At 73.8% G+C, this 56,709-nt stretch carries 56 protein-coding genes (1 of these 56 running past the window's edge); 23 read left to right on the top strand and 33 right to left on the bottom strand.

Translation table 11 applies throughout. The features are described 5' to 3' along the window. The 4 genes from AB0L25_RS14235 to AB0L25_RS14220 form a co-directional block, all read right to left on the bottom strand. On the bottom strand, positions 1–196 hold the 5' portion of the coding sequence (locus AB0L25_RS14235) for a hypothetical protein (protein ID WP_500171922.1). Its footprint begins 146 nt before the window's first position; the window shows 196 of its 342 coding nt (coding positions 1–196); the start codon lies at positions 194–196; its stop codon lies beyond the left edge, outside the window. Beyond that, a complete protein-coding gene (locus AB0L25_RS14230) occupies positions 193–504 on the bottom strand; it encodes a hypothetical protein (RefSeq protein WP_500171920.1) in 312 nt (103 codons plus the stop codon). The genes AB0L25_RS14235 and AB0L25_RS14230 overlap by 4 nt, the downstream gene beginning before the upstream one ends. Before the next feature lie 164 nt (positions 505–668). Further along, complete coding sequence (locus AB0L25_RS14225; RefSeq protein ID WP_500171919.1) at positions 669–1,859, bottom strand: helix-turn-helix domain-containing protein; 1,191 nt, start codon at positions 1,857–1,859, stop codon at positions 669–671. A 50-nt stretch (positions 1,860–1,909) separates the two neighbouring features. Then, positions 1,910–2,536: an HAD family hydrolase gene (locus AB0L25_RS14220; RefSeq protein WP_500172009.1), complete on the bottom strand. Its 627-nt coding sequence runs from the start codon at positions 2,534–2,536 to the stop codon at positions 1,910–1,912. 173 nt (positions 2,537–2,709) lie between these two features. On the opposite strand from AB0L25_RS14220, the gene AB0L25_RS14215 reads away from it, so the two are divergent. Then, the gene (locus tag AB0L25_RS14215) at positions 2,710–5,967 is read left to right on the top strand and encodes a S8 family serine peptidase (protein WP_500171917.1); all 3,258 of its coding nucleotides are present in this window, start codon (positions 2,710–2,712) and stop codon (positions 5,965–5,967) included. A 49-nt stretch (positions 5,968–6,016) separates the two neighbouring features. On the opposite strand, the gene AB0L25_RS14210 is transcribed toward AB0L25_RS14215, so the two are convergent. The 7 genes from AB0L25_RS14210 to AB0L25_RS14180 are packed head-to-tail and all read right to left on the bottom strand — an operon-like array spanning position 6,017 to position 12,172. Next, positions 6,017–6,919 carry a hypothetical protein gene (locus AB0L25_RS14210; RefSeq protein ID WP_500171915.1) on the bottom strand — a complete coding sequence of 301 codons (903 nt, stop codon included), beginning with the start codon at positions 6,917–6,919 and terminating at the stop codon, positions 6,017–6,019. Further along, complete coding sequence (locus AB0L25_RS14205; protein WP_500171913.1) at positions 6,919–7,482, bottom strand: PadR family transcriptional regulator; 564 nt, start codon at positions 7,480–7,482, stop codon at positions 6,919–6,921. The genes AB0L25_RS14210 and AB0L25_RS14205 overlap by 1 nt, the downstream gene beginning before the upstream one ends. Before the next feature lie 26 nt (positions 7,483–7,508). After that, entirely contained in the window at positions 7,509–8,246 is a 738-nt protein-coding gene (locus AB0L25_RS14200) for an HpcH/HpaI aldolase family protein (protein WP_500171911.1), read from the bottom strand. Further along, positions 8,243–8,992, bottom strand: coding sequence for an SDR family NAD(P)-dependent oxidoreductase (locus tag AB0L25_RS14195; protein ID WP_500172007.1), 750 nt, complete (start codon positions 8,990–8,992; stop codon positions 8,243–8,245). The genes AB0L25_RS14200 and AB0L25_RS14195 overlap by 4 nt, the downstream gene beginning before the upstream one ends. A 23-nt stretch (positions 8,993–9,015) precedes the next feature. After that, entirely contained in the window at positions 9,016–10,347 is a 1,332-nt protein-coding gene (gene hisD, locus AB0L25_RS14190) for a histidinol dehydrogenase (protein ID WP_500171910.1), read from the bottom strand. Beyond that, positions 10,332–11,027, bottom strand: a complete 696-nt coding sequence (locus tag AB0L25_RS14185) for an alpha/beta fold hydrolase (RefSeq protein WP_500171908.1) — start codon at positions 11,025–11,027, stop codon at positions 10,332–10,334. Before AB0L25_RS14185 ends, hisD (AB0L25_RS14190) begins: the two co-directional genes overlap by 16 nt. Beyond that, positions 11,024–12,172 carry a cupin domain-containing protein gene (locus tag AB0L25_RS14180; RefSeq protein WP_500171906.1) on the bottom strand — a complete coding sequence of 383 codons (1,149 nt, stop codon included), beginning with the start codon at positions 12,170–12,172 and terminating at the stop codon, positions 11,024–11,026. Before AB0L25_RS14180 ends, AB0L25_RS14185 begins: the two co-directional genes overlap by 4 nt. Positions 12,173–12,255: 83 nt before the next feature. Here AB0L25_RS14180 and AB0L25_RS14175 point away from each other — a divergent pair, with 83 nt between their 5' ends. From AB0L25_RS14175 to AB0L25_RS14140, 8 genes are all read left to right on the top strand, one after another. Further along, positions 12,256–13,314, top strand: a complete 1,059-nt coding sequence (locus tag AB0L25_RS14175) for a LacI family DNA-binding transcriptional regulator (protein ID WP_500171904.1) — start codon at positions 12,256–12,258, stop codon at positions 13,312–13,314. A 331-nt stretch (positions 13,315–13,645) separates the two neighbouring features. Next, positions 13,646–14,611 carry a carbohydrate ABC transporter permease gene (locus AB0L25_RS14170; RefSeq protein ID WP_500171903.1) on the top strand — a complete coding sequence of 322 codons (966 nt, stop codon included), beginning with the start codon at positions 13,646–13,648 and terminating at the stop codon, positions 14,609–14,611. After that, on the top strand, positions 14,608–15,444 hold the full coding sequence (locus AB0L25_RS14165; protein WP_500171901.1) for a carbohydrate ABC transporter permease: 837 nt from the start codon (positions 14,608–14,610) through the stop codon (positions 15,442–15,444). Before AB0L25_RS14170 ends, AB0L25_RS14165 begins: the two co-directional genes overlap by 4 nt. Beyond that, positions 15,441–16,826, top strand: coding sequence for an ABC transporter substrate-binding protein (locus tag AB0L25_RS14160; protein WP_500171899.1), 1,386 nt, complete (start codon positions 15,441–15,443; stop codon positions 16,824–16,826). Before AB0L25_RS14165 ends, AB0L25_RS14160 begins: the two co-directional genes overlap by 4 nt. Then, positions 16,819–17,841 (top strand): ester cyclase, encoded by a 1,023-nt coding sequence (locus tag AB0L25_RS14155; protein WP_500171897.1) that lies wholly within the window; start codon positions 16,819–16,821, stop codon positions 17,839–17,841. The genes AB0L25_RS14160 and AB0L25_RS14155 overlap by 8 nt, the downstream gene beginning before the upstream one ends. Positions 17,842–17,886: 45 nt before the next feature. Continuing rightward, on the top strand, positions 17,887–19,203 hold the full coding sequence (hisD, locus tag AB0L25_RS14150; protein ID WP_500171895.1) for a histidinol dehydrogenase: 1,317 nt from the start codon (positions 17,887–17,889) through the stop codon (positions 19,201–19,203). Positions 19,204–19,237: 34 nt separating this feature from the next. Continuing rightward, on the top strand, positions 19,238–20,467 hold the full coding sequence (locus tag AB0L25_RS14145; RefSeq protein WP_500171893.1) for an ester cyclase: 1,230 nt from the start codon (positions 19,238–19,240) through the stop codon (positions 20,465–20,467). Positions 20,468–20,472: 5 nt separating this feature from the next. Continuing rightward, positions 20,473–21,267 carry a nitrilase-related carbon-nitrogen hydrolase gene (locus AB0L25_RS14140; RefSeq protein WP_500171891.1) on the top strand — a complete coding sequence of 265 codons (795 nt, stop codon included), beginning with the start codon at positions 20,473–20,475 and terminating at the stop codon, positions 21,265–21,267. Here the strand turns inward: AB0L25_RS14140 and AB0L25_RS14135 are convergent. Further along, positions 21,261–21,953 carry a class I SAM-dependent methyltransferase gene (locus tag AB0L25_RS14135; RefSeq protein WP_500171889.1) on the bottom strand — a complete coding sequence of 231 codons (693 nt, stop codon included), beginning with the start codon at positions 21,951–21,953 and terminating at the stop codon, positions 21,261–21,263. The two genes, AB0L25_RS14140 and AB0L25_RS14135, sit on opposite strands and share 7 nt — an antisense overlap. Positions 21,954–21,976: 23 nt before the next feature. Beyond that, entirely contained in the window at positions 21,977–22,156 is a 180-nt protein-coding gene (locus tag AB0L25_RS14130; RefSeq protein WP_500171888.1) for a hypothetical protein, read from the bottom strand. A 260-nt stretch (positions 22,157–22,416) separates the two neighbouring features. Here AB0L25_RS14130 and AB0L25_RS14125 point away from each other — a divergent pair, with 260 nt between their 5' ends. Then, complete coding sequence (locus AB0L25_RS14125; protein WP_500171886.1) at positions 22,417–23,271, top strand: hypothetical protein; 855 nt, start codon at positions 22,417–22,419, stop codon at positions 23,269–23,271. Between the two features lie 69 nt (positions 23,272–23,340). Here the strand turns inward: AB0L25_RS14125 and AB0L25_RS14120 are convergent, their stop codons facing one another. Beyond that, positions 23,341–23,535, bottom strand: coding sequence for a DUF6243 family protein (locus tag AB0L25_RS14120; protein WP_500171884.1), 195 nt, complete (start codon positions 23,533–23,535; stop codon positions 23,341–23,343). 228 nt (positions 23,536–23,763) lie between these two features. Here AB0L25_RS14120 and AB0L25_RS14115 point away from each other — a divergent pair, with 228 nt between their 5' ends. After that, positions 23,764–24,834 (top strand): quinone-dependent dihydroorotate dehydrogenase, encoded by a 1,071-nt coding sequence (locus tag AB0L25_RS14115; protein ID WP_500171883.1) that lies wholly within the window; start codon positions 23,764–23,766, stop codon positions 24,832–24,834. A 33-nt stretch (positions 24,835–24,867) separates the two neighbouring features. On the opposite strand, the gene AB0L25_RS14110 is transcribed toward AB0L25_RS14115, so the two are convergent. The 5 genes from AB0L25_RS14110 to AB0L25_RS14090 all read right to left on the bottom strand — a co-directional run bounded on the left by AB0L25_RS14110 (position 24,868) and on the right by AB0L25_RS14090 (position 31,430). Then, on the bottom strand, positions 24,868–27,249 hold the full coding sequence (locus AB0L25_RS14110) for a hypothetical protein (protein WP_500171881.1): 2,382 nt from the start codon (positions 27,247–27,249) through the stop codon (positions 24,868–24,870). Between the two features lie 105 nt (positions 27,250–27,354). Beyond that, positions 27,355–28,803, bottom strand: coding sequence for a DUF7059 domain-containing protein (locus AB0L25_RS14105; RefSeq protein ID WP_500171880.1), 1,449 nt, complete (start codon positions 28,801–28,803; stop codon positions 27,355–27,357). Positions 28,804–28,940: 137 nt separating this feature from the next. After that, on the bottom strand, positions 28,941–29,768 hold the full coding sequence (locus AB0L25_RS14100) for an N-acetylmuramoyl-L-alanine amidase (protein WP_500171878.1): 828 nt from the start codon (positions 29,766–29,768) through the stop codon (positions 28,941–28,943). 97 nt (positions 29,769–29,865) lie between these two features. Continuing rightward, a complete protein-coding gene (locus tag AB0L25_RS14095) occupies positions 29,866–30,102 on the bottom strand; it encodes a hypothetical protein (RefSeq protein WP_500171877.1) in 237 nt (78 codons plus the stop codon). A 230-nt stretch (positions 30,103–30,332) separates the two neighbouring features. Continuing rightward, complete coding sequence (locus tag AB0L25_RS14090; RefSeq protein ID WP_500171875.1) at positions 30,333–31,430, bottom strand: LacI family DNA-binding transcriptional regulator; 1,098 nt, start codon at positions 31,428–31,430, stop codon at positions 30,333–30,335. A gap of 272 nt (positions 31,431–31,702) precedes the next feature. On the opposite strand from AB0L25_RS14090, the gene AB0L25_RS14085 reads away from it, so the two are divergent. Next, entirely contained in the window at positions 31,703–32,431 is a 729-nt protein-coding gene (locus tag AB0L25_RS14085) for a TetR/AcrR family transcriptional regulator (protein WP_500171874.1), read from the top strand. Between the two features lie 314 nt (positions 32,432–32,745). Here AB0L25_RS14085 and bldC read toward each other — a convergent pair whose 3' ends face one another. The 3 genes from bldC to AB0L25_RS14070 form a co-directional block, all read right to left on the bottom strand. Next, positions 32,746–32,949, bottom strand: a complete 204-nt coding sequence (gene bldC, locus AB0L25_RS14080; protein WP_012850682.1) for a developmental transcriptional regulator BldC — start codon at positions 32,947–32,949, stop codon at positions 32,746–32,748. Between the two features lie 99 nt (positions 32,950–33,048). After that, positions 33,049–33,234, bottom strand: a complete 186-nt coding sequence (locus AB0L25_RS14075) for a hypothetical protein (RefSeq protein ID WP_500171872.1) — start codon at positions 33,232–33,234, stop codon at positions 33,049–33,051. Positions 33,235–33,256: 22 nt separating this feature from the next. After that, positions 33,257–34,162, bottom strand: a complete 906-nt coding sequence (locus AB0L25_RS14070; RefSeq protein ID WP_500171870.1) for a DUF8083 family protein — start codon at positions 34,160–34,162, stop codon at positions 33,257–33,259. 126 nt (positions 34,163–34,288) lie between these two features. Here AB0L25_RS14070 and AB0L25_RS14065 point away from each other — a divergent pair, with 126 nt between their 5' ends. Then, entirely contained in the window at positions 34,289–35,371 is a 1,083-nt protein-coding gene (locus tag AB0L25_RS14065; RefSeq protein WP_500171869.1) for a Leu/Phe/Val dehydrogenase, read from the top strand. Between the two features lie 327 nt (positions 35,372–35,698). After that, positions 35,699–35,905, top strand: a complete 207-nt coding sequence (locus tag AB0L25_RS14060; RefSeq protein WP_500172005.1) for a DUF3073 domain-containing protein — start codon at positions 35,699–35,701, stop codon at positions 35,903–35,905. Here AB0L25_RS14060 and AB0L25_RS14055 read toward each other — a convergent pair. After that, positions 35,866–36,162 carry a hypothetical protein gene (locus AB0L25_RS14055; protein WP_500171867.1) on the bottom strand — a complete coding sequence of 99 codons (297 nt, stop codon included), beginning with the start codon at positions 36,160–36,162 and terminating at the stop codon, positions 35,866–35,868. The two genes, AB0L25_RS14060 and AB0L25_RS14055, sit on opposite strands and share 40 nt — an antisense overlap. A gap of 182 nt (positions 36,163–36,344) precedes the next feature. Here AB0L25_RS14055 and AB0L25_RS14050 point away from each other — a divergent pair, with 182 nt between their 5' ends. Further along, complete coding sequence (locus tag AB0L25_RS14050; RefSeq protein WP_500171866.1) at positions 36,345–36,662, top strand: hypothetical protein; 318 nt, start codon at positions 36,345–36,347, stop codon at positions 36,660–36,662. Positions 36,663–36,720: 58 nt separating this feature from the next. On the opposite strand, the gene purM is transcribed toward AB0L25_RS14050, so the two are convergent. Together purM and purF are read right to left on the bottom strand one after the other, a co-directional pair. After that, entirely contained in the window at positions 36,721–37,746 is a 1,026-nt protein-coding gene (purM, locus tag AB0L25_RS14045) for a phosphoribosylformylglycinamidine cyclo-ligase (RefSeq protein WP_500171864.1), read from the bottom strand. Then, a complete protein-coding gene (gene purF / locus AB0L25_RS14040) occupies positions 37,743–39,197 on the bottom strand; it encodes an amidophosphoribosyltransferase (RefSeq protein WP_500171863.1) in 1,455 nt (484 codons plus the stop codon). Before purF ends, purM begins: the two co-directional genes overlap by 4 nt. 127 nt (positions 39,198–39,324) lie before the next feature. Between purF and AB0L25_RS14035 the strand changes: the two genes are divergently transcribed. Next, positions 39,325–39,696, top strand: a complete 372-nt coding sequence (locus AB0L25_RS14035; protein WP_500171861.1) for a hypothetical protein — start codon at positions 39,325–39,327, stop codon at positions 39,694–39,696. 8 nt (positions 39,697–39,704) lie between these two features. Here AB0L25_RS14035 and AB0L25_RS14030 read toward each other — a convergent pair whose 3' ends face one another. Together AB0L25_RS14030 and AB0L25_RS14025 are read right to left on the bottom strand one after the other, a co-directional pair. Next, positions 39,705–40,343, bottom strand: coding sequence for a LamG domain-containing protein (locus tag AB0L25_RS14030; protein ID WP_500171859.1), 639 nt, complete (start codon positions 40,341–40,343; stop codon positions 39,705–39,707). An 83-nt stretch (positions 40,344–40,426) separates the two neighbouring features. Continuing rightward, positions 40,427–40,861 (bottom strand): sterol carrier family protein, encoded by a 435-nt coding sequence (locus AB0L25_RS14025; RefSeq protein WP_500171858.1) that lies wholly within the window; start codon positions 40,859–40,861, stop codon positions 40,427–40,429. A 227-nt stretch (positions 40,862–41,088) separates the two neighbouring features. On the opposite strand from AB0L25_RS14025, the gene AB0L25_RS14020 reads away from it, so the two are divergent. The 3 genes from AB0L25_RS14020 (at position 41,089) to AB0L25_RS14010 (ending at position 44,738) form a co-directional block, all read left to right on the top strand. Further along, entirely contained in the window at positions 41,089–43,008 is a 1,920-nt protein-coding gene (locus AB0L25_RS14020) for a serine/threonine protein kinase (protein ID WP_500171857.1), read from the top strand. A 154-nt stretch (positions 43,009–43,162) separates the two neighbouring features. After that, entirely contained in the window at positions 43,163–44,125 is a 963-nt protein-coding gene (locus tag AB0L25_RS14015) for a coiled-coil domain-containing protein (RefSeq protein WP_500171855.1), read from the top strand. Between the two features lie 16 nt (positions 44,126–44,141). Beyond that, entirely contained in the window at positions 44,142–44,738 is a 597-nt protein-coding gene (locus AB0L25_RS14010; RefSeq protein ID WP_500171854.1) for an HD domain-containing protein, read from the top strand. A 17-nt stretch (positions 44,739–44,755) separates the two neighbouring features. On the opposite strand, the gene AB0L25_RS14005 is transcribed toward AB0L25_RS14010, so the two are convergent. The 6 genes from AB0L25_RS14005 to purS all read right to left on the bottom strand — a co-directional run bounded on the left by AB0L25_RS14005 (position 44,756) and on the right by purS (position 51,258). Continuing rightward, positions 44,756–45,571: a MerR family DNA-binding transcriptional regulator gene (locus AB0L25_RS14005; protein WP_500171852.1), complete on the bottom strand. Its 816-nt coding sequence runs from the start codon at positions 45,569–45,571 to the stop codon at positions 44,756–44,758. A 53-nt stretch (positions 45,572–45,624) separates the two neighbouring features. Then, positions 45,625–45,765, bottom strand: a complete 141-nt coding sequence (locus tag AB0L25_RS14000) for a DUF6461 domain-containing protein (protein ID WP_500172003.1) — start codon at positions 45,763–45,765, stop codon at positions 45,625–45,627. Between the two features lie 43 nt (positions 45,766–45,808). Then, complete coding sequence (purL, locus tag AB0L25_RS13995) at positions 45,809–48,073, bottom strand: phosphoribosylformylglycinamidine synthase subunit PurL (protein WP_500172001.1); 2,265 nt, start codon at positions 48,071–48,073, stop codon at positions 45,809–45,811. 1,496 nt (positions 48,074–49,569) lie between these two features. Beyond that, positions 49,570–50,250, bottom strand: coding sequence for a phosphoribosylformylglycinamidine synthase subunit PurQ (gene purQ / locus AB0L25_RS13990; RefSeq protein ID WP_500171851.1), 681 nt, complete (start codon positions 50,248–50,250; stop codon positions 49,570–49,572). A gap of 98 nt (positions 50,251–50,348) precedes the next feature. Further along, entirely contained in the window at positions 50,349–50,795 is a 447-nt protein-coding gene (locus tag AB0L25_RS13985; protein WP_500171849.1) for an ATP-binding protein, read from the bottom strand. A 220-nt stretch (positions 50,796–51,015) separates the two neighbouring features. After that, positions 51,016–51,258, bottom strand: a complete 243-nt coding sequence (gene purS, locus AB0L25_RS13980) for a phosphoribosylformylglycinamidine synthase subunit PurS (RefSeq protein WP_026402748.1) — start codon at positions 51,256–51,258, stop codon at positions 51,016–51,018. A gap of 102 nt (positions 51,259–51,360) precedes the next feature. Here purS and AB0L25_RS13975 point away from each other — a divergent pair, with 102 nt between their 5' ends. The 4 genes from AB0L25_RS13975 to AB0L25_RS13960 all read left to right on the top strand — a co-directional run bounded on the left by AB0L25_RS13975 (position 51,361) and on the right by AB0L25_RS13960 (position 56,685). Beyond that, positions 51,361–52,980: a hypothetical protein gene (locus AB0L25_RS13975; protein ID WP_500171848.1), complete on the top strand. Its 1,620-nt coding sequence runs from the start codon at positions 51,361–51,363 to the stop codon at positions 52,978–52,980. A gap of 212 nt (positions 52,981–53,192) precedes the next feature. Next, complete coding sequence (gene pdhA / locus AB0L25_RS13970; protein WP_500171846.1) at positions 53,193–54,326, top strand: pyruvate dehydrogenase (acetyl-transferring) E1 component subunit alpha; 1,134 nt, start codon at positions 53,193–53,195, stop codon at positions 54,324–54,326. Beyond that, on the top strand, positions 54,323–55,306 hold the full coding sequence (locus AB0L25_RS13965) for an alpha-ketoacid dehydrogenase subunit beta (RefSeq protein WP_500171844.1): 984 nt from the start codon (positions 54,323–54,325) through the stop codon (positions 55,304–55,306). The genes pdhA and AB0L25_RS13965 overlap by 4 nt, the downstream gene beginning before the upstream one ends. A gap of 5 nt (positions 55,307–55,311) precedes the next feature. Then, positions 55,312–56,685 (top strand): dihydrolipoamide acetyltransferase family protein, encoded by a 1,374-nt coding sequence (locus tag AB0L25_RS13960; protein WP_500171843.1) that lies wholly within the window; start codon positions 55,312–55,314, stop codon positions 56,683–56,685. The last annotated feature ends 24 nt before the right edge of the window (positions 56,686–56,709 follow it).

Below are 56,709 nucleotides of genomic sequence, written 5' to 3'. Positions count from 1 at the left end.
GGCGGACGTCCAGGGCGTTCAGGCGGCGGGCCAGTTCAGCGGGCGTCGCCGCTTCGACCAGTTGGCAGGTGCCCGCGCGGTCGCGGGCCAGCGCCCACCAACTACCGGTGGCCTCGCCGAGCCAGGCGGACGTCCCAGGGAACCGGCGCGCCACCTCGGCGGCCACCCGTGCCTGCGGGTTTCGGGAGGCGGTCACCGGGCCGTCTCCGCCCCGACCTGGTCGGACGCCAGGCGGCCGAGGGCCCACGTCACCGCGTTCATGATCTGGTCGGCCTCGGCGACCGGCTCGTGGCCGGGGCCGAAGAACCACATCCGGTCGCCGTCGTCGCTGCGCGGACGGCACGTGACGGTGACGGTCGCGGGGCTCGCCTCGGGACCGCAGCCGGGGACGTCGGGGTTCTCGATGCGCAACCCCCTCGCGGTCGACTCGACCTGGAGGCGTCGCGCGGACAGGTGCGCGGCGAGCGCCGCGAGGCATTGCTGCGGGGTCGTACGATCCGTCATCAGGTCGGAACCGCCTTCCGGCCGAGGCCCCGGATCCCCCGCTGTTCGCCCAGCGGGCCGGGGCCGCCTTACGTTCGGACGTGGGGCGTCTCGCGCCCACGCACCGATGCTGAAGGCTCGCGAGGCTCGGGAGTGACACAGCTTGTGTCACCGCTCCGAGCTGCTCAAACGATCCGGGCCCACTCCGCGAACGCCACCAGAGGGTGTGGCGGGGACACGTGCAGACGGAGCAAGGTGTCGAGCGCGTCGTGGACGAACGGGTGCCCACGCACGTGCTGGGGTGCGATCTGGCGCGCGGTCCGCAACGATGCGAACGCCTCGTCGCGCTTCCCCAGCCAGAGCTGCGCTCGCGCGACGTCGATGAAGTAGTGCGAGCGCCGTTCGGCGGGGAGTGCTCCGAGCAGGCTCTCCCGCTGCTCGCGATCGGCGCGGGACGCCAGCGACATCACCCGCGCCGCATCGCCGAGTTCGGCCGCGACCGAGACCTCGTGGACGTGCAGTGACGCGGGGCCGAAGGCCGTCCCGTGGTAGATGCCCTCGGGGACTCGCTTCGCCAGGACGCGGGCCTGTTCGAGGTGTTCGTCGACGACCGAGGCGTTCTCGGTCAGCCGGGCCGCGACGACGGCGGCGCGCATGTGCAGAGCGCCTGCGGCGGCGCGGAGGTCCGGCGTGGCCGGTGCGGGAAGAGCGTCGAGGGCGCTTTCCAGCGCGCGAAGTCCGGCTCCGAGGTTGCGGCCGGCCGCGAAGAAGACCTCCGTGCGCACGTAGGCGGCGGTGGCGACCAACGCCGGATCCTCGGCGAGGTCGGCCGCGCGGCGCATTAGCTCGATCAGGCGCGCCGACAGATCGTAGTAACCGTACTTGTAGGCGACGGCGTCCGCGGCGCGGTAGGCGGCCACCGACAGGGCAGCGGCGGCTCGGCGGTCGGGGCCGCCGTTCAGAACGGCGCGCGACAACTCGGCCAGCAGCGGCGGCAGCTCCTCGGCGAGGCGGGTGTACTGGGACGTCAGCCGCCGCTGTGTGGCGGCCGCCACCGCCGATGCCAGCCGGTCCGGCGGCCGCACGGGGCCGTCGTCGGGGATGTCGTGGACGTCGATGGCGGCGCGCAGTTCCGGCACCGCGGCGTGCACCCGGCCGTCGCTGTGCGCGCGGCGGCCGGTCAGGGCCTCCGGCTCGGTGCCGAGCGCGGCGGCGAGCGCCTCCAGGACGCGATCGGTCACCGGCCGGGCGCCCTGCTCGACCTTGCGGAGCAGGCTCAACGAGATGTGGGCGTCCTCGGCCAGCCGCCGCTGGCTGAGGCGGCGCGCCTTCCGCAGGCCGGCGATCCGCCGGCCGACCTGTGCGTCCGGGGTCACTGCGGGCTCCGTGGGGTGGATCCTGCGAGAACGGTACCCCGCGGGGGAGGTCAGCGCAGGAGTTCCGGGAGGTCGGTCAGGTGGTCGACCAGCCAGTCCGGTGCGCCGCCGCCGGTCGGATCGTCCGCCCACAGGTAGCCCCACGGGCCCCGGCGCACGAGGGCCGTCCGCAGTCCGGCCGCCTTGGCCGGGACGATGTCGTTGGCCGGGTGGTCCCCCACGTACACGATTTCGTGCGGGGCGCCGGGGGCCCATTCGGCCAGCCGGGCGAAGAAGGCGGGGTCCGGTTTGGCCACTCCCCATTCCTGCGAGGTGGCGATCGCATCGGCGGGCAGGTCGAGCGCCCGCAGGCAGTCGCCCGCGCGGGCGGTCTGGTTCCCCGCGATGCCGATCCACAGGCCCCGTCCGCGCAACTCGGCCAGCGCCGGACGGACGTCGCCGTACAGATCGTCCTCGGTGATCCGCTCCCCCCGCCCCGCGTCCTCGCGGGCGCGGCGTTCGGTCGGCAGGTCGAGGCCCGGCCGGATGAGGCGGAGCGCGTCGGCGTTGTCGCGCCCCTGCGCGGTGACGGCGCCGACCAGCGCCGACATGGTGTGGGCGGGGACGCCGAGCCAGTCGGCCCACGCCCGCCACTCGCGCGTGTCGTCCACCAGCGTTTCGCCGACGTCGAAGACCACAGAGATCACCGCCCCAGCGTACGAGCGGCGCGGCTCGCTCGTCCCGTGGCGCGGTCCGGGTCCGGCGGCGCCGTCCGAGGGGCCCGTGGGCGGCCGGGTGCGGTCATTGGGTCTGGGCGGGCTGACGTTGCCAGCATATGGTGGCGACGTTCACCGTGCTGAGGAGTGGTCGCGTGATCCGTGAACGGAATCGACTCCACCGCCGAACGATCAGGGCCGCGATCGCCGCGGCCGCTTCGCTGGCCTGCGCCGCCGCGCTCGCCGTGCCCGCGGCGGCCGCGGGCGCGCCCGTCCGGGCCACCCCGCCGGACGGGCCGTCCCGCGCCGTCACGCTCGTGACCGGCGACCGGGTCGTCGTCACCCCCCGGGACGGACGGCCGCCGCGGGTGACCGTCGAGCCCGGGGCCGGACGGGACGACGTCGGGTTCGCCGCGCACGTGACGGAACACGAGATCACCGTGACGCCGATGGACGCCGTGCCGCTGCTGGCGGACGGACGGCTCGACCGGCGGCTGTTCGAGGTGCACCGGCTGCTCGCGTCCGGGTACGGGGACGATCGGACGGACGAGCTGCCGCTCATCGCGTCGCGTCCGGTCGGGTCCCTCAAGGCCGGACGGACGATCGCCGCCGGCGGGCTCACGGCCGTGCGGGCGGACAAGGACGGGCTGCCGAAGGCGTGGGGCGAGTTCGTCGCGGACCCGTCGGCGCGGCTGTGGCTGGACGGGAAGGTGAAGGCGAGCCTGGACGGCAGCGTCCCGCAGATCGGCGCACCGGCCGCGTGGGAGAAGGGGCTGACGGGCGAGGGCGTCACGGTGGCGGTGCTGGACACGGGCGTCGACGCCGAGCACCCCGATCTCGAGGTCGCGGACGCGCGCAACTTCACGCCGAGCGCGTCGGCCGACGACGCGAACGGGCACGGGACGCACGTCGCGTCGGTGATCGCGGGGTCGGGCGAGGCGTCGGGCGGGACGTACCGGGGCGTCGCGCCCGACGCGCGGGTCGTCAGCGGGAAGGTGCTGGACGACTCCGGGCAGGGGCAGGAGTCGTGGCTGATCGCCGGGATGACGTGGGCGGCGAGGGAGGCGAAGGCCGACGTCGTGAACGTGAGCATGAGCTGCTTCTGCGACTCGCCGGAGGTCGACCCGGTGGAGCGGGCGGTCGACGAGCTGTCGGCGGAGACGGGCACGCTGTTCGTCGCCCCGGCCGGTGATCTGCTGTGGCCGTTCCCCGGGTTCATCGCGCTGCCGGCGGCGGCGGAGTCGGCGCTCGCGGTGAACAGCGTCGACCGGCGGGACCGGCCCGCGTCGGCGGTGCGGGGGCCGCGCCTGTGGGACTACCTGGTCAAGCCCGAGATCATGGCGCCGGGAACGGGGGTCGTCGGCGCGCGGGCGGGCGGCACGTCGGCGGGTTCGCCGGTGGACGGGTCGTACACCCGGCTGTCGGGCACGTCGGTGGCGACGCCGCACGTCGCGGGGGCGGCGGCGGTGCTGGCGCAGCGGCATCCGGACTGGGACGGCCGGCGGTTGAAGGCGACGCTGATGGCGGCGGCGAAGCGGCTGCCCGTCGACCTCGGCGTGCAGGGCGCGGGACGCGTCGACGTGGGCGCGGCGGTCGAGCAGCGGGTGTCCGCGTCGCCGCCGAGCCTGCACGCGGACGTGAAGTGGCCCGACTCCGGGACGTCCGAGCTCACCCGGGAGGTCACGTACGCGAACTCGGCGGACGAACCGGTCGAGCTGGGGCTCGCCGTCGAGCTGACGGGCCCGAACGGGCCGCTTCCGGCGGGCGCCGCGACGCTCGACCGGGACCGGGTCACGGTCCCGGCGAACGGGGAGGCGACGGTCGCGCTCACGTTCCGGGGCCCGGAGGGCATCCGGGCGGGCCTGTTCACCGGCACGCTGACCGCGACGGGCGCGGACGGCCCGGAGGTCGTCACCCCGGTCGCGGCGTTCGTCGAGCCGCCGACGAGCAACGTGACGGTGCGGATGACCGACCTCGACGGGTCGCCGGCGTCGGGGTACGTCACGCTGACGAACATGGAGACGGGCGAGCGGTTCGACGCGTCCGGCAACGGCGACGGCACCGCGACGGCGCGGGTCCCGGTGGGGACGTACGACGTCGCGGGGCAGTTCGAGCGGGGCGGCTGGTCCCACGGCTTCCGGAAGATCTACGCGTTCGAGGCCGGGGCGAACGCCGTCCCGATGGACGCCCGGACGAACACGCCGGTCGCGTTCACGAACGACACGCCCGGCGCGGAGATGACCGACGCGACGGTCGGGCTGGGCCTGATGACGGACCGCCACTGGGCGATGATGTTCCTGGACGGCGGCGCCGGGCAGCGGGTGTCGGTGCAGCCGGGGACGGACGAGCGGATCACCTTCACCGTGCTGAACACGTGGCAGGAGGCGGGCGCCGACCCGAGCCCGTACGTGTTCCACGACTTCCGCTCCGCCAGGGGCGTCCCGGCGGATCCGGCGCTGCACACGCGGCGCGCGGAGATGGCGCGGATACGCACGTCGACGCGGGTCCTGGACGACGCCACGAGCGGGTCGCTGCGCACGTACGCCTCCAGCGCCGCGGAGACCGGGAGCCTCGGGACGAACGTGACGCGGCCCGTGCCGGACGACTTCACCCTGTACCTGCGGGCCGGTGAGACCGTCACCTGGGACCAGGACCTGCGCATGTACGACGACGCGGGCGACGAAATCGCGCGGATCTTCCGGGACGGACGGTCGTACCGGCCCGGACCCCACGCGGACGCGTGGAACGCGGCCGTCGTCGGCCAGTCGCTCGACGACTGGGGCAACGAGCGGGACGGGAACCTGCTGGCGGTCGCGCCGGGCTGTCCGTCCACCGGCGCGCTCGACTACTGCGGCCGCGGCTTCACGGGCACGGGCACGTTCTCGCTGAGCCGGGACGGGACGGTGCTGGCGGAGCGGGCGGTCACCGGCGGGGGCGCGCCCGACATCGAGGTGACGGTTGCGCCGGAGGAGGCGACGTACACGATGCGGTACTCGATCGCGCGGCCGGACCTGCCCGCCGGGTCGGTCTCGACCGCGCAGGAGACCGTCTGGACGTTCCGGTCGGCCTCGACCGGCGAGGTGGAGCAGCTCCCGCTGCTGGCCGCGCGGTTCCTGCCCGCCGGGCTGGACGAGCGCAACCGGGCGCCCGGCGACCGGGCGACGCTCGTCCCGTACTGGGTCGAGCGCAACCCGGGCGCCGCGGCCGTGCCGGTCGCGTCGATCAAGGTGGAGGCGTCGTTCGACGACGGGGCGACCTGGCGGACGCTGCGGCCCGCCGGGGGCGCCGCGCTGGGCGTCGTCCGCGTCGACCCGGTGGCCGGGGCCGAGTTCGTCTCGCTGCGGTCGACGGTGAAGGACCGCGACGGCAACGCGGTGACGCAGACGGTCGTCCGCGCCTACGGCCTGTCGTGAGGGCCGCCGGCCGGTGGCCGCGCGGTCACCGGCCGGCGACGAACGCGCGCTAGACGTCGAACGCGGGCTTCGGGGTGTAGTCGTCGTGGAGCAGCCCGAACCGGTGGAACAGGCCGTCGCGGGACGAGTCGGCGTCGCGGAGCGCGAAGTGCAGGTAGGCGCCGATGCCGTCCGTCCGGACGACCGCGTCCAGGACGGCTTCGAGGACTTCGGCCTGCCGTTCGGGGGTGCGGTCGGGCCCGGTCGGCCACCCGTTCTCGGTGACGTGCAGCGGAACGGAGGACGGGATCCCCGCCGACGCCATCAGGTCGCGGTGCATCGCGAGCAGCCCGGCGGTCGCGGGGCCGGGGTCGGGCGCGGGCATGAACACGTCGGGGAAGAAGTCGAGGCCGACGTAGCCGAGCGCGTCGAGGAAGGGGCGTCCGCCGAGGCCGGTCAGCTCGGCGAGGAACCCGGCGGACGGGCCGAACAGCGGCGTCGTGTTGAACCCGACGCGCAGGTCGCGCAGGCCGAGCCGGTCGGCCTCCGCGCGGGCCGCGACGACCCCCTCGACGAGGGCGCGGCGCACGTCCGGGTAGTGGCCGTCGAGGGTGGGGACGCCGGCGACGTTGGGCTCCTCGGTGATCTGCAGCGTCGCGATCTCCGGGCCGTGGCGGCGCACGACGTCGCGGACGAACTCCAGGTAGCCGGGCACGTCGCCGGATTCCGACTGGTACTGGAGGACGAGGTCGAGGCGCCGCCCGTCCCCCGCGTACTGCTCGACGTCCTGCGGGGTCTCGGTCCAGGGCCGTCCGGGGTCGGTGAAGGCGCAGTAGCCGCGCACGAGGAACGGCCCGTGCGCCTGGAGCGTCCGCAGCGCCGCGAGGATCGCGGCCGGGTCGTCGGCCGGGCCCGTGGCGAGGCCGCCCTCGTCGTCGCCGGTGATCCCACCGGGGTAGATGCCGAACTCCATCAGTCCTCCTCGACGTCGGGCCAGGCGAGCGTGCCGTCGGCGATCTCGGTGAGGACCCGCTCGACCCACGCCAGATCCGCCTGGACGAGCGCGCGCGCGTACTCGGCCTCGATGACGTACAGGCGCGGGACGTCCGCTTCGGCGAGCCCGGTGTCGAGCCGGGCGAGGTCGTCGCGGAGCCGTCCGGCCCGTTCGGTGAGGGCGTCCGCCGCCCCCTCGGGGCCCAGCGCCCCGAGGTAGGCGACGGCCGTGAGGAACACCGGGTACTCCCGCCGCGGCACCCGGATCAGCTCGTCGAGCCGCCGGGTGAACGCGTCGCGCCCGTCGCCGGTCAGCTCGTAGACGGTCCGGGCGGGCCGGGCCCCGTCCTGGACGGTCTCGCGGGCGCGGGCCCAGCCCTGCCGTTCGAGCGCCGCGACGACGTCGTACAGCGAGCCCCGGTTCGTCCGGACGTTCGTGCCGCGCTCGCGCAGCACGACGCCCATCTCGTACGGGTGCATCGGGCGTTCCATCAGCAGGCCCAGCACCGCGAGGGCCAGCGGGTTGTCCACACTTCGTGCCATAGTCGCTCCCTGATATCAGGAAGCGACTATAGCGCGGTGAGGCTCCGGAACGTCCGCAGGAGGACGTGCGCGAGGTTGTAGACGACGAGTCCCGGCGGTGCGGCGGCGGCCTGGGCCGGGTCGTTCACGATCGTCGTCATCGCCACGCCCGCCCCGGCCGCCGCCGTCCGGACGGCCTCGGTGGCGGCCCGCACGTCCGGTTCGGCGGCGCCGCCGGTCAGCCCCATCGCCACCGAGAGGTCGGCGGGCCCGACCATGATCGAGTCCACCCCCTCGACGGCGGCGATCCCGGCCGCGTCCGCGACCCCCCGCGGCGTCTCGATCATCACCACGACGACCGTCCGCTCGGCGGACCGCCGCAGGTGGTCGGGGATCGACGCCGCGCCGAACCGGCCGGCGCGGCTGTAGGTGGCGAAGCCCCGCGCGCCGAGCGGCGGGTAATGCGCGGCGGCGACGGCGGCGCGGGCGTCCGCGGCGGTGTCCACGTGCGGGACGACGATCCCGGTGGCGCCGAGGTCGAGCACCCGCAGGATCAGCCCGGGGTCGCCGGCCCCGACCCGGACCAGGACGTCCAGCCCGTGGGCCTCGGCCGCCGCGATGTGGTGCTGGAGCGCGACGAGGTCGGCGGGCCCGTGCTCGAGGTCGATCAGCACGTGGTCGAGGCCGGCGACCCCGGCGAGCTCGACGAGGAACTCGCCGGGGAGCCGCAGCAGGCCGCCGAGCGTCTTCTCCCCGGCCCGGATCCGCTGCTTCAGCCCGGTCACCGCGCCACCATCCCGGCCGACAGGTCGATGTCGGCCGCGCACAGCCCCGGCATGCCCAGCATCGCCACGAGCGCCGTCGCCACCTCGTCCTCGGTGACCATCCGGCCGAGCGCGGCACGCGAGACGAACGCGCGCTCCGCGTCCGCCGGGTCGGTGCCGGTGCGCTCCGCCTCCAGCCGGAAGTTGCGCTCCATCCGCGGGCCCGCGACCGGCCCCGGCGACAGCGTGTTGACGTTCACGCCGAGCGGCCCGACCTCGGCGGCGAGCGTGGTGGTCAGCCCGAGCACCGCCATCTTCGACGCGCAGTACGGCGTGCGGGCGGCGAGGGGCCGCTTGCCGCTGACGGACGCGACGTTGACGACGTCACCCGCACCGCGCTCGACCATCGCGGGGAGGAACGCCCGGCACATCAGGTAGACGCCGCGCACGTTCACGTCGAACACCGCGTCCCACTCGCCGGGCTCGATCTCGACCAGCGGCTTCACCGGACCCGGGACGCCCGCGTTGTTCACCAGGATCGACACCGTCTCGTCCGCGAGATCCCCCGCGAGCGCCGCGACGCTCACCGGATCCGACACATCGCAGACCGCGGCCCGTCCGGGAACCGGCAGACCGGCGACCACCGCGTCGAGCTTCGCCCGATCGCGCCCGACGACGATCACCCGGGCCCCCGCCCGAGCAAGAGCCCCCGCCATCGCCGCCCCCAACCCGTTACCGCCACCGGTAACGAGCGCCGTCCGCCCCACCACGGCCCCGCCGGGACCGGCGGTCACGACGGGTCTCCGGCGAGCGCCGCGCGGGCGTCGTTCAGCCAGGGGAAGGAGGCGTCGCCGAACTTCGCCGCGCGGACGTCGCCGGAGCGGGCGTGGCCCTCGAACAGTTCGACGCGGGCGGCGCGGCCGCACACCTCGCCGAGGCGGGCGCTCGCCGCCGGGTCCGTGACCTCCTGGTACGTGACGGTCTTCAGGTACTTCCCGACCCACAGGCCGCCGGTGTAGCGGGCGGCGCCGCGCGTGGGCAGGACGTGGTTCGTGCCGATGACCTTGTCGCCGTACGACACGCACGTCCCCTCGCCGAGGAACAGCGCGCCGTAGTTGCGCATCCGGTCGAGGGCGCGGCGCGGGTCGGCGGTCAGCACCTCGACGTGCTCGGACGCGTACCCGTCGGCGACCTCGAACGCCTCGTCGACGGAGTCGACCACGACGATCTCGCCGTGGTCGCGCCAGGCCGGTTCGGCGAAGTCGCGGGTGGGCATGCCGGGCAGCAGCCGGTCGATGTGCGCCGCCACCGCGTGCCCAAGGTCGGCGGAGGTGGTGACGAGGACGGCCGGGGAGTCGGGGCCGTGCTCGGCCTGCGAGAGCAGGTCGACGGCGACGGTGAACGGGTCGGCGGTCTCGTCGGCGATCACCAGGATCTCGGTGGGGCCCGCGAACAGGTCGATGCCGACCTCGCCGAACAGCTGCCGCTTCGCCTCGGCCACGTACGCGTTGCCCGGCCCGGCGAGCAGGTCGACGCGCCCGATCGTCTCGGTGCCGACGGCCATCGCCGCGACCGCCTGCACGCCGCCCAGCAGGTGGATCTCGTCGGCGCCCGCGAGGTGCATCGCCGCGACCGTCGCCGCCGGGATCTCGCCGCGGATCGGCGGCGTGCACGCGACGACGCGCGGCACCCCGGCGACCTTCGCGGTCACGATCGTCATGTGCGCGGACGCCGTCAGCGGGTAGCGGCCGCCCGGCACGTAGGCGCCGGCGGCGGAGACGGGCACGTGCCGCTGGCCGAGCCGGACGCCCGGCAGCGTCTCGGCCTCGAAGTCGGTCATCGAGTCGCGCTGCAGCTTCGCGAACCCGCGGACCTGCTCCTGCACGAACTCGATGTCCTCGATGACCTGCCGGGGGACGCCCGCGACGATCCGCTCGACCTCGGCGTCCGACAGCTTGAACGACGGCGGCGTCCAGTCGTCGAACTGCTTCGAGTAGTCGCGGACGGCGGCGTCGCCGCGCTCGCGGACGTCCGCGATGATCGCCTCGACGCGGGTGCGGACCTCGCCGAGGTCGCGCGCGACGCGCTCCTGCGGCACCGGCTTCTTCAGCACGTGGGGCACGACGCCCTCCTGTTCGTTGTGGGTTGTTCGTCCAGCCATTCGCGAAGCACCCCGGCGAGGACGCGGGGACGCTCGATCGGCAGCAGGTGGCCCGCGCCGGGCAGCACGCGCAGGCGCCCGGACGGTGCGGTCTCGGCGATGTGCCGGTGGAACCCGACCGGGCACAGCGCGTCGGCGCTGCCGCACACCGCGAGCACCGGGCAGGTCGCGGCGGCGAGCGGCGCGGACGCGTCGCGGCGGGTCGCCTGCGCGGCGAGCTGCGCGCGGAACACGTCGGGGCCGGTCCGGTGCGCCATGCCGAGGAACCGCTCGTCGTGCCCCGGCTCGGCGAACATCGTCGGGAGGATCTCGCGGACGACGTCGCCGAACGCGCCGCACTCCGTCCGGCGGGCCATGCCGCGCCAGCCGTCGAGCTGGGCCGGGGTCGGGGCGCCCGCGTTCGTGGAGATCGCGCAGAACGCGGCGACCCGCTCGGGCGCGAGGCGCAGCACCTCGAACCCGACGATCGCGCCGAGGCTCAGCCCGACGAGGACGAACGGGCCGTCCGCGGCGGCGAGCACCTGCCGGGCCATCCCGGTGATCGTCGGCTCGGTGATCGCGACGGGCGTCCCGGGGACGTCCACGCCCGACCACAGGTCGGCGTCGCAGAGCATCCCCGGCACGAGCAGCGTCGGGATCATCGCGGGATCAGGTCGGCGGGCGCGAGGTAGCCGCCCGGGTCGAGGGCGACGCCCGCGTCGGCCGCGGCCTTGACGACGTCGTCGTCCCACTCCAGCCGGACGCGGCCGTCGCCGCCGTTCACCACGACCATGGACGCCTCGCCGTCCCCGGCGTTGCGGAGCGAGCGCCAGGCGTGCGCGGGAACGGACAGCATGTCCCACGGGCCGAGCCGCACGGTCAGCTCCTCGCCCGGCCCGTTCAGCACGACCTCCCACTCGCCGTCCTTGACCATCAGCACCTGCGACTCGCCGTGCCGGTGCCGGTGGACGCCCTCGCCGGGACGCGCCCGCAGCCACGCGACGTTGTGCCCGTGCGGGTTGTGGACGACCGGCTCCTGGAAGCGGTCCTCGGTCATGCCGTAGCCGATGACGGCCGCGAGCCGCGCGCCGCCGCCGGGCAGGCCGGAGTCGAGGAACGGCGCGTCGCTCCAGGCCAGGTCGTCCGGGGTGGCGACGCGGCGGCGCAGCTCGTCGGCCGTGTAGGTGCGCAGCGCCGCGATCCGCTCCGGCGAGATCGGACGGACGGTGCGCGCGCCCTCGGGGACCGTCTCGCCCGCGACCGTGTCGACCAGCTCGCCCGCCTCGGTGAGGAACAGCCCGTGGTCGGCGGCCTCGCGGAGCACCGACGGGCCCCAGATGATGCCGCCCGTGTCGTCCTCGCCGAGGGTGGTGAAGAGCCAGCCGTCGTCGGGTCCGGTGTTGGTGAACCCGCGGAAGATCCACGTCGGGATGGACGCGATGTCGCCCTCGCGGAGCAGCAGCTCGCCGTCCGTCCCGTCCGCGCCCCACCGCAGCAGGAACTCGCCGCGGAAGCACAGGAACACCTCGGCGGTGAAATGCAGGTGCAGGCTGTTCGTCACGCCGTTCGGCATCGCCGCCGCGCCGATGTTGTAGCCGTGCGGCTCGCGCAGGTTGATCACCTGGCCGGGGCTCTGGCTCACCCCGGGGCCGATCATCGCGTAGTTCTCCTTGCGGTCCGATCCGGGCGTGCGGCAGTCGATGAACGCCTGGTCGCAGGAGACGAAGTCGTCCCGCCGGATCGTCCGCCGGGCCAGCTCGGCGGCGGTCACCGGGACCCGCCGCGGGTCCGCGTCCTGAGTATTCATACGTATGCACACTACGCGCAGCGGGTGCGGTGTTGTCAATCGCCGTAGGCCGAAACGGCTTCGGACAGCCGGTGAATAGACGTATGCTTGCCTGCATCGTTCGAGGGGCCGCCGTCCGGGGCGCGCAGGCGTGGAGGCAGCAGGTGGGGATCACGAGCCGCGACGTCGCCCGGCTGGCCGGCGTCTCCCAGCCCACGGTGTCGCGGGCGCTGCGCGGCGACGAGCGGGTGTCCGCCGCGACCCGCGCGAAGGTGCGCGAGGCCGCCCGGGCCCTCGGCTACGTCCCGAGCGAGGCGGGCCGCAGCCTGTCCACCAGCACGTCCCGCCGCATCGGGGTGCTGGTCACCGACCTCACCAACCCCTTCTACCCGCACCTCGTGGGCCCCCTCCACGACGAGCTGGGCCGGCTCGACTACCGCATGATGCTGTTCACCGAGCGCACCGACGAGGCCCTCGCCTACGAGCGGCTGCTCGACCGGTCGATCGACGGCGTCGTCCTCGCCACCACCACCCTCGGCTCCGACCTGCCCGCCGAGCTGCGCCGCCGCGAACTTCCGTTCGTCTACCTCAACCGCGAGGGCGGCACCCCCGGCGACGCCGTCGTCGTCGACAACCGGCGCGGCGCCGGGTTCGCCGCGCGCGAGCTGGTCGGGCTCGGGCACGAGCGGATCGCCGGCATCTTCGGGCCCGAGGACACCAGCACCGGCCGCGACCGCGAGTACGGCCTGCGGCTCGCGCTCGCCGAGGCCGGGATCGGGCTCCCCGAGTCGCGCGTCCGGCGCGGCCCCTTCGAGTTCGACACCGGGTACGCGGGCCTCACCGGCCTGCTCGCCTCCAGCGAGCCCCCGACCGCCGTGTTCTGCGGGAACGACGTCATCGCGATCGGCGCCCTGGACGCCGCGCGCCGCTTCGGCGTCCGCGTCCCGGACGACCTCACGGTCATCGGCTTCGACGACATCCCGATGGCGTCGTGGGCGTCGTTCGAGCTGACGACCGTCCGGTACGACCTCGGGGAGATGGCGGCCACGGCCGTGCGGATGCTGATCGACCGGATCACCGGCAAGGCCGGGGACGAACCGGCCCGCGTGGTGCTCGACCCCGAGTTCGTCCCGCGCCACACGCACGCCGCCCCGCCCGCCTGACGCTCCCGCGCCCTTCCCGCTCCACGCCCCTCTCCGCCGCCCCGCGCGCCCGCGGATCGCCCCCGCGACACCGGACGTCCAACGAGTCATGCATACGGATATGCATAACGGCGGATCCCGAGGTCACCCTGCCGCGACGCCCCGTCCATGATGATGAGCTGCGTGAACACCGAGGGGTCGACACCCGTCCACGTCCGTAAAAAGTCGGCGACGGGGTGTTGAATCGGCGTTGTGAATACGCATACACTGCCCGGACCTGAGACCCCCGTCACCTCACGGCGAAGGAGCCCGCAGTGGAATCGAGGTCCCCAGCCCCCGCCTGGACCGAGCCATGGTGACGGCGACGGCCGAGCGCTCCGCCGCGTCCGGCGCCGCCCCGGCCGGGCGGCCGCCCGGGTCCGGCGCGGGGCGCGGGCGGCGGATGCGCCGGGCGGCCCAGCCGTACCTGCACCTCGCCCCCGCCCTCGCCGCGGTCCTGCTCACCACTGTCTACCCGCTGGTCTCGGCGCTCGTGACCGGCTTCCGGCACTGGCGGCTGAACGAGTCCACGGCGCCCGGCGGGTTCGTCGGCCTGGAGCAGTACCAGCGGGCGTTCCAGGACGACACGTTCTTCAACAGCGTCATGGTCACGCTGTGGTTCACCTTCGTGTCGGTGGTGCTGTCGGTCGGGATCGGGCTCGCGATGGCCCTGATCCTCAACCGGCGCGGCCCGCTCACCGGGCTGACCAAGGCGCTGCTGATCCTGCCGTTCGCGGTGGCGCCCGCGCTCAAGGGCTTCTCGTGGCGGTTCATGATGAACCCCGACCACGGCGTCTACGACAAGATGATCGACGCGGTGTTCCCGTTCGCCGCCGACGTGAACTGGCTCGGGGAGCCGTTCTGGGCGCAGATGGTGCTGGTCCTGACCGAGGTGTGGGGCTGGGCGCCGCTGATCGCGCTGATGCTGCTCGGCGGGCTCGCGTCCGTCCCGCCCGAGGTGAACGAGGCCGCGCGGGTCGACGGCTGCTCGGCGTGGCAGCGGTTCCGGCACGTGACGTTCCCGCTGCTGCGGCCGCTCCTGCTGATCGTGATCTTCCTCAAGGCGGTCTTCTCGCTGAAGCTGTTCGACCAGGTCGTCACCATCACCGGCGGCGGGCCGGGCCGGGCGACCGAGACCCTCAACTTCTACGCCTACACGCAGGGCTTCACGTTCCTCGACATCGGCTACGCCTCGGCCGTCTCGTGGATCCTCGTCGTCGCCCTCGGCGTCGTCGCGACCGGCTACCTGATCGTCATGAACCGGCAGGAGGCGAAATGACCACCCGTGACCTGACCGCGCGGAGGGCGCTGGGCGGCGGGCTGCACCTCGTCGCCGTCCTGGCGATCCTGTTCTTCGTCCTGTTCCCGATCGTGTGGCTCGCGATCACCGCGTTCCGCCCGGCGGCGGAGGCGTTCTCGACGTCCCCGGTGTTCGCGCCGACGCTGGAGAACTTCCGCGCGATCATCGGCGGGGAGAACGACCTCACCGCCGCGGCCGTGAACAGCGTCGTGGTGGGCGTCGCGACCACGCTGATCTCGCTGCCGATGGCGCTGCTCGCCGCGTACGCGTTCTCCCGGCACCGTTTCCCCGGGCACCGGTCGATGCTGCTCGCGATGGTCGCCACCCAGTTCATCCCGGGCGTCGCGATCGCGCTGCCGTTCCTCACCCTGTTCCACGACCTCGGCCTGCTCGACACCCGCACGTCGCTGGTGATCGTGAACCTGTCCCTCGTCGTCCCCTACATCACCTGGCTGCTGAAGGGGTTCGTGGACGGGCTGCCGATCGAGATCGAGGAGGCCGCGCGGCTCGACGGCTGCGGCCAGGTCCGGCTGCTGTGGCGGGTGGTGACGCCGCTGGCCGCGCCCGGCCTGTTCGTCTGCGCGGTGTTCTCGTTCCTGCTGTCGTGGAACGAGTTCCTGTTCCCGACGTTCCTCGCCAAGGAGAACGCGACGACGCTGCCGGTCGGGCTGATGACGCTCGTCCGTCCGGAGGGCGTCGCGTGGGGGCAGATGGCCGCCGCGGGGCTGCTGGTGATGGTGCCGATGCTGGTGATGTCGCTGTTCGTCCGCAAGCACTTCGCGCAGGGCATGACGATGGGAGCGATCAAGTGAAGCGAGGGTTCCTGCGCCGGCGGGCGTCCCGTCCCGCCGCGGCCGCGCTCGCGGCCGTCCTGCTCGCCGCCGGGTGCGGGACGGACGCCGAGCGGCACGAGCTGACGGACGTCGTCCGCGCCGGTCCCGTCGACGACCTCGGGCTGCGCACCGGCAAGCCGTACGACGGGCAGAAGATCCGGCTGCTGATCTGCTGCAACACCGCCGCCCAGTTCCTCGCGATGCAGGACCGGACGGGCGCGGAGTTCACGAAGCGGACCGGGATCGAGGTCGAGTGGGCCAACATCCCGTACGAGTCGTTCCTGCAGAAGATCGTCGCCGAGAGCGCGCTCGGCACCGGCACCTACGACCTGGTCGCCTGGACGGACGCGTTCGGCGCGTCCGTCCGGCTCGGGGTGCAGCCGCTCGACGGGGTGATGGAGCGGGCCGGCATGACCCTCGAGGACTACCCGCCGCCGTTCCGGGAGGCCGCGACCGCCGGGGACCCGGGGACGACGTACGGGCTGCCGATCCGGGGGTACGCGTACTCGCTGTACTACCGGCAGGACGTCTACGAGAAGTTCGGGTTCGAGCCGCCGGAGACGTGGGACGACTACCTCGGGCAGCTCGCGAAGCTGAAGGAGTCGAGCCCGCGGCACCCGATCGCCGGGCAGTACGGGCGGGGCAGCGGCCAGAACCTGTTCACGTGGCTGTCGATGCTGTGGAGCAACGGCGGGGAGCTGTTCGACGAGGCCGGGAACGTGGCGTTCACGAGCCCGCAGGGCGTCGAGGCCACCGAGAAGTACATCGAGATGATCCGCGCGGGGTACAGCCCGCCCGCGTCGGCGAACTGGACCGAGACCGACTCCACGCAGTCGATGGAGCAGGGCCACGCGGACACCGTCCTCACCTGGACCTGGCAGTACGACGACTTCACGAACCCGGCGAAGGTGAAGCCGGAGGTCGCGGAGAACATCCGGGCCGCGCAGCTCCCCGGCTGGGAGGGCGAGAAGCGCGCGTCCTACGGCATGACGTGGCTGATGGGCGTGCTGCGCAGCTCCGAGAAGCAGGGCGCGGCGTGGGAGTACCTCAAGTGGGTGTCCAACCCGAAGACCGAACGGGCCATCGCGCTCGACAAGTCGAAGCCCGACCAGGCCACGAGCATCACCGTCCACACCTCGAACATGCTCGACCCGGAGGTCAACGAGGTGAACGGCGGCATCCCGAAGCTCCAGTACGAGGCGCTGCGCACCGGCCGCGTCATCCCGACCTCGATCAACTGGCCGCAGATCCAGGACACCCTCGAGGTCGCGATCAACGAGATGGCGCACGGCGCGGACGTCCGGTCCGAGCTGCGGAGCGCCGCCGCCCGCATCAAGAAGATCGAGGAGACCGGTGGCTGAGGCGGGAACGTTGCAGGAGGTCGCGTACGCGCCGTACCGCGACCCCGAGGAGTTCATCACCGAGTGGACCGACCGCATCTGGGTGCGGCGCGGCGTCGGGCTGATCCGCGAGAACTACGCGGCGGACTCGATCGTCCACGGCGCCTACGGGACGGTGCGCGGCGTCGAGCCCGTCGTGGCGTCCACGCTGCAGAAGATCAGCGCGTTCCCGGACCGGGTCGGGCAGGCCGACGACGTCGTGTGGGAGGCGCGCGGCGACGACGCGTTCGTCAGCTCGCACCGCGTGTTCAGCGCGGGCACCCACACGGGCGTCTCGCACTACGGGCCGCCGACGCACCGCCCGTTCGTGTCCCGCACGATCGCCACCTGCCTGTACCGGCGCGGTGTGATGGAGGAGGAGTGGGTCGTGCGGGACGAGCTCGCCGTCGTCCGGCAGCTCGGCCTGGACCCGGACGCCGTCGCGCGCGGCCTCGCGTTCCCCGCGGGCGGCGGGCGCATCCTCGGCGACCCGCCCGCCGACCCGCTGACGTGCGGCGACTCGGGCCCGCGTCCGGCGGGCGGGGCGCGGCGCGGCGAGTGCGAGCACGTCCTCGGGCTGATCGAGGACGTGTGGAACGGGCGGCGGCTGGACCGCGTCGCCGACTTCGTCGCCCGCGACGTCACCTGCCACACCACCGGGCACCGCGACGTGATCCGCCCGGACGGCTACCAGCGCGCCCTCCTCGACCTGCTGGCCCCCTTCCCGGACGCCCGGATCGAGGTGCGGGACGTCGCCGCGCACGACTCGGCGGCGCACGGCGGCGTGCGGGTCGGCGTCGTGTGGTTCCTGCGCGGCGCGTACGGCGGGACGCCCGCGTACGGGGCGCCGACGGGCTCGCCGGTCGAGGTGCTCGGCGCGTCCCAGTTCCTCTTCCGGGACGGCCGGATCGTCCGGGAATGGCGGATCTACGACGAGATCTCCGTGCGCGCGCAGATCGCGCACGCCCGCGGCGACGAACCGTCCCCCGCGAACTGAGCCGCACCAACTGACCGTTCTCTCCCCTTCTTGAAAGGTTGATCCATGCGTTTCTCCCCCGCCCGGCTCGCCGAGCTCGAAGGGTCCTACCGGATCCTCAAGGCCCCGGGCTCCACGCGTCCGGCCGCGCAGACCGACCCGGCCGTCGCCGCACGGGTGTCGTCGATGCTCGCCGACATCGAGGCCGGCGGCCTGGACGCCGTCCTGCGGTACGCGCGGGAGCTGGACGGCTGGGACCGGCCGGACGTCGAGGTCTCCGGCGCCGACCTCGCCCGCAGCGGCGACGCGCTCTCCCCCGAGCTGCGGGACGCGCTGGCGCTCGGCGTCGAGCGGACCGCGGCGTTCGCCCGCGAGCAGCGCTCCCGGCTGACCGACTTCGAGACCGAGCTGGCGCCCGGCCTGGTCGCCGGGCAGCGGTACGTGCCGGTGCAGCGCGTCGGCGCGTACCTGCCCGCGGGCCGGTTCCCGCTGCTCGCCGGGGCCTGCATGACGGTCGGCGTCGCGAAGGTCGCGGGCGTCGGGACGGTCGTGGCGTGCACCCCGCCGCGTCCGGACGGCAGCGCCGACCCGGCCGTCCTGTACGCGGCGCACCTGTCGGGCGCCGACCGCGTGTTCGTGCTCGGCGGCGTCCAGGCGCTCGCCGCGATGGCGTTCGGGCTGCTCGGCGAGGCCCCCGTCGACATGCTCGTCGGCCCCGGCAACGCGTACGTGGCGGAGGCGAAGCGGCAGCTGTTCGGGACGGTCGCGATCGACCTGCTCGCCGGGCCGTCCGAGGTCGCGGTGCTCGCCGACGACACCGCCGACGCCGAGCTCGTCGCGGCCGACCTGCTCGGGCAGGCCGAGCACGGCACCGAGTCCCCGGCGGCGCTCGTCACGACGTCCGAACGGCTCGGGCTCGCGGTCGTCGCGGAGGCGGAGCGGCAGCTCGCGGCGCTGAAGACCCGCGACATCGCCGGGCCCGCCTGGCGCGACTTCGGGTCGGTGACCTGGGCCGCGGACGAGGCGACGGCCGTGGCGCTGATGGACGACCTCGCCCCCGAGCACCTCGAGATCCTCACCGCCGACGACGACCGGTACCTGGACGCCCTGCACAACTACGGGTCGGCGTTCCTCGGGCCGTGGAGCACCGTCGCGTACTCCGACAAGGGCATGGCGGGCACCAACCACGTGCTGCCGACGGCGGGCGGCGCGCGGCACAGCGCCGGGCTGTCGGTGTCGCGGTTCCTCAAGCCGCTGACCTACCAGCGCGCCGCGCGCGAGGCGACCCCGCTGCTGGCCGAGGCCGTCGAGGTGATCTCCTCGTACGAGGGGATGGCCGCGCACGGCGCGACCGCGACGCTCCGGCTCGCCCGGTACCGCTGATCCCGTCCACGAACGACACGAAAGGCTGGCGAACATGGCGGACGACGAGCGCCGCGACGAACGGAACGACGAACAGGCCGGAACCGGCGGCGAGGGCGAGCGTGCGGCGGGCGGCGGCCGGATCCCCGACCGGGCGCCGGGGGCGGCGGTCGCGATGTCCGCGCCGGTCCCGCGGACCATGCCGTCCGACTTCCGCATCTCGCTGCGGCCCGGCCACGGCGCGGACGTCCCGGGGACGGTGCACGGCGCGCGGCGGCAGCCGATGCGCGGGTTCGAGGACGCCTACACCGACATCGTCGACTACATCGTGCGGATCACCCACCGCATCTGGGAGGACCAGGACGTCGGCTACATCTACGACACCTACAGCCCCGGCTGCCGCCTCTACGACGACACCGGGTTCAAGTACGGCGTCGAGCAGCTCGTCGGTGGAACGATCCAGAGCATCAACGCCTTCCCCGACTGCCGGCACTACGCCGACGACGTGATCTGGGCGGGCGACGAGGACCACGGGTTCGTCACGTCGCACCGCGCGATCAACATCGGGCACCACACCGGGCCGTGGCGCTGGGGCCCGCCGACCGGGCGCCGCATGGAGACGTGGGTGATCGCGAACTGCGTCGTCCGGGAGAACGAGATCTACGAGGAGTGGGTCCTCTACAACACGGCGGCGAAGCTCGCGCAGCTCGGCGTCGACGTGCGGGAGGCCGCCCGGATCTACGGCAACGAGGGCGGCGTCGTGCCGCTCGGCGAGCGCGGCGTCACCGAGGTCGAGCGGCTCGCCGGGGGCCGCCGGCCGCAGCCGTACCCGGCGGCGGACCCGCGCGCCGGGTTCGACCTGGAGCACACGGTCCGCGCGCTGTTCCACGACACCTACAACCGGCGCGACCTCAGCGCGATCGACCGCGCGTACGCGCCGAACGTCCGCTGGCACGGGACGTCGAACCGGTCCGGGTACGGGCGCGCGGACGTCCGCGGGATGGCGCGGAACCTGCTCGCCACGTTCCCCGACCTGGGCATGCAGGTCGACGAGGTGTACTGGATGGGCAACGACCGCGACGGGTACGCGGCGTCCGTCCGGTGGACGGCGGCGGGCACGCACCGCGGCCACGGCCTGTACGGGCGCCCGACGGGCCGGCGCGTCCACCTGTGGGGCATCTCGCAGCTGTACTTCTCCGGCGGCCGTATCGTCGAGGAGTGGACGCTGTTCAACGAGTTCGACGTCCTCGCGCAGCTCCTGCGCGACGACCCGCCCGCGGCCTGACGTCCGTGACCCGGATCGTCTGCGCGCAGCTCGCGCCGGTCGTCGGCGACCTGCGCGGCAACCGGGCGCGGTCGGCGGCGGCGGTCCGGGACGCGGCCGCGCTCGGCGCGCACGTCATCGTGCTGCCCGAGCTGGTGACGTCCGGGTACGTGTTCGCGTCCGCCGCCGAGGCCGCGTCCGTCGCGATCACCCCGGCCGACCCCGTCTTCGCGGCGTGGGCGGACGCGGCGGGCGGCGCCGTGGTCGTCGGCGGCTTCTGCGAGCGGGGCCCGGACGGGCGCCTGTACAACAGCGCCGCCGTCGTCGACCGCGGCGCGGTCGTCGCCGTCTACCGCAAGACGCACCTGTGGGACACCGAGAAGCGGGTGTTCGCGGCGGGCGGCCGTCCGGTCCCGGTCGTCCGGACGACGGCCGGGCCGATCGGCGTCCCGATCTGCTACGACCTCGAGTTCCCGGAGGTGACGCGGGCGCTCGCGCTCGGCGGGGCGCGGCTGCTCGCGGCGCCGGTGAACTGGCCGCTGGTGGACCGCCCGGCGGGCGAGCGGCCGCCGGAGGCGGTGATCGCGATGGCCGCCGCCCGCGTCAACCGGGTGTTCGTCGCCTGCTGCGACCGGACGGGCGACGAGCGCGGCGTCGCCTGGACGGGCGGCACCGTCATCGTCGGCGCGGACGGCTGGCCGCTCGCCACGGCCGCCGCGTCCGGGTTCGCGGTCGCGGACGTCGACCTGGCGGACGCGGCCGACAAGACCGCGAGCCCGCGCAACGACCTGCTGGGCGACCGGCGCCCCGAGCTCTACTGAACGCGGGGGTCGGGAATGATCCGGAACGCGACGAACGCCGGGAAGGTGCTCAGGGACGCGTGGTCGTCCGGGTGGCTGTCGGCCATCTCCGGGACGGGCCGCGGTTCGAGCAGCTCCTCGATGAGGAACCCGGCCCGCCGGAACACGGCGTTGAGGTCGGTGAGGGGCCGCCGCCACGCGCGGATCGGCCAGTCGTGGTCCCCGCTGAGCGACTCCTCGACCACCTCGACGTCGAAGTAGGAGCCGCCGAGCCGCTGCCACGACTTCGCCGGGTGCTCGGTGGACAGGACGACCGCGCCCGCGGGCGTCAGCACCCGGCGGAACTCGCGGAGCAGCGCGACCGGATCGTCCAGGTAGTGGACGGCGAGGGCGAGGACGACGACGTCCACCGAGCCGTCCGGCACCCAGGTCAGCGGCTCGGCGAGGTCGTGCACCCGCAGATCGGCGCGCCCGTCCGTCCGCTCCCGGGCCAGCTCGACGAGCGTGGGGCTGGCGTCGCAGCCGAGGACCCGCGCGCCCCGCTCCAGCAGCTCCGCCGCGTACAGGCCGGGGCCGCACGCCGCGTCGAACACCGTCGCGCCCGCGACGTCGCCCGCGAGGCCGAGCACGGCCGGACGGTCGTAGAGGGCGTTGTAGGCGCCGGTCTCGGCGTGCGCGGCGTATTCACGGGCGAAGCGTTCGTACATGCCCCCGATCATCCCAGACAAGATCAACCGGACGGTTCGTGCAGGTGACCGCGGTACGCGCGGCCCTTGACCGTCAGGTCGACCCGGTGGAAGTCGGACCCGCGCAGCGCGCAGAGGCCGCTGCCGACGACGTCCCGGTAGATGCGGTCGGACACGATCAGCGCCAGGTCCCGGCCGGGCCGCTCGGCGAGCCGGCGGCGCACCGGCTCCGCGTCCAGCAGCCGCGCGACGAGTTCGCGGTGCGTCCGCTGAAGTTCTCGATGTCGACGCCGAACATCAGCCGCGGCTGAATGGAACGGACGGGCGCGTCGCCGGCGGCGAACCTCGACGGGACGAGGCCCGGCGCCGCCGCGGCAGTACGGTGAACGCCGGAAATCCGGTAGAACCGGATGAAACCGTCCGAGCTCTCGTGGGGTCAGATCTCCTGACGCGCACAGGCGACGGCCGGAGGGAGAAGAGATCCGTGAGCAGTGGCGACGAACCCACCAACCGGACGAACACGCCCGGAACGGGCCCCGACCAGGCTGGGGTACCCGGGCCGTACGCCGACCTGTCGCGCGCGCCCCGTCCCCACCCGAACCGCCCGCACGCGAACCGGGCGGGCGTGCCCGGGCCGTCCGGTCCGTCCGGACCCGAGCCCGCCGCCGAGCCCGCGGGCCCCGCGTGGCTCGTCGTCCCGCTGCGCGCGATCGCGTTCGTGATCGTCCTGCCGTTCCGGCTGCTGTACGACCTGATCCGGCTGATCGGCAAGGGTCTCGGGTGGGTGTTCGGCGGCATCTGGAACGCCCTGTACAAGTGGGTCCTCGCCCCCGTGGGCCGCGCGATCGGCGCGACGCTGTACTACCTGCTCGTCGTCCCGGCGCGGTGGATCTACCGGGTCCTGCTGACGCCGCTGGGGCACGGGATCGTCGCCGTCCTGCGGTGGGTCGGGTGGCTGCTCGACCTGGTGCTGCTGAAGCCGTTCCTGTGGCTGCTGAACGTGCTGATCGTGATCCCGGCCGTCTTCCTGTGGAAGTACGTCCTTTACCCGCCGCTCGTGTGGATCGGGAAAGGGTTCAAGGCCCTGGGGCGCGGCATCGCCTGGATGTGGAACGTCCTGATCGTGACGCCGTGGGGATACGCCGCGCGGTTCCTCAAGTGGCTGTGGCGGGTGTTCGTCGCGACCCCGTGCACGTGGCTGTGGAGGAACGTCCTGAGCCCGGTCGGGCGCGGCGTCGCCGCCGTCTGGAACGTGACCGTGGGCGTGCCCTACCGGGCCGTCCGGCAGGCGCTCCGCGACGTCCGGCTCACGCTCCGCCGCATGTTCCGCGGCGCGTAGGGCGCCTCCGGGCCGCACGGCGGCAAAGGAAAGCGCGCCGGTTCCCGAGGGAACCGGCGCGCGTCGTGTCTACTTCTCGTTCTGGTCGGCCTCCGCGGCGCGCCGCTCGTTGCGTTCCCGCATCTTCGCGAGCAGGTCGCGCTTCGCCGCGGCGGCGTCGTCGCGGTCGCCGGACGTCCGCGCCGCCTCGCCGCGCAGCGCGCGCCGCGAGACGTTGCCGCGCTGGCCGCCGACACCCAGCATGTTGTTGCGCTTCTTGGCCATGGTCACTCCCGTGGTTCGTGCTCTACATGGTGCGCACGTCCGGCCCCGAGAGCGCGGCGGGTCTCAACCGCCGATCACGCTCCGACCGGACATGTCGGCGCGGCGGGGGCGGTACGCCCGGATCGGAAGCGGCCACCATCCGGTGGCCACGGCATTGATCAGCATGCGTCCAGATTATGCGGCAGGGCGCCGAACCGTCGACGATTTTTCCCTGGGATACTGACGGCAATGTATCGACTCCTGTTCGCACTGGTCATCGCCCGGGTCCCGGCGGAGACCGTGCACCACCTGACGATGCGGGCGCTGCGGGCGATCCAGTCCGTGCCGGGACTCGCGCCGCTGCTGCGCCGCCTGCTGGCGCCCCGCGACCCGGCCCTGGCCGTCCGCGCGCTCGGGCTCGACTTCCCGAGCCCGCTCGGCCTCGCCGCCGGGTTCGACAAGGACGCCGTCGCCTACGAGGCGCTCGGCGCCTTCGGGTTCGGGCACGTCGAGATCGGCACGGTGACCGGGCGCCCGCAGCCCGGCAACCCGCGCCCCCGGCTGTTCCGGCTCCCCCTCGACCGGGCCGTCGTCAACCGGATGGGGTTCAACAACGCGGGCTCCGAGGCCGCCGCCGAACGGCTGCGCGGACGCGGCCGCGGCACGATCGTCGGGGTCAACATCGGCAAGACGAAGGTCGTGCCGGAGGCCGAGGCCGTCACCGACTACGTCGCGAGCGCCCAGCGGCTCGCGCCGTTCGCCGACTACCTCGTCGTCAACGTCAGCTCCCCGAACACCCCCGGCCTGCGGAACCTCCAGGCCGTCGAGCACCTGCGCCCGCTGCTCGGCACGGTGCGCGAGGCCGCCGACCTCGCCGCGGGCCGGCACGTCCCGCTGCTGGTCAAGATCGCCCCGGACCTCGCGGACGCCGACGTCGACGCCGTCGCCGACCTCGCCCTCGAACTCGGCCTGGACGGCGTCATCGCCACCAACACCACCATCGGCCGCGACGGCCTGCGCAGCGCGCCCGAACTGGCCGCCGAGACCGGCGGGCTGTCCGGCGCCCCCCTCAAGGACCGCTCGGTCGAGGTGCTGCGCCGCCTCCGCGCGCGCGCCGGCGACCGGCTCGTCCTCGTCTCCGTCGGCGGCGTCGAGACCGCCGACGACGTCTGGGAACGCGTGCGCGCGGGCGCCACGCTCGTCCAGGGGTACACGGGGATGATCTACGGCGGGCCGCTGTGGGCGCGCCGCGTCCAGCGCGACCTGGCCCGCCGCCTGCACGGCAGCGCCTTCGCCACCATCGAGGACGCCCGCGGCTGAACACACCGCCCCCGGCCGCGGCACGACCGTCGATCAGGGGCCGAGGGCCGGGTCGGCCCCCTCGCCGAGGGCCGTGCCCGTCGCGTCGCCGAGGGCGATGTCGGTTTCGTCGCCGAGGGGGACGGCCGTGCCCAGGGCGACGTCGGAGCCGTAGCGTTCCTCCAGGAAGATGCGGTGCAGTGCCAGCAGTTCGGCCACGTCGCCGTCGTACTTCCCGGACGCGATGAGGGCGTCGATACGGTCGAGGTCGGCGGGTGCGAAGTCGGCGAGGGGCCGGTCGAGCATCCGTCCGGCGGGGTCGCGGTAGGTGCCGTACACCTCCACGTCGTCCTCGTGCCCCTTCCGGACGGCCGAAGTCTCCTCGCGGACGATCGCGAAGTGGGCGCCCGCCGGGGCGGCCCAGAGGGCCCGCACGTCCGCAAGGCCGCCGCCGGCCGGCGGGCCCGCCTGCTCCAGGGTCGCCGGGTCGAAGAAGCCGGCGTAGCGGCCCGCCCAGAGGCGGTCGTGCGCGGGCAGCGCGGTGATGCGCTGGCCCGGCTTCCCGGCGAGGGCGGTCGGCTCGGGACGCAGCATGCCGTGCGCGATCGCCCAGCCGGTGCAGGAGCCGTCCCGGTTGCGCGTGATCAGCCGGGACGGTGACGCGAAGGCCACCTGCACGGCGCCGCTGGAGACCGCGTCTCCGCGCGCGATCACGGTCTCGGCCGCGGCGTCCAGCACCGCGGGGGCCGCGCCGCCGACGGCGATCATCCCGGTCGTCCACTCCACGGCGAGGGTGAAGGGCGGCACCGGCGGCAGCCCGAGGTCGGCGAACCGGACGGTGCGGTGCGGACGGTCGTAGGGCGGGGCGAGCAGGTACAGGCCGTCGGGGCTCGCGGCGACGAGCCCGGACGGGGCCGCGGCCAGCGCCCATATCGGCCTGTCGCCGCGGCGGGGGCCGAGGACGCTCGCGGGCTCGCCGCCCCCGCCGTACCGGACGACGTCCCCGTGCACGCGGCCCGACACGCGCTCGGGGCGGCCCGCGATCCCGAACACGGCGTCGCCGGCGTGCACCGGCCCCTCCGCGTGCGCCTTCCGGTGGCGGGCGACGACCTCGCCCTCGGGGAGGGTGTACTCGACGACCACCTCGGCGCCCGCGTCGCGGCTGTAGCCCTCGACGGCGATGCGCGTCCCGTCCGGGGACAGGGCGTGGTCGCCGGGCAGGAGGAGCCCGTGCTCGAGCCGGACGGGCGCGGGCGCGTCGAGGGAGGCGAGCGCGGCCGCGACGCGGTGCGGCGGCATGCGGCGGAGCCGGTCGAACGCGGCGGGCGGCAGGCCGGGCGGGGGCCGGCCGGGGACCGCCCGGAGGGCGCCGATCGCCTCGGCCAGGGGGAGGTCGCGGGCGAGCCGCCACAGCTTCGGCCACGCCTCCTCGGCCGCCAGCCGGTCGGCCAGCAGGCCGCGCTCGCGGACGCTCATGGTCCGCACGGAGGTGGCGTCGATCAGGACGCGGAGCAGGTCGAGTTCCCCCGCGGCGGCGATCGCCGAGCGCACCCGGTCGCGCAGCCCGGCCGGGCCCGCCGCGTAGGCGGCGGCCAGCAGCGAGCCGTCCGGGTCGAGCAGCCGGTACTCCTCGTACCGGCCGGTGACCAGCAGGAACGCCGCCCGCGCGGGCGGCTCGGCCGGCACGAGCCCGCGCTCCGCGCAGGTCCGGACGACGATCTCCCGGACGTGCTCGGGCGGGCCGTCGTCGAGCACGGACCGGCACAGCTCCTCCGGCGGCGCCGTCCCCAGCGCGAGCCGGCTCAGCCGCCGCGTCACGGCGCCGCCGGCGTCGGTCGCGGGCCCGCCGCGTTCCCGCAGGAACGCCCACAGGGCCGGTTCCGGGCTCTCGATCCACGTCGACCACGCCAGGCCCAGCGTGCGGTCGTCCAGGGGGTGGGGGTTGCCGAGCAGCGACTCCAGCAGCGGTTCGCGCTCGGCCCCCAGGGACGCCTTGGCCTGCGCCCACAGGACGCCCAGCAGCGGCTCGCGGGCCTGCGCGCACGCCCGCCGCGCGCCCCCGCGCACGTCGGGGTCGTCGTCGGTGAGCAGCGCGGGCAGCGCCGTTTCGGCGTCCAGGCCCCAGCTTTCCAGGAGGCGGTCGTTCAGGGCGGCGGTCGTCCAGTGCTCGTCGCCCCCGGCGGCCATCAGCCGGTGCTCCCGGACGACGGCGCGGAGCGCGGGGTCCCGGCCGCGCACCCACGTCCGGGCGATGCGGTCCCGGGCCCAGAGGCGCAGCGGGTGCTCGGCGTGCCGGTCCTCCGTGGCGAGTTCGATCACCAGCGCGCGCACCGCGCCGTCCTCGCCGATGCCGCGCTCCAGCGTGTCCAGGTACGGGATGCTCTTCTCGACCGCCTGCCGGACCAGCCACGCGGCCCGCCACCTTCGCACCCTCATCGGCGTCCTCCTTGTCGGTCGCCGGCCCTCGGCCGCAGGCGGGGAATCACTCCATCGACATCCGACGCGGCCGGCGCGGCGCGGGTTCGGCGGCCCGGGCGCGCGTCAGTGGAAGAAGCCGTCGGCGATGAGCTCCGGGAGGACGGCGTCCGCGTGCGCGCGCACACTGCCGGCGTCCGTCCCGGTGAGGCGCGCGATGGCGTCGAGGAGCGGTTCGAGGGGCAGCGAGCCGTCGCAGACCCCGGCGAGCCCGGCCTCGACCGTCCCGACGCCCGCCGCCCGGCGGAGCCGGCCGGTCTGGCGCAGGACGATCCGTTCCGGGTCCTCGGCGCCGGGCGGGCCGATCTGCTCCTGTACCAGACCGGCCGCCGCACGCAGCGTTCGTCCACAGGCTGTGGAAAACTCGGCGCCCGCGCGGAACCCGTCGAGGACGTCCGCCACGTAGGCGCCCACGGGCTCCTCGACCGCGTGCCGCAGCTCCTCCACCCGCACCGGCCCGTCGCCCCGCCGCAGCGTGATCCACCCGAACCCGACGCCCGTCACGCGGTGCCGCTCGAAGTGCTCGAGCCACGCCTCGTAGCGCGCGCGGTACTCGGGCGTCCCCGCCTCGCACGAGTCCCGCAGCCACAGTTCCGCGTACTCCGCCGGGTCCTGGACGTCCCGCTGCACGACCCACGCCTCGCACCCCGACGCCTCGGCCCAGCCGCCGACGCGTTCGTCCCACGGCACCCCGTCCACGTGCAGCCAGTTGGCCAGGAGCTGGCAATATCCCCCGTCGTTCAACATCCCGGCGGACTCCGTGACGAGCCGCCTGCAGAAGTCGTCGCCCGGCATTCCGGACTCGCGGTAGGTGAACGCGCGGTCGCCGGGCGGCGCGATGACGAACGGCGGGTTCGACACGATCAGGTCGAACCGCCGCCCCCGGACGGGCTCGAACAGCGGCCCCCGCAGCGTCTCGGCGTTCCCGATCCCGGACAGCGCGAAGCTCATCTCCGCGAGTTCGAGCGCCCGCGCGTTGACGTCCGTCGCGGTGATGCGGCGCGCCTGCCCGCGCGCGCCCAGATGCACCGCCTGCACGCCGCATCCCGTCCCGAGGTCGAGCACGTTATCCACAGGGCTGTGGACAACCAGCCGCGCGAGGCTCCCGGACGCGCCGCCCGCGCCCACCACGTGATCGGGCGCCGGGATCCCGTCCCCCGGCCGCACCTTCCGGTCCGACACGACGTACCCGGCGTGGCCGTTCCCGCCGACGGCCTCCAGCGGCTCGACGTGGAACAGCCCCCGGACCTCGCCGCCCGACTCCTCCGCGAGCCCCGCGCGGACGAGCTCGCCCGTCGTCCCGTCCGGGGGCACCGGGACCTGCAGCCAGAGCAGCCGGGTCAGCGCCTCCAGCGCCGAACCGCCCCGGGTCGCCCGCAGCGCGGGCACGATCTCGTCCCGCGCCAGCGCCCCGCCCGCCACCGGCCCCAGCAGCGCGCGCACACCGGCGACGGTGTACCCGGCCTCCTGCAGGACGTCACGGACACGGCTGAGCGGCACACGAAGATCGGACATCCCCCCATCCTGCCCGCTGTCCCGCGCCCCGCACGGCCGAACACCCCGCCCCACCGGCGACGTCCCGCACGCCGCGGCCGTCGCGCTCTTCGACGAGGTGCAGCCGTCCTGACCGCCGCCCCCGCGCGCGTCCCCGGTCAGGCGAAGTAGTGCTCGAAGCCCTGCGCGAGGGAGTCGGCGATGCGCTCGCGGAACTGCGGGTCCTTCATCTTCGCCGCCTCGCCCGCGTTGCGCATGTTGCCGCACTCGATGAAGACCTTCGGGACGGTCGACATGTTCAGCCCGCCGAGGTCGTCACGGAAGTCCATCCCCTTCTCGCCCAGGTAGTTCGAGTAGGGGACGCCGGTGCCGTCCTTGAAGGCGTCGCGGAGGGCGAGGCCCAGCTCGCGCGACTCGGGCACCACCGCGGCGTTCCGGCCGATCGACTCGGGCGCGATGATGTGGAAGCCGTGCCCGGACGCGGACGTGCCGTCCGCGTGGACCGACAGGGCCGCGTCGGCCTTCAGCTCGTTCGCGATCCCGGCGCGCTCGGTGATGCACGGGCCGACGCCGTCGTCGCTGTCGCGGGTCAGCGTCACCTCGGCGCCCTCGGCCTCGAGGGCCTTCTCGAGCCGCTTGGAGACGTCCCAGGTGAACGCGTGCTCGGCGTAGCCGTCGTCGGTGCTGGTGCCGGTGGTGTCGCAGGCCTTGCTGCCGTTGCCGATCTTGACCTGCTTGTTGATCTCGTCGGGGTGGTCGGCGTTGCCGCCGTTGTGCCCCGGGTCGATGACGATCACTTTGCCGTCCAGGGGGGACGACGCGTCGGGCGACGCGGAACGCTGCTGTTCGGCGCCCGCGGGGGACGTGGCGCCGGCCGTCGGAGGCTGCGCCGCGTCACCGGACCCGCCGCCCGTGCCGCAGGCGACGAGGGCGCCGAGGCTCAGCGCGAGGCCGGCGACCGCGGGGCCGCCTCGTTTGATGCGCACAGGCCGATTCCTCCGTGATGGGTTCGTTATCGCCGATGCCAGTCTGCACCCGGCATCGAGTTCGTCAAACGAAAGTCACGCGGAACGGCATTCCCGATCAGCGGAGAGGATCTTCCCGGCCGAGCAGCGCGGCGAGCGCCCGCGCCTCCTCCGCGTCCAGGCCCAGCACCACGCGGGGGCGGCCCCACGGATGGTCGATGGAGTGCGCCACGTAACTCGCGACGGACTCCGACACCTGCTCGGCGAGGCCGCGCGCGTGCCTCCACCGCGACCAGGCCCGTTCCAACTCGTTCGCGGCGCGCTGCGCGCACGACACCAGCTCCGGATCACGCACGGCTGAACCCCCCGATCGTCCACGACCCTGTGCCCGCCCCGCGCGCGGGTCCGGGCCGGACGGCCGCGCCGGCGCCCGGCCGGGGGCCGTCCGGCCCGCCTGTCCCCGGCCCGCCGAACGGTGAGTCCATTAACCCCCCGGCGGCCGTCCGGAGTACGGCGAATGCCCCGGCCTTGGCACGCCCGTTACCCGATGCGGACCACTTCGGGAGGCGCCGGGTCCGGGAGACGTCAGGCGGGCACCGGGCCCGTGGTCGAGCGGACGACCAGGTGCGGGACGACGAGGTTCTGCCGGGCGGCGCGGGAGGGGTCGCCGATGCGGGCGGTGAGCATCTCGGCCGCGAGGCGGCCCATGTCGCGGCGCGGCTGGTCGACGCTCGTGAGGGAGATGTGCCGGATCGCGGCGAGATGGGTGTTGTCGTAACCGATGACCGACAGGTCGGCGGGCACCCGCAGGTCGAGCTCCACCGCCGCGGACAGCGCCCCGGTCGCGACGAGGTCGTTCGGCGCGAAGATCGCGGTGGGCCGGCGGTCGCGGCGCAGCAGGCCGCGGGCCGCGCGGTAGCCGCCCTCCTCGGTGAAGTCGCCGGGCTGCACGGCGATCTCGTCCTCGAGCCCGTGCCGCCGCATCGCCTTCTCGTAGCCGATGCGCCGGTACCGGGCCGCGGTCGAGCGGGTGCCCTCGATGTGGGCGATGCGCCGGTGCCCGAGCGACACCAGATGGTCGACGGCGAGGCTGGCGCCGAGCTCGTCGTCGTCCACGACGATGTCGACGCCCTTGACGTCCCGCTCGCCGACCACGACGACGGGGACGCTCGCCGCCGCGTCCTTCAGGGACTCGGGGACGACGCTGAGGAGCACCAGGCCGTCCACCCGCATCTCCAGGAACGCCTCGACGGCCTCGGCCTCGAACATCGGGTCCCAGCGGCCGCTGCCGACGAGCATGCGGAGCCCGGCGCCGTGCAGGCTCTCCTGCAGCCCGTCGAGGAACTCCGCGAAGAACGGGTTGTGCAGGTCGGCGACGATCGCGCCGATGAGGCGCGTGCGTCCCTCGACGAGGCTGCGGGCCACGGCGTTGGGCCGGTAGCCGAGTTCCCGCGCGGCCTGCAGGACAGCCTGCCGGCGGCGCTCGCTGACGTGCGGGGAGCCGCGCATCACCAGGGAGACGAGGGACTTGGAGACCCCGGCCCGCTCGGCGACGTTGCGGATCGTCGGCTTCGGCGCGGGCACGGACCTCCCCTCGTCGCGGGCGGCCGAGGAGGGGCGCCGCGGCCTGGGCACCACGACGTCCTCCTGCGTCTTGTGCGGGGGGTCAACTTCACCAGACATGGCACTCCGTCCAGGGGGGCCTGCAGGACCTGCCGTCACGGCGCGCCTGGGGCCGCGGCGCGCCTCCTCCGCGCGGGAGGAGATGCCATGATGCCTTGGCTTCCCCACAAATCGTCGCAACAGGGAGTAACGGTCCGCCGCCAACCCGGGTTCGGGTCTGTGGTGTCCCGGATCACATCGCGGTCCGGGGCGGGTCACGGGAGGGTGACGGGACGCCCCGCGGCGGGCCCGGCACGGCGTGCCCCGGGCGGCGCCTCGGATACCCTGCGCAGGTGGCAGAACGTGCGGTGACCGGTGACAGGGCGCGGAGCCGGCAGCGCGGCGGGCAGGGACGTCGCAGGCTCAGCGTGGACGAACGACGGGAAGAACTGATCGAGGCGGCCCTGCAGTTGTTCAGCACGCGGTCGCCGGAGGACGTCTCCATCGACGACGTCGCGGCGGCCGCGGGGGCGTCCCGGGCGCTCGTCTACCACTACTTCGGCGGCAAGTACGAGCTGTACATCGCGGCTCTCGGCAGCGCGGCGAAGAAGCTGTCGGTGCTGCTGGAGCCGCCGACCGAGGGCAAGCCGCTGGAGCGGCTCGGCGTCTCGCTGGAACGTTACTTCGACTTCGTGGAGAGCCACGCGGCGGGCTACACGGCCCTGCTGCGCGGCGGCCCGGCCGACCGGTCGGGCGAGGTCGGGGAGATCGTCGACGGCATCCGCCAGCTCCTGCTGGACCGGATCCTGCACTCGCTGGCCGTGGACGTCCCGCAGCCGACGCTGCGGATCACGCTGCGCGCGTGGATGGCGGCGGTCGAGACCGCGGGCCTCGACTGGCTCGAGAACCGCGACGTCGCGCGGGCCGACCTCGAACGGCTCCTCGTCGACCACCTGGTCGTGATGCTGCACGTCGCGGGACGGCACGACCCCGGCACCGGGGCCCTGTTCGACCGTCTCGCGCACGAGGAGCTCACCCCGGAGCAGGCGTCCGGCCAGACGTCCGGGCAGGCGTCCGGCTGAGCCTCCGCCTGGGGCGGCCGGTTCCGGCGGGGCGGATTGGTCCTCTCACGGCGGGTGTGACCGCCGTGACTCGGGTGACCACTATCGGCCACCCCCTTGCCGCGCGCCCGCCGCGGTCTCGGCGGAGCCGCGGGGCGGGTCTCGGGGCGCGTCCGGGCATGCCGGAGTCCCGCCCGGCGAGTCGCGGGCGGGACGTCCGATCGAACCGTGAGCGGGCCGGGACCGCGATTCTCGGATGACCGTGGTCCCGGGCCGTTCGCAGCCCCCCTGTGAGGCGTCCGGCGTGCCAGTGCGGGGCGCGCCGGCCGGAGCGGCTACTCCGAGCGCTGCTGCGGGATTCCCGCCAGCAGCGCCCGCACCTCCGCCTCGCGGTAGCGCCGGTGCCCCCCGAGCGTCCGGATGGACGTGAGCTTGCCCGCCTTCGCCCAGCGCGTGACGGTCTTGGGGTCGACGCGGAACATCGTCGCCACCTCCGCCGGCGTCAGCAGGGGCTCGGCCTCTGGCGTACGTGCTGACATGTTTGCGGCCTCTCCTCCGTGGACCGATGACAGCGATCCTGCGATTGATCCTCGCGCGGTCACTGATGTCCCCTATGGCCCGAAAGAGCCACTATGACATCACAACGTGTAACCTTGCCACCACTGAGCGCAACAAGCAAGTTCCTGGCGTACGTTGCGGGCAAACATCCCCTCGAACGCCGCGAGCTGCGCATCGGCGATGAACTTCGGGTCACGCTGCGTGATTCTAGCGACACGTATAGTCGTATCGCGCGCAGATTCGGGAATTTTGTTCAGTACGTCCACGGGAGCGGCATCCCGGCGGCCCTCAGTTGGCCGACTCCAGGGCCCGGACGGGCCGCCAGCGGGCCAGGAGCCGCTTGTACATCGCGACGGTCAGCTCGACCTCGCCGCGCTGCATCCCGGTGAGGGCCACCGACATCTCCGCGACCGACTCGTCCGCCCGCAGCGCCGCATCGTCCAGGAGATGGACCAGCCCGCCGTAGTCGAGCTCGACGAGCGCGCGGGGATGGAACTCCCCCAGCCAGCGGGACAGCGTCTCCAGGCGCCCCGCAGAGAGCAGGTACACGTCGCCCGAGCCGTCCCCGAGGTTCTCCCGGACGATCGGCAGCGCGTGGTCCACGCGGCGACGGGCCTCGCCCATCGACGTGACGTACAGCAGTGTGCGCGCGGGCGCGGCCGTCGCGGGCCCCTGCCCCGCGTGGTCGCACGCGGCGTCGACGTCCGGTCCGGGGCCGCCCAGGGTCAGCGAGCGCTCGGTGCGGACGAACGGCACGAACCAGTCCAGCGGGACGTGCCAGGTGCTCGTCAGGATGTGCGGGCGCATCGGGCGCCCGGCCCGCTTCCAGCGCTCGAAGGCCTGCGCGATGCGCTCGGACTGCGGCGGCGGGACGAACGCGGCGGCGACCCCCGCCGGCTGCTCGTCGCGGAACCGCTCGAACGCGATCCACGAGCGCAGCCGCGTCTCCCACGGGCACACGTAGATCGCGTCGTCGAGGCGGCGCACGTAGGCGTCGCGGCTCTCCCGGTCCGGGACGACCTCCGGCGGGACGGCGGCCAGCCGGTGGGCCGCGTCGCGATGCTCGACGCCGAGCGCGTGGATCCGTCGCGGGCGCCGCCGGGACTCGGCATAGGCCGTCCACAACGTCCGCGCCGGTTCCTGGAAGGCGGTCACCGGTTCGTATACCCGTAGGTACGCGGCGTACGGAAACACGATCGCATCGTGACACGAGACCCGCCCGGCGGTCGCGACGACGGGCCCGGCGAGACGCCCGCGTTACCTCCCGGTGGGGCGCGGCGCGCCCTAGGCTGATCAGTGGACAGGAAGGAGGGCACTACCGTGCCTAATGTCTTCGGGTCGCCCCACAAGGGCTCGGAACCCCGCCACGAGCAGGTCGTCTTCTGCCAGGACGAGGCCAGCGGCCTGCGCGCCATCATCGCGATCTACTCCACCGCCCTCGGGCCGTCCCTGGGCGGCACCCGCTTCTACCCGTACGGGTCGGAGGAGGAGGCGCTCGCCGACGTGCTGAACCTCTCCCGGGGCATGGCGTACAAGAACGCCCTCGCCGGGCTGGACCACGGCGGCGGGAAGGCCGTCATCCTCGGCGACCCCTCCAGGGACAAGACCGAAGCGCTCCTGCGGGCCTACGGACGGTTCGTCAAGTCCCTGGGCGGCCGCTACTACACCGCGTGCGACGTCGGCACGTACAGCGAGGACATGGACCTCGTGGCCCGCGAATGCGAGTTCGTCACCGGACGCACCGTCGCGAACGGCGGCGCGGGCGACTCGTCCATCCTGACGGCCTACGGCGTGTTCCAGGGGATGCGCGCCGCCGCCGAGACGGTGTGGGGAGCCCCCACCCTGCACGGCCGGCGGGTCGGCGTGGAGGGCGTCGGGAAGGTCGGCCACCGCCTCGTCGAGCACCTGCGCGAGGACGGCGCGGACGTCGTGATCTGCGACGTCAGCGAGGCCGCCGTGGAACGCGTCCGGGCGTTGCACCCCGAGGTCGAGGTCGTCGCGGACGGCGCCGCGATGATCCGCGCGGACCTCGACGTCTACGCCCCGTGCGCGCTCGGCGGGTCGCTGAACGACGAGACGGTGCCCGCCCTCGGCGCCCGGATCGTCTGCGGCGCCGCCAACAACCAGCTCGCGCACCCGGGCGTGGAGAAGAACCTCGCCGACCGGAACGTCCTGTACGCCCCCGACTACGTGGTGAACTCGGGCGGTGTGATCCAGGTCGCGGACGAGATCACCGGGTTCGACTTCGAGCGCGCCAAGGCGCGGGCGTCCGGCATCTACGACACGACCCGCAAGATCTTCGAGCTCGCCGCCGACGAGGGCGTCCCCCCGGCGGTGGCCGCGGACCGGCTCGCCGAGCGCCGGATGTCCGAGATCGGCCGTCTGCGCGGCATTCTCGTCTGATCCCGTACCGGCCGTCGTAGGGCCTTCGCGAAGCCGTCGTGGGACGTCGTACGCGCGTCCCACGGCGGCCACCGAGCGTTTGACGTTCCGTTCGGCCCGGTGTGCCGGGCGCTCACATGACGTCAAGTCGGTCCACTGACACCTACCGGATACACTGGAGTTCCCGGAACAAGAGCGCCGCCACGTGCCGCCGAAGTACCGAGCCGGGCGCAAAACGGGTACGGTTGTACTCGTGACTGACGCATGGCTCATCAGGCATCGGTTCGTGTGGTACACGCGCGCGTTGATGGGCCCACGAAAGCCCTGACCATCGAGGGGGTCGAGCCAATGGGTCGCGGCCGAGCCAAGGCCAAGCAGGTGAAGGTTGCCCGCCAGCTCAAGTACAACAGCGGCAACACGGACCTCGACCGCCTGAAGAGCGAACTCGGAGTCAACGACTCCCCGGGCGGCGACTACGACGAACTCGTCGAGAAGTACGCCGACTACGCCGACGATTACGGCACCGAGGACCGCAAGGACCAATCCTCGGGTTGATGTCTGACACGAACGCCACCCCCGCGTCGCGAGGGTGGCGTTCGTGTTGCCCGCCCTGTTGATCGGCGGCTCCGGTCGAGCACGGTGGTCAGGTGGGCGTCGGCGGTGTCGAGGCGGCCCGTACGGCGGGCCACCCGCGCGAGCCCGTTCAGCGCGTAGGCTTCGGCGAGCCGCATCGACGATTCGGCGAGGCGGTACCGCTCGCCGGAGACGGCCACCAGCGACTTGTCCAGCAGCCTGCCCAGCAGGTCGGCCACGTCCTCACCGGCCCGATCGCCGTCGGCCGCCTCCCCGGTCGCGCCCTGCGCTTCGACGGCGTCGAGGGCGCAGCCGTCCGGGTGCAGGGCCAGGCGGCGCAGGACGGACCGCCGGCGAACTCGGCGCCGCCCTGGGCATCGCCCTCTTCGGCACCCTGGGCACGGCCGTCTACAGCGCCCGGATGGCGGACGCGATACCGGACGGTCTCCCGGACGGGACGGCCGAGACCGTGATCGACGGCTTCGCGGCCGCGTCCGCGGTGGCCGACGGGCTCCCGGACGCGGTCGGCGGCCTGCTCAGCGGCTCGGCCCAGGACGCGTTCCTGACCGGGATGAACGTCGTGACGGCCGCCAGTGCCGTCGTCCTGGTCGGCATCGCCGTGCTCGTGGCCCGCGCGCCGCGCCACGTCCCGCCCCTCGGCCAGGAGGCCCCGGCCGACACCGCCGACGCCCCTGAGGTCGCCGCGGTCGGCCGGGCAGCGGCCGGGGGCGGCGAGTGACGCGCGCCGGAGCGTCCCGGTGCGAGATCGCGTGCGCGGCCGGGTGGTCCTCGCCGGGTCAGGCGAGGGCGGCCCGCCCGGTGCCCTCGGTGGTCTCGCCGAGGATCCAGGACGGGACGCCGCGTTCGGCGAGCAGCCGCAGGGCGGCGTCGGCCGCGTCGGGCGCGACGATCGCGGCCATGCCGACGCCGAGGTTGAACGTCTTGTCCATCTCGGCCTGCGGCACGTCGCCGTGGGCCTGCAGCACCCGGAACAGCGGCGGGACCTCCCAGGACCCGCGGTTCAGGACGGCGTCCACGTTCGCGGGCAGGGAGCGCGCGAGGTTCGCGGCGAGGCCGCCCCCGGTGATGTGCGCGAACGCGTGGACGCCCCCGGCGGCGGCGAGGGCGAGGCAGTCCTTGGCGTAGATGCGCGTGGGGGTGAGGAGTTCCTCGCCGAGGGTGCGGTCGAGTTCGGCGGGGCGGGACTCGAGGGCGAGGTCCGTCGTGGCGAGGATGTGCCGGACGAGCGAGTAGCCGTTCGAGTGCACGCCGGACGAGGCCATCGCGATGACGACGTCGCCCGCGCGGACGCGTTCGGGGCCGAGGACGTCGTCGGCCTCGACGACGCCCGTTCCGGCGCCCGCGATGTCGAACTCGTCCGGTTCGAGGAGGCCGGGGTGCTCGGCGGTCTCGCCGCCGACCAGGGCGCAGCCCGCGAGGGCGCACGCGTCGGCGATGCCGCCGACGATGTCGGCGATGCGCTCGGGGACGACCTTGCCGCAGGCGATGTAGTCGGTCATGAACAGCGGCTCGGCGCCGCACACGGCGAGGTCGTCGATGACCATGCCGACGAGGTCGTGGCCGACGGTGTCGTAGACGCCGAGGCGGCGGGCGAGGTCGACCTTGGTGCCGACGCCGTCGGTGGAGGTGGCGAGGAGCGGGCGCTTGTAGCGCAGGAACGCCGAGGCGTCGAAGAGCCCGGCGAAGCCGCTGACGTCGTCCACGACCTCGGGACGGCGGGACCGGGCCACCCGGGACTTCATCAGCTCGACGGCCCGCTCGCCGGCCGCGATGTCCACCCCGGCGGCCTCGTACGACGTCATCGTCCGGCCTCCAGCAGGTGCTTGCCGCGCTCGGACTGCTCGACCTCGATGGGGTACACCCCGTCGAAGCAGGCGCGGCAGAGGCGGTCCTTGGCGATGTGGGACGCGGAGATCAGCTCGTCCAGCGAGATGAAGCCGAGGCTGTCGGCGCCGATGGAGTCGCGGATCTCCTCCACCGACAGGTTCCCGGCGATCAGCTCGGCGCGGGTGGCGAAGTCGATGCCGTAGAAGCAGGGCCACGCGACGGGCGGGCTGGAGATGCGGACGTGCACCTCGGCGGCGCCCGCGTCCCGCAGCATCCCGACGATCGCGCGCTGGGTGTTGCCGCGGACGATCGAGTCGTCGACGACGACGAGGCGCTTGCCCTCGATGGCCTCGCGCAGCGGGTTCAGCTTCAGCCGGATGCCGAGCTGCCGGATCGTCTGCGACGGCTGGATGAACGTCCGTCCGACGTAGGAGTTCTTGACGAGCCCCTGCCCGTAGGGGATGCCGGACGCCTCGGCGTAGCCGATCGCGGCCGGGGTGCCCGACTCGGGGGTCGGGATGACCATGTCGGCCTCGACGGGGTGCTCGCGGGCCAGCCGGCGCCCCACCTCGACGCGGGTGGCCTGGACGCTGCGCCCGGCGATCGTCGTGTCGGGGCGGGCGAGGTACACGTACTCGAACAGGCAGCCCTTGGGGCGGGCCTCGGCGAACCGCTCGGAGCGGACGCCGTCCGCGTCGATCGCGATCATCTCGCCGGGCTCGATCTCCCGGACGAACCGGGCGCCGACGATGTCGAGGCCGGCGGTCTCGGACGCGACGACCCAGCCGCCGTGGCCCTCCAGGGAGCCGAGGACGAGCGGGCGGATGCCCTCCGGGTCGCGTGCGGCGTACAGGGTGTGCTCGTCCATGAACACCAGCGAGTACGCGCCGCGGGTGGCGGGCAGGACGTGCCGCGCCGCCTCCAGCGGGCCGCCCTCGCGGGCGCACAGCAGGGCGGTGAGGACCTCGGTGTCGGTGGTCGCGGTGAGGGTGCCCGGGGGCAGGTCCTCGGCGAGTTCCCGCGTGTTGATCAGGTTGCCGTTGTGGACGAGCGCGAGCCCGCCCGCGTCGGTCGGGCGGAACGTGGGCTGCGCGTTCTCCCACGTGGGCGAGCCCGTCGTGGAGTAGCGGCAGTGGCCCACGGCGATGTGGCCGCGCAAAGTGTTCAGCACCGACTCGTCGAACACCTGGGCGACGAGGCCCATGTCCTTGAAGACGACGATGCGGTCGCCGTCGCTCACGGCGATGCCTGCGGACTCCTGCCCGCGGTGCTGGAGCGCGTACAGACCGTAGTAGGTGAGCTTGCTCACTTCCGCCTTGGTCGCCTGGTCCGCGGGGACCCAGACGCCGAACACCCCACAGGCGTCCTGCGGGGGGCGGTCGGTGGGATCGATGTCGTGGCTCAGACGTCCATCACGGAGAGGCACGCCCGTCAGTCTAGATGCCACCTTCACCTGCTCGGATCGGCGGATCTCCTTAAACGACCTTTACCCCCTGCGACCACGGGCTTCAGGCACGGCACGGAAACGTATGGCAGGAGACGGGGAGGACCGGATGACGCTGCCTGGGTACCAGACCTACACACCCCCCGCCCCGCGCCCGCGCAGTGGGGCGGCGCGGGCCTCTCTGGTGCTCGGGATCATCGGGCTCCTGGGGCTGGCGGTGTGCCTGCTGGGCGTGCTGCCCGCGCTCGCGGGGCTCGTCCTCGGCGCCGTCTCGCTGGCCCGCCACGACGCCGACCGCTGGCCCGCCGTGGTGGGCGTGGTCTGCTCGGCGGCCGCGCTCGTCCTCGGCGGCGTGGCGCTGTTCGTCCTGCTGAGCAAGGCGGCGGAGTGCGGCGACGAGCGCCGGTACCCCGGTGCGGACGAGCGCCGCCACTGCGTCGAACGCGAGTTCCCCTTCGCGCGCTCCACCCTGGCGCCTTAGGGAACGCCTTAGGACGGCCCCTGGTCCGCGAGGGCCCGGACGGCTTCGGCGTCGAGCGCGGACGCGTACACGCGGAGGTCGTCGATCAGGCCGCCGAACCCCGGTTTCGTCTGCTCGCTGCCGAGGAGGATGGGGCCCGCCGGTGTGACCACGGGCTCGTCCAGTCCCTCGGCCACATCCTGCTCACCGTCGACGTACAGGACCATCCCCTGGGCGTTCACGACGAACGCGACGTGGGCCCACTCCCCGACGGCCAGGCGCGCGTGGCTGTCCATGTAGTCGGGGCCCTTGGCGGTGAACAGCTGGAGCCGGAGCCGCATGGCGTCCGGGTAAAGCCATAGGCCGAGACCACGCGCGTCGTTCTCCCCGACCGGCTTGTACAGGAGGCTGCGCCACTCCCCGGTAGGTTCCTCGGTCACGTTCACGGAGAACGCCACCGTGAAACCGAAGATCTGGCTGAAGACGAGCTGGGGCGCGGCAGGGATGACGGCGCGCGCGTGTGCGCCGAGCGCGAGCGCCTCCCCGGCACGTCCGGGGACGATCTCGGCGACCTCGTCCAGTTCGGCGTCCGGCGCGGCGCCGGACGCGACGTGCACCCGGCGGCCCTCCACGGTCGCGACGTCGAACGTCCAGTGCGCGACGAGCATGGCGACACCTCCATGCCCCCGATCGGCCGGTGGTGACCACGCTCCCAGCGCGGGGGCACGGTGGCAAGACCCGAATCGGGCCCCTACTCCAGCGGGAGGTAGGGCGACAGGTCCGCGCGCGCGCCGCTCGCACGGACGCGTCCGTCCGCGACGGCGTCCGCCCACGCGAGACGTCCGGTCGCGAGGGCGATCCACGTCGCCGCGTCCATCTCGACGACGTTCGGCGGGGTGCCGCGCTTGTGGTGCGGCCCCTCGATGCACTGCACGGCCGCGTGCGGCGGGACCCGCACCTCCACCGACCGTCCGGGGGCCCGCCCGGCGAGGTCGTCCAGCAGGTGCCGCACCGCGCCCCGCACGACCGGGCGGGCCGCGCCCGTCCCGGCGTCGCCCATGGCCGCGACGGTCTCGAAGGCGGCCCGCCGCAGGTCGGCGGCGTCGTCCCCGCCGGTGTACGGCGGCAGGCCGAGCGCGGCGCGCTGTTCGTTCAGGACGGCGGCGGTCAACGGTGTCCGGGGCACGCACCGAAGCTACCGCGCCGGCGACCCGGGCCCCCGCCGGCCGCGTTTTTGCGCGGCACGCCTCGTGCGCCTACGCTCCGGGCGGCTGGCGCGCTCACCCGGGCGGTCGTCCCCCAAAAGGCACGAGCCGCCGGAAATAACGGTAAAAAAGGACCGATGCCAGGCGGGGAGTGAACAGGACGGGGAGGCGGCGAACTCGCTCCCCGGAGGACACGGAGGTTCGTCAGATGCCCGAGGCGCTGCCCCTGCAGCCTGGTGACCCGCGAAGACTCGGCGCGTACGAGATCACGGGCCGGCTCGGCGTCGGTGAGCAGGGCGCCGTCTTCCTCGGCGCGGACCCCGCCGGACGCACGGTCGCGGTCAAGCTGCTGCACGTGCGGCTGAGCGGCGAGCCCGCCGCCCGGGGCCGGTTCACCGCGGCGTTCGAGGCCGCCCGCAGGATCTCCGGGTTCTGCACGGCCGCGGTCCTGGACGCCGACGTCCAGGACGACCGCGCCTACGTCGTCAGCGAGTGCGTGGACGGCCCGTCCCTCCAGCAGCTCGTCGACGAGGAGGGCCCGCGCGGCCCCGCCGTCGTGGAACGCCTCGCCGTGGGCCTCGCGGTCGCGCTGGCGGCCGTGCACCGCGCGGGAGCGGTGCACCACGACCTGAAGCCCGCGAACGTCCTGCTGGGACGGGACGGCCCCAGGATGTGCGACATCGGCGTCCACGGCGCGCTCGACGCGGTGCTCGGCGACACCCGCTGGGACCCCGACGCGAGCGACCCGTCCCACCTGCTCTACCGGGCCCCCGAGCAGCTCAGCGGCCTGCGCGCCGACCCGCCCGCGGACGTCTTCGCCTGGGCCTCGACCCTGCTGTTCGCCGCGACGGGGGCGCCCCCGTTCGCCGACGGCTCGCCGTCCGAGACCGTCCAGCAGATCATGTACGACGACCCGGACCTGTCCGCGGCGCCCGACTCGCTCCGCGCGGTGCTGGCGGACGCGCTCGCCAAGGACCCCGCCGCGCGCCCCACCGCCAAGGGCCTGCTCGAACGCCTCCTCGACGAGGGCGGCCCCCTCGCCGCCCGGATGCCCGCCTCGCTCGTGCACGAGGGCCGCGCCCTCGCCACCGGGGCCGTCCCCCCGCCGAAGCCCCAGCCCGCGCCGCCCGCGCCCGCGCCGCCCCAGCCGCCTCAGGGCGTCCCGCAGCCGCCGCCTCCCGTGGGCTCGCCCATGGGCGCACCCCCGCCCCCGCGCGCGCTTGCACCGCTCCAGGGAGCCCCGGCACAAGCCGTCCCAGGGCAGCCCGGCGTGCCCCCGCACGTTCCGCCGCCCCCGGCCGAGGCGACCCGTCCCGAGCAGGCGCCCGGCAAGACGCTGCTGGGCAAGCTGGCGCGCGGCCGCGACCGTCCCGAACCGCCGCCCCCGCCCGCCGTGGAGCTCGACCCCGGCGCGTTCGAGGCGACCACCACGTTCGGCGCCGTCGCCGACGACCGGACCACCACCATGGGCGCCGTCGCCGACGACCGCACGGCCGCGATCGGCGCGCTCCCGGCCGGGGACGGCGAGACCCGCACGTTCGACGCGATCCCCGAGCCCCGCGACTCGACCGCGCCGCACCTCATCCCCGGGCTGCGGGCCGTGGACGACGACGAACCGCCGCGGCGCTCGCCGTCCTTCCCGTCCCTCGGCGGGATGCGGCGTCCCGGCAACCACGTGCTCGGCGTGGCGCTGTCGCTGCTGATCGGCGTCGGCGTCGGCATCGCGATCATCGCGCTCGTGGTGTGGCCGCAGCTCAAGGACGGCGACGCCGCGGAGCCGCCCGCAGGCACCGGCGACACCCGTCCCGTGTCGGTCGTCCCGAAGTCGTTCGCGGGGACCTGGACCGGCACGATGGTCAACAACAACAGCCAGGCGTCCTTCCCCCTCGAGGTCACGTTCGAGGAGGGCGCCACCACGGCGCGCGTCGTCTACCCGAAGGAGAAGTGCAATGGCACCCTCACGTTCGAGAGCGGCACCAACAGCAGCCTGAAACTCGCCCTGGACGTCGCCAAGCCGTGCACCCCCGGAGCCGTCGAAGCGTCCCTGCAGCCCGACGGCACCATCCGGTACACCTGGACCAGGCCCGGCACCCAACTCGGCTACCAGGGCGCCCTCAGCCGCCGCTGACGCGCCCCGAACGTGAATCCGGTCACGTAGTATGGCCCGGCTCCCAGCATGACGCCGGGCGTCACGGGTCCCGGACCGTCCCACCCGCCACTTGGGTTTAGCCTTGGCCGTGCGGCAGACGGTTCTTTAATGTTCATTGACCTGAGGAGAGGACGTGGAGACCCCCACCTCCACCGCCCTTCGGCGCGGCGGACGCCGTGCCGCCGTGGCCGTGCTCGCCATCGCGACCGCCCTGCCCCTGCTCGGCACGTCGGCGCCGACCGCGGCCGCCGCACCCGTCGCCGCGCCGATGGCCGACCCGGGCGACTCGGAGAAGTTCCGACAGCTCAGCAACCAGATCGAGAAGCTCGAAGACGAGTACGGCGGCGACCTGGCGAAGCTGAAGGACACCCGGTACGCGGTCACCGAGGCCATGAAGAAGGCCCAGTCGCTCGAGAAGGACCTGGTGGCCGCCCGCGACGTCGTCGCCCGCCTCGCCGCGAACCGCTACATGACCGGCGGCGAGGACCCGACCGTCCAGTTCCTCGCGGCCGCCGAGCCGACCGACATGCTCAGCAACGCCAGCCTCATCACGCACCTCGCGCAGAACAAGGCCGGCAAGGTCGAGCAGATCCAGACGCTGATCGACGAGCAGAACCAGGCCCGCAGGAAGGCCGAAGAGAAGATCAACGCCCTGGAGAAGGAGATCAAGGAGCTGAGAGGCCGCCAGGCGCAGATCAAGCAGCTCGTCAAGAAGTACAAGCCGCAGTCACCGAGCACCGGCATGGGCGGCGTCACGTCCCGCATGCTCAACGTCAAGAACACCATGGACGTCGAGTTCGGACCGTTCCCCACGATCGGCTGCGTCCGCTACGCCGGCGACCCCCAGGACCACGCCACCGGCCACGCCTGCGACTTCATGGTCACGACCGGCGGCGCCGTCGCGTCCGGCAGCGCCAAGACCCAGGGCGACCAGGTCGCCGACTACGCCATCTCCCACGCCAGCCAGCTCGGCATCAAGTACGTCATCTGGCGGCAGCGCATCTACGACATGCGCAGCCCCGGCTGGCGCATGATGGAGAACCGCGGCGGCGCGACCGCGAACCACTACGACCACGTCCACATCTCGGTCTTCTAAGCCCCGAGGAGGACGCGTGGGCCCCTCGCCTGCACTGGTGCGCGTCCTGGACGGGCCGTCCGAGCCGCCGCTGCGGCCGCTGCCGGGCGACGTCGCCGAGCTGCTGCGGTCGCTGGACTGCCCGCCCCGGCTGGCCGCCCACCTCCGCCTCGTCCACGACGTCGCCGCGCGGCTCGCCGACTGGGTGGAGCGGCGGCACCCGGACGTCCGGTTCGACCGGCGGGCCGTGCTCTTCGGCGCCGCCACCCACGACGTCGGGAAGGCCCTGCACGTCGCCGAGCTCTCCGGGCCCGGCTCGTCCCACGAGGCGGCCGGCCGGGACCTGCTGCTGCGGCACGGTTTCGACGACGCCCTCGCCCGCTTCGCGGCCACCCACGCGTCCTGGACCGACCCCGGCACCACCATCGAGGACCTGCTGGTGAGCCTGGCCGACAAGGTCTGGAAGGGCAAGCGCGTCCCGGACCTCGAAGACCTCCTCGTCGCCCGCCTCGCGCGCGCGTCCGCCCGCCCGGCATGGGACGAGTTCGCCGCCCTCGACGACCTCCTCACCGCCATCACCGAAACCGCCGACGACCGCCTGACCTACCAGAACACCCACCCGATCCACCCCTGACCCCGGGGCGGCCGGGTTCAGTGCTTGATGGTCACGGCCACTTCTACGGAGTGGTCGTGTTCGTCCTGGCCCAGGACGGCCTGGCGTACCTCGTCGTGGGACACGGCGACGCCGCGGGCGGCGATGGCGTCGAACAGGGCCACCACCGCCGGGTGCACCGAGCCCTCCGGGAGCGGGCCGCCGGTGACGGAACGCCAGGTCGCGACGAGCTCGCGGCGTTCGGGGAGGACGCCGACGATCGTGCCGGGGCCGCCCCACCCGGCGGGTGCGGGTTCCGCCGTCGGCCAGCAGCACACGACCTCCGCGTGGTCGGGCGAGTCGCCCTCCCGGACCGCCGTCCAGAACTGCCCGGACGGCCCGAGGCCGGCGGCCCGCAGGTCGGCGAACAGGCCCATCAGCAGGTCGTTCGCCGCCTCGTCGCTCGCCTCGTGGTCGCCGTCCGTCCGCACGGTGAGGGCGCGGCCCACGTACGGGCGGGCCGCGCTCTCGCGTTCGGTCACCTCGACGGGGGCCGCGAAGGACGACACGACGAGCCGGGCGTTCTCGAACGCCGCGTCCTCGCGTGCGCGTTCCGCGAGGACGCGCCGCCGGTGCTCGTCCAGCGCGGACGCCGTGTCGCCGTCCCGGACCGCCACCGCGACCGCCGGCAGCGGCAGCCCGGCGTCGCGCATCGCCCGGACCAGCGCGCCCGAGCGCACCTGGCCCTCCGAATAGCGCCGGTACCCCGTGGCGGGGTCGACCTCCGCCGGGGAGAGGACGCCCTTGTCGTCGTAGTGGCGCAGCGCCTTCACGCTCAGCCCCGTCATGTTCGCGAACTCACCGATGCTCAACATGACTTCAGTGTCCGGCCTCCCGTTACAGGAGGGTCAAACACGCGCCGCCGGGCTCAAAAGGCGTCCCTGGGGACGAGGCCGGTCGCGAAGGTCGCGGTCTTGAGGAATTCCGCCGTGAGGTGGACTCCGGTGAGCCTCTCGGCCAGCGCGAAGGCGGCCGTGGTCGGGTCGAATTCGACGTCTCCGACAGGAATGCGAAGGGCGCCCTCCCGGGGGAGGGCGCCCTTTACCGAGTCGTCAGTCCGCGTAGCTCGGGAGCATGCGCTCGTGGGACTCGCGCAGTTCGTGCAGCGGGATGCTGAACAGCTCGTCCTGGCCCGCGGCGGTCACGGTGAGCGCGTCGCCGCCCGCCACGCCGAGCTGGGCCACCGGGACGCCGTGCGCCTCGCACAGCGCGGCGACCTTCGCCTCCGCGCCCGGCAGGATCGCGACCATCGCCCGCGCCACCGACTCGCTGAACAGCTGGACGAACGGGTCGCCGTGCAGGGTGATCCGGGCGCCGAGGCCGCCGCGCAGGCACGACTCGACCAGCGCCTGCGACAGGCCGCCGTCCGACAGGTCGTGCACCGTCGTCAGCAGCCCGTCCCGGACGGCCAGCTGCAGGACGTTCGCGAGCGCGCGCTCCGCCGCCAGGTCGACCAGCGGCGGCAGGCCGCCCAGGTGCCCGTAGACGACGTGCGCCCATTCGGACCCGCCGAACTCCTCGCGGGTCTCGCCGAGCAGCGCGATCGTCGCGCCGTCCGTCGTCAGCGACATGTTCACCCGCCGCCGGACGTCCTCGTGGACGCCCAGCACGCCGATGACCGGCGTCGGGTTGATCGGCGTCGACCCGGTCTGGTTGTAGAAGCTGACGTTGCCGCCCGTGACGGGGACGCCGAGGTACTCGCAGGCGTCCGCGAGGCCGGTCACGGCCTGCTGGAACTGCCACATGACGCCCGGGTCCTCCGGGGAGCCGAAGTTGAGGCAGTTCGTCACGGCGAGGGGGCGGGCGCCGGTCGCGGCGACGTTCCGGTACGCCTCGGACAGTGCGAGCTGCGCGCCCGAGTACGGGTCGAGGCGCGTGTACCGGCCGTTGCCGTCCAGCGACAGCGCGATGCCCAGGCCCGACTCGTCGTCGATCCGGACCACGCCCGCGTTCTCCGGCTGCGCCAGGACCGTGTTGCCGAGGACGTACCGGTCGTACTGGGACGTCACCCACGTCTTGCCCGCGAGGTTCGGCGACCCGGCCAGCCACAGGACGGTCCGGCGCAGCTCGTCGCCCGTGGACGGGCGGGTCAGCCGGCCCGGCGTGTCCGACTGCAGGGCGCCCAGGTCGTGCGGCGGCTCCAGCGGACGCCGGTAGACGGGGCCCTCGTCGGCGGCGGTGCCCGGCGGGATGTCGACGATCGTCTCGCCCTGCCAGCGCATCACCAGCCGGCCCGTGTCGGTGACCGTGCCGATCACCGTCGCGGGGATCTCCCAGCGGGCGCAGATCGCCATGAACCGGTCGACGTTCTCCGGCGTGACGACCGCCATCATGCGCTCCTGAGACTCGCTCATGAGGATCTCCTCAGGGCGCAGCGTCTCGTCGCGGAGCGGGACGGCGTCGAGTTCGACGTCCATGCCGCCGGTGCCGGCGGCCGCCAGCTCGGTCGTCGCGCACGACACCCCGGCGGCGCCGAGGTCCTGCACGCCGACCACGAGGTCCTCGCGGAACAGCTCCAGGCAGCACTCGATCAGGAGCTTCTCCATGAACGGGTCGCCGACCTGCACGGACGGGCGCTTCTGCTGCGACTCCTCGTCGAACGTCGCCGACGCCAGGACGGACGCGCCGCCGATGCCGTCCGGGCCCGTGCCGGCCCCGAACAGGATCACCTTGTTGCCCGGGCCGGGCGCGACCGCGCGCTTGATGTCGTCGTGCTTCATCACGCCGACGCACAGGGCGTTGACCAGCGGGTTCTGGGCGTAGCACGCGTCGAAGACGGTCTCGCCGCCGATGTTCGGCAGGCCCAGCGAGTTGCCGTAGCCGCCGACGCCCGCGACGACGCCGGGCAGGACCCGCTGCGTGTCGGGCGCGTCGGCCGGGCCGAACCGCAGCGAGTCCATCACCGCGATCGGGCGGGCGCCCATCGACATGATGTCGCGCACGATGCCGCCGACGCCCGTCGCGGCGCCCTGGTAGGGCTCCACGTAGGACGGGTGGTTGTGCGACTCGACCTTGAACGTGACCGCCCAGCCCTGGCCGACGTCGACGACGCCCGCGTTCTCGCCCATCCCGACGAGCAGCGCGTCCGTCTGCGGCGCCTTGTCGCCGAACTGGCGCAGGTGCACCTTCGAGCTCTTGTAGGAGCAGTGCTCGCTCCACATGACCGAGTAGATCGCCAGCTCGGCCGACGTGGGACGGCGGCCGAGGATCTCGCGGACCCGCCGGTACTCCTCGTCCTTCATGCCGAGTTCGGCGTACGGCTGCGGCCGGTCGGGGGTCGCCGCCGCGACCGCGACCGTGTCGGTCCCCTGGGGGATCTCGGGCCGCGGACCGGTGCCGAGCGCCGGCTGGAGGCCCGTCCCGGGGCCCGGCTCGACGGCCGGGTACGGCCCGCCGCCGTCGCCCGGGGCGGGTGCCGGTTCCGGGGCGACCGCGTCCTGCGGGCCCGTGCCGCCGCCGACGGCGGGCTGCGGGCCGGTGCCCTGCCCGGGCGCCGGGAAGGGGCCGCTGTTCGGGTTCACGGACGCCTGCGGCCCCGTGCCGGTCCCGATCGCCGGGAACGACCCGGTGGTCGGGTTGGCCGGGTACCGGGGGGCCTCGTCGGCGTCGTCGAAGCCGCCGTCGCCGGACGTCCCGGCGCCGCGGCCCATGACCACACCTTGCAGGCCCGTCCCCGGGGGGAACTCCACGTGCGGGACGCCGTCGCCGGACGGCGGGGCGCCCGCGCCCATCGCGAACAGGGCGTCGGCGCCCGAGTACTGCTGCTGTTCCGGCCCCGTGCCCACGGCGGGCTGCGGACCGGTGCCCGGGCCGACGGCCGGGAAGCCGCCCGTGCCGACGGCGGGGAAGCCGCCCGTGCCGGGGCCGTGCTCGCCGTACGGGCCGGGGCCCTGGCCCACGGCCGGGAAACCGCCGGTGCCCTGGCCTACCGCCGGGAAGCCGCCCGTGTTCTGGCCGATCGGAGGCTGCGGGCCGGTGCCCGGGCCGCCGTCGAACGGGCCGGAGCCCTGGCCCACGGCGGGGAAGCCGCCCGTGCCGGGACCGTGCTCGCCGTACGGGGCCTGGCCGACGGCCGGCTGCGGGCCCGTCCCCGGGCCTACGGCCGGGAAGCCGCCCGTGCCGGGGCCGTGCTCGCCGTACGGGCCGGGAGCCTGGCCGACGGCCGGGAAGCCGCCGGTGCCCTGGCCTACGGCGGGCTGCGGGCCCGTCCCCGGGCCCACGGCCGGGAAACCGCCCGTGCCCTGGCCGATCGGAGGCTGCGGGCCCGTGCCGGGACCGCCGTCGAACGGGCCGGGGCCCTGGCCTACGGCGGGCTGCGGGCCCGTCCCCGGGCCCACGGCCGGGAAGCCGCCGGTGGCGGGGGCCACGCGCGGGAGCGGGCCGGTGCCGAGGGTGGGGAAGCCGCCCGTGCGGCTGCTCACCGGGGCGCCGTGCGGGTCGGGCATCGTGACGGTCGGGTCGGCGCCGGGCGCGCCGGGCACGGCGCCCGACTGCTCCTCCGCGAGCGCGCGCGCGAACTCCCCCGCGGCCGGGTCGGCGCCCTGCGCGGGCGCGTGGCCCTGCGCGGGGCCCGCCGGCGGGACGGGCGCGGGACCGGACGGCTCGGCGGCCTCGGCCGCCGGTGGTTCGGCGGGGGCCTGCGGGGCGTCGTCGTCCTCTTCGAGGATGGCGGCGAACCCCTGGGTGACCGACGGGTCGACCGGCTGCAGCTCGGGGTCGTCGGCGTCGGAGCTCAGCTCGGCGAGCCACTCGAGGGAGGGCTCGTCGGAGTTGTCCCGCCCCCTGCGCTCGGAAACGTCGTGCCGTTGCTCGCTCATGCGTTGACCAGTCTCTTGACGATCGAGGTGAAGAAGCCGAGCCCGTCGGTGGACGGGCCGGTCAGGGACTCCACGGCGTGTTCGGGGTGCGGCATGAGCCCCACCACGTTGCCGGCCTCGTTGGTGATCCCGGCGATGTCGTCGAGGGAGCCGTTGGGGTTCAGGTCGACGTACCGGGCGACGATGCGTCCGGATTCGGCCAGCTCGTTCAGGGTCTCCCGGTCGGCGGTGTACCGTCCGTCGGCGTTCTTGATCGGGATGACCAGTTCCTGGCCCTCCCGGTACTCGCTGGTCCAGACGGTGCCGGCGTTCTCGACGCGGAGCCGCTGGTCGCGGCACACGAAGTGCAGGCCCGCGTTGGGCAGCAGCGCGCCGGGCAGCAGGTGCGACTCGCAGAGCACCTGGAAGCCGTTGCAGATGCCGAGCACGGGCAGGCCCGCGTGAGCCGCCGCGACCACCTCGGTCATCAGCGGCGCGAAGCGGGCGATCGCCCCGGCCCGCAGGTAGTCCCCGTAGGAGAACCCTCCGGGCAGCACGACGGCGTCCACGCCCTGAAGGTCGTGGTCGCCGTGCCACAGGGCGACCGGCTCGGCTCCCGCGAGCCGGACCGCGCGTGCTGCGTCTTTGTCGTCAAGGGAACCAGGGAAGGTGATGACCCCAACCCGGGCAGCGTCCATCTGTTCTGTTCCTCCGAAATGAGGTGCGGCCGCGGACGGTCGGGTGGTCTCCGTCGATCACCGCTGCGCGTCGCATATCCCCCCGCGCGCGTACCAATCTACCCGGCACTCGTGATGAGCCGGTCGTCCGGGCGGCGAACCAGTGCCCCGTCTCGCCAGGTCAGCCGCTTCCGCAGGTGGACGACGGTGCCCCGGTCGGGCGCGTGGTCGATGTCGAGGTCGTCCACCAGTGCGCGCATGATTTTAAGCCCGCGCCCCGATTCGCTCAAAACCCCCCGGTTCGCCGGGGCCGGCCGCGGTCCGCGTCCCCGGTCGGCGATCTCCAGCTCGCAGACGGACTCGTCGACCCGCGCGGCGACCCGGTAGTCACCGGACGCGCGGGAGTGCCGGAGCACGTTCGTGCAGGCCTCGGAGGCGGCGACGAGGACGTCGTCGACGCAGTCCTCGGTGGCGCCGAGGCCGCGCAGCGCGTCGCCGATCAGCCGCCGGATCAGCGGGACGGTCGGCGCCTCGCGGGGCAGCGCGAGGGTGAAGGTCACATCCACCGTGACACCTCGTGTCATGCCCCGGCTCGCTCGGACGTCCCCCGTCCCCGGAGCGTGTTGAAGACTCGGCCGCAGGTAAGGCTTCCCCGGCGGAAACGCGCGTAACCGCCACACCGGCGGGTCTTTCCGTGAATCCTCGGTGACGTGGTCAACGGTTCACAGGAATGGGAACGCGCCGGAACGCGCGGATCACCGGATCGGCATTTCCCGCCATTCCGGGTCAGAGCACCCGGACTTCGAAGTTCTCGATCACCGGGTTCGCCAGCAGCGTCTCCGCGATCTTGCGGACCCGCTCCAGCGCCGCCTCGTCGGCCTCGCCCTCGAGCTCGACCTCGAACCGCTTGCCCTGGCGCACCGCGACGACGCCCTCGAATCCGAGCTGCGGCAGCTTCCGGGCGATCGCCTGCCCCTGCGGGTCGAGGATCTCCGGCTTGAGCATGACGTCGACGACGACACGCGCCACGACCGCCCCCTCACTGATCTGCGATTTTCCTGACGACCTGAAGCGTACGGCACCATTGCAGGAAGCAGCCCACCGTCCCCCCCGGACCACCGGAGCCGATACATGAACATCGAGGACCTGTCGCCGTCCGAACGCCGTCTGTGGGAGGCGTTCCCGAAGGGCGAGCTCGTCGACCTGTCCTCCGGGGACCCGGTGCTGGACGACCCGGCCCAGGCCGGCCGCTGGGGTCACGACCGGCTGATCCGGGCCGAGGTCCTGGTCGCGCTGCTGGCGGGGGCGGTCGAGCCCGCGCCGGGCCACGTCGCGGCCGTCCGGCTGAGCGGCGCGCGCGTCTTCGGGTCGCTGAACCTCGGGCACGCGGCCGTCGAGGTCCCGCTGGCGCTGACGGGCTGCGCGTTCGACGAGGCCCCGCACCTGTACTGGGCGAGCATGAACAGCGTGCACCTGATGCGCTGCCGGCTGCCCGGGCTGGTGGCGTCCGGTACGCGTGTCGACGGGCACCTGTGGCTGGAGGGCAGCCACATCTACGGCGGGCTGTGGCTGGACGGCGCGAACGTGACCGGCATCCTGAACATGTCGGGCGTCCAGCTCGCCAACCCGGACGGCGACGCGCTGCTGGCCGACCGGCTGACGGTCGAGGCGAACGTGTACTGCGACCAGGGCTTCGCGGCCACCGGCGAGGTGCGGCTCCCGGGGGCGCGCATCGGCGGGCAGCTGATCTTCCGGAAGGCGCGGCTGCACAACCCGGGCGGCGCCGCGCTGACCGCGAGCCGGCTGGACGTCGCCGCGAACGTGTTCTGCGACGGCGGGTTCACCGCCGAGGGCGAGGTGCGGCTGCGCGGCGCCCGCGTCGGCGGCTACCTGTCGTTCGTCGGCGCGCGCCTGGCCAACAAGGGACGGACGGCGCTCAACTGCGACGACCTGGGCGTGGAGAACGACGTGTACTGCTCGGACGGCTTCGTCGCCGAGGGCGCGGTGTCGTTCGCCGGGGCGCGCGTGACCGGGCAGCTCAGCTTCAGCGAGGCCCGGCTGCTCAACCCGGACGGGACGGCGCTCAGCCTGCAGCGCGTCCAGGCGGAGGAGGTGCTGCTGCGTCCCGCCGAGCCGATCCGGGGCGTCGCGGACCTGTCGTACGCCCGCATCAACCTGCTGCGGGACGCGGCCGACACGTGGGCGGAGCGCCTCCAGCTCGACGGCCTGCAGTACGAGACGCTCGACCCGCCGATGACGGCGAAGGAGCGCCTGGGCTGGCTGCGCCGCGACACCGACGGGTACGCGCCGCAGCCGTACGAGCGCCTCGCGCAGACGTACCGGGCGCTGGGCCTGGACGCGGACGGACGGTCGGTGCTGCTCGCGAAGGCGCGCGACCGCCGCAAGACGCAGGGGATCCTCCGCAAGACCATCGGCTGGATGCAGGACGGTCTGGTCGGTTACGGCTACCGCCCGTTCCGGGCGGCGACCTGGCTGATCGGGCTGCTGGCGTTCGGGACGATCGTGTTCTCGATCGACCAGCCCGATGTCCTGAACGACGACGACAAGCCGCACTTCAACGCGTTCTTCTACACGCTCGACCTGATCCTGCCGATCGGCACGCTCGGCCAGGAGGGGCTGTTCGCGCCCGAGGGCGTCTCCCAGTGGATCGCGAACTTCATCGTCGCGGCGGGCCTGGTCCTCGGCCTGACGGTCGCGGCCGGGGTGACCCGCGTGCTCTCCCGCGAGTGACGGGCCGGTGACGGACGGCGGCGGCTCCGGCGGGTCCGGGGATCAGCGGCGCCGATCGGGGTAGGGAACCCGTCAGGCGGGACTTGCACAGCACGGTGTGATGTCTGCCACGATGGCATAAGCGGCCTTTGTCCCTTACCGGGTACGAGGTCACTGACCCCGGCCGGCGTGCGGCGATCCCGTGTCCCGGCCCCGAACGAGGAGTGTCATCGATGACGATCGACTCCGTGCGAGGCGCGCCGGCCACCGCCGCGACCGCCGAGCCAGAGCCCGTCCAGCTGCTCACCCCCGAGGGCGAGCGCGTCGAGCATCCCGACTACCCCCTCGAGCTGTCCGCGGACGACGTCCGCGCGCTCTACCGCGACCTGGTGATCACCCGGCGGATCGACCGGGAGGCCGTCGCGCTGACCCGGCAGGGCGAGCTGGGCCTGTGGGCGTCGCTGCTCGGGCAGGAGGCGGCGCAGATCGGCTCCGGCCGGGCGCTCTCCGAGCACGACATGGTGTTCCCGACGTACCGGGAGCACGGCGTCGCGTGGTGCCGCGACGTGGACCCGCTGAACCTGCTGGGGCTGTTCCGGGGCGTCAACCACGGCGGCTGGGACCCGGCCGAGCACGGCTTCCACCTGTACACGGTCGTGATCGGCAGCCAGACGCTGCACGCCACCGGGTACGCGATGGGCATCCAGCGGGACGGCGTCCTCGGTTCGCCGTCGGCGGGCGCGGCGATCGCCTACTTCGGCGACGGCGCGACCTCGCAGGGGGACGTGAACGAGGCGTTCGTGTTCGCGTCGGTGTTCAACGCCCCGATCGTGTTCTTCTGCCAGAACAACCAGTGGGCCATCTCCGAGCCGCTGGAGAAGCAGTCGCGCATCCCCCTCTACAAGCGCGCGCAGGGGTACGGGTTCCCGGGCGTGCGGGTGGACGGCAACGACGTGTTCGCGTGCCTCGCCGTCACGCGCAAGGCCCTGGAGGCCGCCCGCACCGGTCAGGGCCCGATGCTCATCGAGGCGTTCACGTACCGGATGGGCGCCCACACCACGACGGACGACCCGACCCGCTACCGGATGAAGGCGGAAGAGGAGTCCTGGAAGCTCAAGGACCCGATCGAGCGCGTCAAGGCGTACCTGACCCGCGGCGACCTCGCGGACGCCGCGTTCTTCGACGGGATCGAGGACGAGGCGAAGAGCGTCGCCGCCGACCTGCGCAAGGGCTGCCTGGCCATGCCCGACCCGCGGCCCCTGGCCATGTTCGAGCACGTGTACGCCGAGCAGCACCCGCTGATGACCGAGGAGCAGGAGAAGTTCGCCGCCTACCTGGCGTCGTTCGAGGAAGAGGTCGCGTCATGACCGCGGAGACCCTGACGCTGGGGAAGGCCATCAACACCGGCCTGCGCAAGGCCATGGAGAACGACCCGAAGGTCCTCATCATGGGCGAGGACGTCGGGAAGCTCGGCGGCGTGTTCCGCATCACCGACGGGCTGCAGAAGGACTTCGGGGAGGAGCGGGTCATCGACACGCCGCTCGCCGAGTCGGGCATCGTCGGCACCGCGATCGGCCTCGCCCTGCGCGGCTACCGGCCGGTCGTCGAGATCCAGTTCGACGGGTTCGTGTTCCCCGCCGCCGACCAGATCATCACGCAGCTCGCGAAGATGCGGATGCGCTCGCTCGGCGCGCTCGAACTGCCCGTCGTCGTCCGGATCCCGTGCGGCGGCGGCATCGGCGCGGTCGAGCACCACTCGGAGTCGCCCGAGGCGTACTTCACGCACACCGCCGGGCTCCGCGTCGTCGCCTGCTCCAACCCGGCGGACGCGTTCACGATGATCCAGCAGTCGATCGCGTCCCCCGACCCGGTGATCTTCTTCGAGCCGAAGCGCCGCTACTGGGACAAGGCCGAGGTCGACGTCGACTCCACCGGCTGGACGGCGTTCGACGCGGCGCGCGTCGTCCGTCCGGGCGAGCACGTGACCGTCCTCGCGTACGGGCCGTCCGTGAAGACGTGCCTGGAGGCGGCCGCCGCCGCGGCCGGCGAGGGCCGGTCCCTCGAGGTGATCGACCTGCGGTCGCTGAACCCCCTCGACATGGACACCGTCGCCGGCTCGGTGAACCGCACCGGACGCTGCGTCGTCGTCCACGAGGCGCCCGTCTTCAGCGGGTACGGCGCCGAGCTGGCCGCGCGCATCACCGAGCGCTGCTTCTACCGGCTGGAGTCGCCGGTGCTCCGGGTGGGCGGGTTCTCCACGCCCTACCCGCCGTCCCGCCTCGAGGACCACTACCTGCCCGACCTCGACCGCATCCTCGACGCGGTCGACCGGACCTTCGCGTGGTGACGCCGGTGACCGACACGAACCTGTTCAAGCTGCCGGACGTCGGCGAGGGCCTCACCGAGGCCGAGATCGTCAAATGGCACGTCCAGCCGGGCGACACCGTCGAGATCAACCAGACGATCGTCGAGATCGAGACGGCGAAGGCCATCGTCGAGCTGCCGTGCCCGTTCGAGGGCGTGGTGGCCGAACTGCTGGTCTCCGAGGGCGAGACGGTGGACGTCGGCACGCCGATCATCGCGGTCGGCGCGGCGGGCGGCGCCGTCGCCACCCCCGTGTCCGAGCCGCCCGCGCAGGCGGCGGCGCTCAGCGAGACCGACGCCGTCCCGACGGCGGACGAGCCGGGCATGACGGCGCCCGACAAGCCGAAGCGCACGCCCGTCCTCGTGGGCTACGGGGTGAAGGAGGGCTCGACCCGCCGCCGCCCCCGCAAGACGAACGGCGCCGCGCCGCCCCCGGCGGCCCCGGCGGCCCCGGCGGCCCCGGCGGCGCCCGTCCGTCCACAGCCTGTGGACAACGGCGGGCTCCCCCTCGCGAAGCCACCGGTCCGCAAGCTCGCGAAGGACCTCGGCGTCGACCTGGCGACGCTCACCGGTTCGGGCCCGAACGGCTCGATCACCCGGGACGACGTCCGCGCGGCCACGTCGGCGCCCGCCGCGACGGCCCCCGCCGCGGGCCCGCGCGAGGAGCGGATCCCGGTGAAGGGCGTCCGCAAGGCGACGGCCGCCGCCATGACCGACTCCGCGTTCACCGCCCCGCACGTGACCGAGTTCCTCCAGGTGGACGTCACGCGCACCATGGAGGCGGTCAAGCGCATCCGCGAGCTCCCGGAGTTCGCGGACGTGAAGGTGTCGCCGCTCCTCCTGGTGGCGCGCGCGCTGCTCACCGCCGTGGCGCGGCACCCGATGGTGAACGCGACGTGGGAGGACGGCCCGTCCGGCGCGGAGATCGTCGTCAAGCGCTACGTGAACCTCGGCATCGCCGCCGCGACCGACCGCGGCCTCATCGTGCCGAAGATCAAGGACGCGCAGGACCTCGACCTCCCCTCCCTCGCGCGCGCGCTGAACGACCTCGCCGCGAAGGCCCGCGCGGGCAAGGCGTCCCCCGCGGACCTCTCGGACGGGACGATCACCATCACCAACGTCGGCGTGTTCGGCGTCGACACCGGCACCCCGATCATCACCCCCGGCGAGGCCGCGATTTTGGCCTTCGGCCAGGTCCGCGACATGCCGTGGGTGCACGAGGGCGAACTGGCGATCCGCAAGGTGACCACCCTCGCCCTCTCGTTCGACCACCGGATGGTCGACGGCGAACTGGGCTCCCGCGTCCTCCGCGACGTCGGCGACATGCTGGAGGACCCCCTCCGCATGCTCGCCTGGAGCTGACGCGCGAAACCGGCCGGGGGCCAA

The organism is Spirillospora sp. NPDC052242 (assembly GCF_040679555.1).
Taxonomy (GTDB): Bacteria; Actinomycetota; Actinomycetes; order Streptosporangiales; family Streptosporangiaceae; genus Spirillospora.
The sequence above is the reverse complement of the archived record's forward strand: the minus strand, read 5'-3'. Positions and strand labels throughout refer to the sequence as shown.

Bases quoted from the DNA above. Each gene is read 5' to 3' on its own strand.
- AB0L25_RS14230 (WP_500171920.1), bottom strand. From the start codon at position 504: ATGACGGATCGTACGACCCCGCAGCAATGCCTCGCGGCGCTCGCCGCG.
- AB0L25_RS14210 (WP_500171915.1), bottom strand. From the start codon at position 6,919: ATGGAGTTCGGCATCTACCCCGGTGGGATCACCGGCGACGACGAGGGC.
- AB0L25_RS14205 (WP_500171913.1), bottom strand. From the start codon at position 7,482: ATGGCACGAAGTGTGGACAACCCGCTGGCCCTCGCGGTGCTGGGCCTG.
- AB0L25_RS14185 (WP_500171908.1), bottom strand. From the start codon at position 11,027: ATGATCCCGACGCTGCTCGTGCCGGGGATGCTCTGCGACGCCGACCTG.
- AB0L25_RS14180 (WP_500171906.1), bottom strand. From the start codon at position 12,172: ATGAATACTCAGGACGCGGACCCGCGGCGGGTCCCGGTGACCGCCGCC.
- AB0L25_RS14175 (WP_500171904.1), top strand. From the start codon at position 12,256: ATGCTTGCCTGCATCGTTCGAGGGGCCGCCGTCCGGGGCGCGCAGGCG.
- AB0L25_RS14170 (WP_500171903.1), top strand. From the start codon at position 13,646: ATGGTGACGGCGACGGCCGAGCGCTCCGCCGCGTCCGGCGCCGCCCCG.
- AB0L25_RS14165 (WP_500171901.1), top strand. From the start codon at position 14,608: ATGACCACCCGTGACCTGACCGCGCGGAGGGCGCTGGGCGGCGGGCTG.
- hisD (WP_500171895.1), top strand. From the start codon at position 17,887: ATGCGTTTCTCCCCCGCCCGGCTCGCCGAGCTCGAAGGGTCCTACCGG.
- AB0L25_RS14145 (WP_500171893.1), top strand. From the start codon at position 19,238: ATGGCGGACGACGAGCGCCGCGACGAACGGAACGACGAACAGGCCGGA.
- AB0L25_RS14135 (WP_500171889.1), bottom strand. From the start codon at position 21,953: ATGTACGAACGCTTCGCCCGTGAATACGCCGCGCACGCCGAGACCGGC.
- AB0L25_RS14120 (WP_500171884.1), bottom strand. From the start codon at position 23,535: ATGGCCAAGAAGCGCAACAACATGCTGGGTGTCGGCGGCCAGCGCGGC.
- AB0L25_RS14115 (WP_500171883.1), top strand. From the start codon at position 23,764: ATGTATCGACTCCTGTTCGCACTGGTCATCGCCCGGGTCCCGGCGGAG.
- AB0L25_RS14110 (WP_500171881.1), bottom strand. From the start codon at position 27,249: ATGAGGGTGCGAAGGTGGCGGGCCGCGTGGCTGGTCCGGCAGGCGGTC.
- AB0L25_RS14105 (WP_500171880.1), bottom strand. From the start codon at position 28,803: ATGTCCGATCTTCGTGTGCCGCTCAGCCGTGTCCGTGACGTCCTGCAG.
- AB0L25_RS14090 (WP_500171875.1), bottom strand. From the start codon at position 31,430: ATGTCTGGTGAAGTTGACCCCCCGCACAAGACGCAGGAGGACGTCGTG.
- bldC (WP_012850682.1), bottom strand. From the start codon at position 32,949: ATGTCAGCACGTACGCCAGAGGCCGAGCCCCTGCTGACGCCGGCGGAG.
- AB0L25_RS14060 (WP_500172005.1), top strand. From the start codon at position 35,699: ATGGGTCGCGGCCGAGCCAAGGCCAAGCAGGTGAAGGTTGCCCGCCAG.
- AB0L25_RS14050 (WP_500171866.1), top strand. From the start codon at position 36,345: ATGGCGGACGCGATACCGGACGGTCTCCCGGACGGGACGGCCGAGACC.
- purM (WP_500171864.1), bottom strand. From the start codon at position 37,746: ATGACGTCGTACGAGGCCGCCGGGGTGGACATCGCGGCCGGCGAGCGG.
- AB0L25_RS14035 (WP_500171861.1), top strand. From the start codon at position 39,325: ATGACGCTGCCTGGGTACCAGACCTACACACCCCCCGCCCCGCGCCCG.
- AB0L25_RS14030 (WP_500171859.1), bottom strand. From the start codon at position 40,343: ATGCTCGTCGCGCACTGGACGTTCGACGTCGCGACCGTGGAGGGCCGC.
- AB0L25_RS14020 (WP_500171857.1), top strand. From the start codon at position 41,089: ATGCCCGAGGCGCTGCCCCTGCAGCCTGGTGACCCGCGAAGACTCGGC.
- AB0L25_RS14005 (WP_500171852.1), bottom strand. From the start codon at position 45,571: ATGTTGAGCATCGGTGAGTTCGCGAACATGACGGGGCTGAGCGTGAAG.
- purQ (WP_500171851.1), bottom strand. From the start codon at position 50,250: ATGGACGCTGCCCGGGTTGGGGTCATCACCTTCCCTGGTTCCCTTGAC.
- AB0L25_RS13975 (WP_500171848.1), top strand. From the start codon at position 51,361: ATGAACATCGAGGACCTGTCGCCGTCCGAACGCCGTCTGTGGGAGGCG.
- pdhA (WP_500171846.1), top strand. From the start codon at position 53,193: ATGACGATCGACTCCGTGCGAGGCGCGCCGGCCACCGCCGCGACCGCC.
- AB0L25_RS13965 (WP_500171844.1), top strand. From the start codon at position 54,323: ATGACCGCGGAGACCCTGACGCTGGGGAAGGCCATCAACACCGGCCTG.